General features: G+C 63.7%; 52 protein-coding genes and 1 pseudogene. 35 read left to right on the top strand and 18 right to left on the bottom strand.

The genetic code is table 11. The features are described from left to right. Window positions 1-197: 197 nt before the first annotated feature. Window positions 198-641 carry an AraC family ligand binding domain-containing protein gene (locus tag AB4Z16_RS27050; RefSeq protein ID WP_441514418.1) on the bottom strand — a complete coding sequence of 148 codons (444 nt, stop codon included), beginning with the start codon at window positions 639-641 and terminating at the stop codon, window positions 198-200. Window positions 642-1064: 423 nt separating this feature from the next. Here AB4Z16_RS27050 and AB4Z16_RS27045 point away from each other — a divergent pair, with 423 nt between their 5' ends. After that, the gene (locus tag AB4Z16_RS27045; RefSeq protein ID WP_441514417.1) at window positions 1065-1337 is read left to right on the top strand and encodes a hypothetical protein; all 273 of its coding nucleotides are present in this window, start codon (window positions 1065-1067) and stop codon (window positions 1335-1337) included. On the opposite strand, the gene AB4Z16_RS27040 is transcribed toward AB4Z16_RS27045, so the two are convergent. Next, entirely contained in the window at window positions 1334-2239 is a 906-nt protein-coding gene (locus AB4Z16_RS27040) for a LysR family transcriptional regulator (RefSeq protein WP_441514416.1), read from the bottom strand. The two genes, AB4Z16_RS27045 and AB4Z16_RS27040, sit on opposite strands and share 4 nt — an antisense overlap. Window positions 2240-2372: 133 nt before the next feature. On the opposite strand from AB4Z16_RS27040, the gene AB4Z16_RS27035 reads away from it, so the two are divergent. The 4 genes from AB4Z16_RS27035 (at window position 2373) to AB4Z16_RS27020 (ending at window position 6185) form a co-directional block, all read left to right on the top strand. After that, on the top strand, window positions 2373-3560 hold the full coding sequence (locus AB4Z16_RS27035) for an MFS transporter (protein ID WP_441514415.1): 1188 nt from the start codon (window positions 2373-2375) through the stop codon (window positions 3558-3560). 22 nt (window positions 3561-3582) lie between these two features. Next, window positions 3583-4671 carry an alpha/beta hydrolase gene (locus AB4Z16_RS27030; RefSeq protein WP_441514414.1) on the top strand — a complete coding sequence of 363 codons (1089 nt, stop codon included), beginning with the start codon at window positions 3583-3585 and terminating at the stop codon, window positions 4669-4671. Window positions 4672-4749: 78 nt separating this feature from the next. Next, window positions 4750-5148: a cyclophilin-like fold protein gene (locus AB4Z16_RS27025; protein WP_441514419.1), complete on the top strand. Its 399-nt coding sequence runs from the start codon at window positions 4750-4752 to the stop codon at window positions 5146-5148. 20 nt (window positions 5149-5168) lie between these two features. Continuing rightward, window positions 5169-6185, top strand: coding sequence for a zinc-dependent alcohol dehydrogenase family protein (locus AB4Z16_RS27020; RefSeq protein WP_441514413.1), 1017 nt, complete (start codon window positions 5169-5171; stop codon window positions 6183-6185). A 52-nt stretch (window positions 6186-6237) separates the two neighbouring features. Here AB4Z16_RS27020 and AB4Z16_RS27015 read toward each other — a convergent pair whose 3' ends face one another. Beyond that, window positions 6238-7131, bottom strand: coding sequence for a LysR family transcriptional regulator (locus tag AB4Z16_RS27015; RefSeq protein ID WP_441514412.1), 894 nt, complete (start codon window positions 7129-7131; stop codon window positions 6238-6240). A 124-nt stretch (window positions 7132-7255) separates the two neighbouring features. Between AB4Z16_RS27015 and AB4Z16_RS27010 the strand changes: the two genes are divergently transcribed. The 13 genes and pseudogenes from AB4Z16_RS27010 (at window position 7256) to AB4Z16_RS26950 (ending at window position 17235) form a co-directional block, all read left to right on the top strand. Next, entirely contained in the window at window positions 7256-7714 is a 459-nt protein-coding gene (locus AB4Z16_RS27010; RefSeq protein ID WP_441514411.1) for a (R)-mandelonitrile lyase, read from the top strand. A 13-nt stretch (window positions 7715-7727) separates the two neighbouring features. Continuing rightward, entirely contained in the window at window positions 7728-8504 is a 777-nt protein-coding gene (locus AB4Z16_RS27005) for a carboxymuconolactone decarboxylase family protein (RefSeq protein ID WP_441514410.1), read from the top strand. 47 nt (window positions 8505-8551) lie between these two features. Further along, window positions 8552-9289, top strand: a complete 738-nt coding sequence (locus AB4Z16_RS27000) for an SDR family oxidoreductase (protein ID WP_441514409.1) — start codon at window positions 8552-8554, stop codon at window positions 9287-9289. Between the two features lie 10 nt (window positions 9290-9299). Continuing rightward, on the top strand, window positions 9300-9770 hold the full coding sequence (locus tag AB4Z16_RS26995) for a cytochrome P460 family protein (RefSeq protein ID WP_441514408.1): 471 nt from the start codon (window positions 9300-9302) through the stop codon (window positions 9768-9770). Between the two features lies 1 nt (window position 9771). Continuing rightward, window positions 9772-10980 (top strand): arabinose transporter, encoded by a 1209-nt coding sequence (locus tag AB4Z16_RS26990; protein WP_441514407.1) that lies wholly within the window; start codon window positions 9772-9774, stop codon window positions 10978-10980. 98 nt (window positions 10981-11078) lie between these two features. Next, window positions 11079-12080, top strand: coding sequence for a L,D-transpeptidase (locus AB4Z16_RS26985; protein ID WP_441514406.1), 1002 nt, complete (start codon window positions 11079-11081; stop codon window positions 12078-12080). A gap of 74 nt (window positions 12081-12154) precedes the next feature. Continuing rightward, on the top strand, window positions 12155-13063 hold the full coding sequence (locus AB4Z16_RS26980; protein ID WP_441514405.1) for a hypothetical protein: 909 nt from the start codon (window positions 12155-12157) through the stop codon (window positions 13061-13063). A 93-nt stretch (window positions 13064-13156) separates the two neighbouring features. Beyond that, a complete protein-coding gene (locus AB4Z16_RS26975) occupies window positions 13157-13390 on the top strand; it encodes a hypothetical protein (RefSeq protein WP_441514404.1) in 234 nt (77 codons plus the stop codon). A gap of 380 nt (window positions 13391-13770) precedes the next feature. Then, on the top strand, window positions 13771-15843 hold the full coding sequence (locus tag AB4Z16_RS26970; RefSeq protein WP_441514403.1) for an ATP-dependent helicase: 2073 nt from the start codon (window positions 13771-13773) through the stop codon (window positions 15841-15843). A 300-nt stretch (window positions 15844-16143) separates the two neighbouring features. Beyond that, complete coding sequence (locus tag AB4Z16_RS26965; protein WP_441514402.1) at window positions 16144-16389, top strand: hypothetical protein; 246 nt, start codon at window positions 16144-16146, stop codon at window positions 16387-16389. After that, window positions 16362-16610: a hypothetical protein gene (locus tag AB4Z16_RS26960; protein WP_441514401.1), complete on the top strand. Its 249-nt coding sequence runs from the start codon at window positions 16362-16364 to the stop codon at window positions 16608-16610. The genes AB4Z16_RS26965 and AB4Z16_RS26960 overlap by 28 nt, the downstream gene beginning before the upstream one ends. 11 nt (window positions 16611-16621) lie before the next feature. Then, window positions 16622-16900, top strand: a pseudogene (locus tag AB4Z16_RS26955) (SOS response-associated peptidase family protein); the annotation flags it as partial. A gap of 35 nt (window positions 16901-16935) precedes the next feature. Continuing rightward, complete coding sequence (locus AB4Z16_RS26950; RefSeq protein ID WP_441514400.1) at window positions 16936-17235, top strand: SOS response-associated peptidase family protein; 300 nt, start codon at window positions 16936-16938, stop codon at window positions 17233-17235. Between the two features lie 297 nt (window positions 17236-17532). Here AB4Z16_RS26950 and AB4Z16_RS26945 read toward each other — a convergent pair whose 3' ends face one another. The 7 genes from AB4Z16_RS26945 to AB4Z16_RS26915 form a co-directional block, all read right to left on the bottom strand. Continuing rightward, a complete protein-coding gene (locus tag AB4Z16_RS26945) occupies window positions 17533-19098 on the bottom strand; it encodes a mechanosensitive ion channel family protein (RefSeq protein ID WP_441514399.1) in 1566 nt (521 codons plus the stop codon). Window positions 19099-19362: 264 nt separating this feature from the next. Then, a complete protein-coding gene (locus AB4Z16_RS26940; RefSeq protein ID WP_441514398.1) occupies window positions 19363-20718 on the bottom strand; it encodes an MltF family protein in 1356 nt (451 codons plus the stop codon). Between the two features lie 197 nt (window positions 20719-20915). Next, window positions 20916-21065 carry a hypothetical protein gene (locus AB4Z16_RS26935; protein WP_441514397.1) on the bottom strand — a complete coding sequence of 50 codons (150 nt, stop codon included), beginning with the start codon at window positions 21063-21065 and terminating at the stop codon, window positions 20916-20918. 487 nt (window positions 21066-21552) lie between these two features. After that, on the bottom strand, window positions 21553-21876 hold the full coding sequence (locus AB4Z16_RS26930; protein WP_441514396.1) for an HdeA/HdeB family chaperone: 324 nt from the start codon (window positions 21874-21876) through the stop codon (window positions 21553-21555). Window positions 21877-21890: 14 nt separating this feature from the next. After that, window positions 21891-22121 (bottom strand): hypothetical protein, encoded by a 231-nt coding sequence (locus AB4Z16_RS26925; protein ID WP_441514395.1) that lies wholly within the window; start codon window positions 22119-22121, stop codon window positions 21891-21893. Between the two features lie 100 nt (window positions 22122-22221). Further along, window positions 22222-23967, bottom strand: coding sequence for an alkyl/aryl-sulfatase (locus tag AB4Z16_RS26920; protein ID WP_441514394.1), 1746 nt, complete (start codon window positions 23965-23967; stop codon window positions 22222-22224). A 20-nt stretch (window positions 23968-23987) separates the two neighbouring features. Further along, window positions 23988-24209, bottom strand: coding sequence for a hypothetical protein (locus AB4Z16_RS26915; RefSeq protein WP_441514393.1), 222 nt, complete (start codon window positions 24207-24209; stop codon window positions 23988-23990). A 192-nt stretch (window positions 24210-24401) separates the two neighbouring features. Between AB4Z16_RS26915 and AB4Z16_RS26910 the strand changes: the two genes are divergently transcribed. After that, window positions 24402-25088: a Crp/Fnr family transcriptional regulator gene (locus tag AB4Z16_RS26910; protein ID WP_441514392.1), complete on the top strand. Its 687-nt coding sequence runs from the start codon at window positions 24402-24404 to the stop codon at window positions 25086-25088. Between the two features lie 262 nt (window positions 25089-25350). Here AB4Z16_RS26910 and otnC read toward each other — a convergent pair whose 3' ends face one another. The 4 genes from otnC to AB4Z16_RS26890 are packed head-to-tail and all read right to left on the bottom strand — an operon-like array spanning window position 25351 to window position 29038. Continuing rightward, a complete protein-coding gene (gene otnC / locus AB4Z16_RS26905; protein WP_441514391.1) occupies window positions 25351-25863 on the bottom strand; it encodes a 3-oxo-tetronate 4-phosphate decarboxylase in 513 nt (170 codons plus the stop codon). Then, window positions 25860-27140, bottom strand: a complete 1281-nt coding sequence (gene otnK / locus AB4Z16_RS26900; RefSeq protein WP_441514390.1) for a 3-oxo-tetronate kinase — start codon at window positions 27138-27140, stop codon at window positions 25860-25862. The genes otnC and otnK overlap by 4 nt, the downstream gene beginning before the upstream one ends. 37 nt (window positions 27141-27177) lie before the next feature. Next, window positions 27178-27960, bottom strand: coding sequence for a transporter substrate-binding domain-containing protein (locus AB4Z16_RS26895; RefSeq protein WP_441514389.1), 783 nt, complete (start codon window positions 27958-27960; stop codon window positions 27178-27180). Between the two features lies 1 nt (window position 27961). Continuing rightward, window positions 27962-29038: an isocitrate/isopropylmalate dehydrogenase family protein gene (locus AB4Z16_RS26890; protein ID WP_441514388.1), complete on the bottom strand. Its 1077-nt coding sequence runs from the start codon at window positions 29036-29038 to the stop codon at window positions 27962-27964. 138 nt (window positions 29039-29176) lie between these two features. On the opposite strand from AB4Z16_RS26890, the gene AB4Z16_RS26885 reads away from it, so the two are divergent. The 9 genes from AB4Z16_RS26885 to AB4Z16_RS26845 all read left to right on the top strand — a co-directional run bounded on the left by AB4Z16_RS26885 (window position 29177) and on the right by AB4Z16_RS26845 (window position 40099). Then, window positions 29177-30076, top strand: a complete 900-nt coding sequence (locus AB4Z16_RS26885; protein ID WP_441514387.1) for a GntR family transcriptional regulator — start codon at window positions 29177-29179, stop codon at window positions 30074-30076. 148 nt (window positions 30077-30224) lie between these two features. Next, window positions 30225-31328: an ABC transporter substrate-binding protein gene (locus AB4Z16_RS26880; protein WP_441514386.1), complete on the top strand. Its 1104-nt coding sequence runs from the start codon at window positions 30225-30227 to the stop codon at window positions 31326-31328. 26 nt (window positions 31329-31354) lie between these two features. After that, window positions 31355-33040 carry an ABC transporter permease gene (locus AB4Z16_RS26875; RefSeq protein WP_441514385.1) on the top strand — a complete coding sequence of 562 codons (1686 nt, stop codon included), beginning with the start codon at window positions 31355-31357 and terminating at the stop codon, window positions 33038-33040. After that, window positions 33033-34100 carry an ABC transporter ATP-binding protein gene (locus tag AB4Z16_RS26870; RefSeq protein WP_441514384.1) on the top strand — a complete coding sequence of 356 codons (1068 nt, stop codon included), beginning with the start codon at window positions 33033-33035 and terminating at the stop codon, window positions 34098-34100. The genes AB4Z16_RS26875 and AB4Z16_RS26870 overlap by 8 nt, the downstream gene beginning before the upstream one ends. Before the next feature lie 10 nt (window positions 34101-34110). After that, a complete protein-coding gene (locus AB4Z16_RS26865; protein WP_441514383.1) occupies window positions 34111-34773 on the top strand; it encodes an aspartate/glutamate racemase family protein in 663 nt (220 codons plus the stop codon). 145 nt (window positions 34774-34918) lie between these two features. After that, window positions 34919-35806, top strand: a complete 888-nt coding sequence (locus tag AB4Z16_RS26860; protein WP_441514382.1) for a tripartite tricarboxylate transporter substrate-binding protein — start codon at window positions 34919-34921, stop codon at window positions 35804-35806. 5 nt (window positions 35807-35811) lie between these two features. After that, window positions 35812-38442, top strand: a complete 2631-nt coding sequence (gene acnA, locus AB4Z16_RS26855; RefSeq protein WP_441514381.1) for an aconitate hydratase AcnA — start codon at window positions 35812-35814, stop codon at window positions 38440-38442. Between the two features lie 2 nt (window positions 38443-38444). Then, entirely contained in the window at window positions 38445-39311 is an 867-nt protein-coding gene (locus AB4Z16_RS26850) for an amidohydrolase family protein (RefSeq protein ID WP_441514380.1), read from the top strand. Next, on the top strand, window positions 39308-40099 hold the full coding sequence (locus AB4Z16_RS26845; RefSeq protein WP_441514379.1) for an MBL fold metallo-hydrolase: 792 nt from the start codon (window positions 39308-39310) through the stop codon (window positions 40097-40099). Before AB4Z16_RS26850 ends, AB4Z16_RS26845 begins: the two co-directional genes overlap by 4 nt. A gap of 418 nt (window positions 40100-40517) precedes the next feature. On the opposite strand, the gene AB4Z16_RS26840 is transcribed toward AB4Z16_RS26845, so the two are convergent. Beyond that, a complete protein-coding gene (locus tag AB4Z16_RS26840) occupies window positions 40518-42977 on the bottom strand; it encodes an arylsulfatase (RefSeq protein ID WP_441514378.1) in 2460 nt (819 codons plus the stop codon). 635 nt (window positions 42978-43612) lie between these two features. Here AB4Z16_RS26840 and AB4Z16_RS26835 point away from each other — a divergent pair. The 6 genes from AB4Z16_RS26835 (at window position 43613) to AB4Z16_RS26810 (ending at window position 50237) form a co-directional block, all read left to right on the top strand. Beyond that, window positions 43613-44584 carry a LysR family transcriptional regulator gene (locus AB4Z16_RS26835; RefSeq protein WP_441514377.1) on the top strand — a complete coding sequence of 324 codons (972 nt, stop codon included), beginning with the start codon at window positions 43613-43615 and terminating at the stop codon, window positions 44582-44584. 110 nt (window positions 44585-44694) lie between these two features. After that, a complete protein-coding gene (locus AB4Z16_RS26830; RefSeq protein WP_441514376.1) occupies window positions 44695-45738 on the top strand; it encodes an ABC transporter substrate-binding protein in 1044 nt (347 codons plus the stop codon). Between the two features lie 3 nt (window positions 45739-45741). Then, a complete protein-coding gene (locus AB4Z16_RS26825) occupies window positions 45742-47436 on the top strand; it encodes an ABC transporter permease (protein WP_441514375.1) in 1695 nt (564 codons plus the stop codon). Continuing rightward, window positions 47433-48506 (top strand): ABC transporter ATP-binding protein, encoded by a 1074-nt coding sequence (locus tag AB4Z16_RS26820; protein ID WP_441514374.1) that lies wholly within the window; start codon window positions 47433-47435, stop codon window positions 48504-48506. Before AB4Z16_RS26825 ends, AB4Z16_RS26820 begins: the two co-directional genes overlap by 4 nt. Window positions 48507-48514: 8 nt before the next feature. Next, window positions 48515-49897 carry an acyclic terpene utilization AtuA family protein gene (locus AB4Z16_RS26815; protein ID WP_441514373.1) on the top strand — a complete coding sequence of 461 codons (1383 nt, stop codon included), beginning with the start codon at window positions 48515-48517 and terminating at the stop codon, window positions 49895-49897. A 1-nt stretch (window position 49898) separates the two neighbouring features. Then, window positions 49899-50237, top strand: coding sequence for a DUF4387 domain-containing protein (locus tag AB4Z16_RS26810; RefSeq protein WP_441514372.1), 339 nt, complete (start codon window positions 49899-49901; stop codon window positions 50235-50237). Here the strand turns inward: AB4Z16_RS26810 and AB4Z16_RS26805 are convergent. From AB4Z16_RS26805 to AB4Z16_RS26795, 3 genes are all read right to left on the bottom strand, one after another. Further along, window positions 50234-50608, bottom strand: a complete 375-nt coding sequence (locus tag AB4Z16_RS26805; protein WP_441514371.1) for a hypothetical protein — start codon at window positions 50606-50608, stop codon at window positions 50234-50236. The genes AB4Z16_RS26810 and AB4Z16_RS26805 overlap by 4 nt on opposite strands. A gap of 63 nt (window positions 50609-50671) precedes the next feature. Then, the gene (locus AB4Z16_RS26800) at window positions 50672-51001 is read right to left on the bottom strand and encodes a c-type cytochrome (protein WP_441514370.1); all 330 of its coding nucleotides are present in this window, start codon (window positions 50999-51001) and stop codon (window positions 50672-50674) included. Between the two features lie 182 nt (window positions 51002-51183). Further along, window positions 51184-51573, bottom strand: a complete 390-nt coding sequence (locus AB4Z16_RS26795) for a c-type cytochrome (RefSeq protein WP_441514369.1) — start codon at window positions 51571-51573, stop codon at window positions 51184-51186. Between the two features lie 473 nt (window positions 51574-52046). On the opposite strand from AB4Z16_RS26795, the gene AB4Z16_RS26790 reads away from it, so the two are divergent. Continuing rightward, window positions 52047-52577, top strand: a complete 531-nt coding sequence (locus AB4Z16_RS26790) for an Hsp20/alpha crystallin family protein (RefSeq protein ID WP_441514368.1) — start codon at window positions 52047-52049, stop codon at window positions 52575-52577. Window positions 52578-52842: the final 265 nt, after the last annotated feature.

Genomic DNA, 52842 nt, shown 5'->3' with positions numbered 1-52842 from the left:
GCAACGGATTGCCCTTGCGAGACCAGCACATCGACCTGACGCAGCTTTGCGACGATCTCTTCGGGCTTGTGGCGCTTCTTCGGCATATCGGTCCTCCTGTCTGCCAAAAGACATACTTCAGGGTGGACCAATTCAACGGGGGTGGATCAATCGTACATAGCAGCGTGCCAAACACGCGATAGAATGAGTTCGTCATGTTAGGAAGTGTTATCGGGCTGCTTCGCTTGCCCGGTCATATCACAGTTGGCGACATGATTTTGGTTCGTCGCATCAAGCTGCGCAAGCGCGGCATCCGTGACGCGAGGCGTGTGAAAGGTGGGCATCCCGCCGTCGCCGAAGATGTCTGTCACGATGGGCCTGACGAACTCGACCGACGGATAGAGCATCCGATAGCGCCAGCCGTCCTCCGCGCCCGACCACCCGGTGTGAACAACTCCAGGGGCGATCAATGCGATTGTACCGGCCGTAAAGTCGAGGCGGCGACCGCTATCGTAAGCGAATGCCTGGCAACCGCTCTCGATGACGCCGATGGCGAACTCCTCGTGGAAGTGCCGATCAAAGCGCTGACGGCGAAAGTTAGCAGCGAGGAACAAGGTGTTCCCCAACGCTCCGGCGCGCCAGATTTTTGCCCGATCCTCCAAGATTACGCTTCCAACCATTCGCCTGATTATGTCGCCTACCCTGAACCGAATTCGAGATCAAAGTATGTCGGCTATCGGAGCATATGTGGACGTCGGCTTCTGGGGGCCCATTGCTGACCTCTGGAACGTCCGCTTTCCGGCATTCTGGCTGGCAGCGCGACGCGACGGTAGCATTTGGACAATGAGCACGGCGGCAGCGTGCGCTTCCTGCGTCAGCGCCCTCTCCGGCTCGGGCCGGAATTCCTTGGTATGACCTTAAGCATCGCGGGCGTGATGCATCCGAGCTTTGGCTCCAGGCGCTCCTTGAGATGCGCCACAGCACAAACTGTACCCAGTTGTTGATATTGGGTGCAGTTTGGGACGGATCTACCAATCGCATCCAAGGCCAATTGGGGATCCTCCCGCAGCGATCAGACCATCGACATGACCACCGTTCCGGCTCTGCCTGATGGCATCTACTTCTTCAGGGACGAGACCTATCCGCTGCGGGAGCTCGCGATGTCGGAGGCACCCGCCGAGCTTGCCAACTTCCTCATCGCACACGCCCGGGCTAACGACATCGAGCTGATCAGGGACGAGATCGTTGAGCTGGTCTGCAAGGGTAATGGCATCTTGGGTCAGCGGTTTACGATCTACTGGCCATCGGCAGGCCTCCATGTCCTCGTGCCGAAGAAATTCGTCGTCGGCCGAGCTTAACCCGCGGCTCCGCTCCGATGCCTAAGCGCGTCCACGACGACCTTGAACGCGGGGAGGTTCTGACGGCGGCTCGGATAATAGAGGAAGTAGCCGTCGAAAAAGGGCGACCAGTCATCGAGGACCTGGACCAATTCGCCCGAAGCGATCTGCCGCTCGACGATGTCGTCGGGGACGTAGGCGATGCCGTAGCCGCCCACCGCTGCGTCGATCATGGCGTAGGAGTTGTTGAAGGCTAGTTGCCCGCTCACCCGGACGCGCAGCTCCTGCCCGCCCTTCTCGAATTCCCAGGCATAGAGCCCTCCGGCGGTCTCGTGGCGCATATTGATACAGACGTGGCGGACCAGATCCTGCGGATGCTCCGGCGCGCCATGGTCGGCGAGATAGCTTGGCGAGGCGACTGCGACCAGCCGCCAGTCCGGCCCGATCCGCACGGCGATCATGTCCTTCTCGACGCTCTCGCCCAACCGGACACCGGCATCGAAGCCCTCCTCGACGATATTGCGGAAGGTGCTGTCGAGGATCAGTTCGACATGGATGTCGGGATAGTCGCGGAGAATTGGCTTCAGCTTCGGCCAGACGACGCTTTCGAGGGCATGATCGGATAGCGTCAGCCGGATCGAGCCCGACGGCTTGTCGCGCAACGCGGTCAGCGCCGCGATCTCGTCCTCGATTTCTGCGAGCCGCGGCGTGATGGTCTGGAGTAGCCGCTCCCCCGCTGCCGTAGTCGCGACGTTGCGCGTCGTCCGTGTCAGGAGCCGGATGCCCATCTGCGCCTCAAGCTGCTTGATCGTGTAGCTGAGGGTCGATTGCGAGATGCCGATCTTCGCCGCGGCCCGGGTGAAACTGTGTTCCTCGGCGACGATCTGGAACCACCTGAGCTGGTTGAGATCGGTTTTGTCCATGAGGGTTCCCCGGTTCCGGCATGGGCGAGACTAATCGATGCACTCGATTAGTTCATGCCAATTCTGGCGGGTAATCGTTCGATCGCTGACTCGCTAGTTTGCGCTGCAACAACGCATGCAGGAGCAAACGAACATGGCGGTTGCCGCCTTATCGAATGAAGAAACCAAACCGATCGCGGCTTGGGGCGCCGTCCTCTCGATGGCGCTTTGCGTGGCGGTGCTGATCGCGTCGGAGTTCATGCCGGTCAGCCTGCTGACGCCGATGGCCGAAGGACTGCGCGCGACCGAGGGCCAGACCGGACAGGCGATCTCAATCAGCGGCCTCTTCGCCGTGGCGGCGAGCATGGTCATCACCACTGCCGCCGGGACGCTGAACCGCAAATGGGTCCTGATCGCGCTGACGGGCTTCATGCTGGTCTCGCTGGTGATGGTCGCGGCCGCGCTGGACTTCACCGTGCTGATGCTCGGCCGCGCCCTACTAGGCATCTGCATCGGCGGCTTCTGGGCTCTGGCCGCCGCCGTCATTATGCGGCTGGTTCCCGAAAGCGATGTGCCCCGCGCCCTGGCCCTAATGTATGGCGGCCAGGCCATCGCAGCGGCTTTCGCCGCGCCCATCGGCAGCTATCTCGGCGGCATCTTCGGCTGGCGCGCCGTGTTCTGGGCGCTGACGCCCATCGTGGCCGTCAACCTCGTCTGGCATGTGATCGCACTGCCGTCGCTGCCGGCGCGCCAGAGGCAGGGCTTCCGGACCATGTTCGGCCTGCTGAGGCGTCCGTATTTCCTGCGTGGCCTGATCGCCTCGATGCTCTCCTGGGGATCGGCGTTCACGATGTTCACCTATCTGCGCCCATTCCTGGAGCAGGTGACGGGTGCGGATGTGACGACGCTCTCGATCCTGCTGCTCGTGCTCGGCTGCGCCGGGTTCGTCGGAACCTGGGCTTCCGGCCGTTACGTGAGCGGCAGCGTCGCACCTCTCTTGAAAGTCCCCACGCTGCTGATGGGCGGCTGCACGCTCGGCCTCCTGCTGTTCGGCGGCTCGGTCGTCGCGGCAGGGCTCTTCCTGGCTGTCTGGGGCGCGATGAACACCACCATGTCGGTGATCTGGATGACCTGGATGTCGCAGAACGTCGACGATGCGCCGGAGGCAGCCGGGAGCCTGATGGTCGCGGCGATCCAGGCCTCGATCCTGCTCGGCGCCGTGGTCGGTGGGCTGTTGCTCGATGGCCTGTCGATCTCCGCGACCTTCGCCGGAAGCGTGGTCGTGGCCGTCATCGGCATCGCGCTGATCGGCAATGGTCAACGCCTGCTCAAGCCCGAATGACTACAGAGAACGGGAGACATCGATGGATACCAACATAGCCACCGCGTCGACCACACGCATGGATCGCCGCGAACTCATGAAGCTGACCGGCGCCGGCATGACGACCTTGGCCGCCGCGTCGCTCTTCGAAATCTCCAATGCAAGGGCTCAGAACATGGCAGCGGACTGGGACAAGACCTTCCCGAAGAGCGAGAAGGTCGATCACCTGAAGGTCACCTTCAGGAACCGGTACGGCATCACCCTGGCGGGCGATCTGTATCTGCCCAAGAGCCGGGGCGATCGGCGGCTGGCGGCCTTGGCCATCGGAGGTCCGTTCGGCGCGGTGAAGGAGCAATCTTCGGGTCTCTACGCGCAGACGATGGCGGAGCGCGGCTTCATCACGCTGGCCTTCGATGCGTCCTTCACCGGCGAAAGCGGTGGCGAGCCCCGTAACGTCGCTTCGCCCGATATCAATACCGAGGATTTCAGCGCGGCCGTCGACCATCTCGGCCTGCACCCCTCCGTCGATCGCGAGCGGATCGGCGTCATCGGCATCTGCGGCTGGGGCGGCATGGCCTTGAATGCAGTCGCCGTGGACAAGCGGGTCAAGGCCGTCGTCGCCAGCACCATGTACGACATGACCCGGGTCATGTCGAAGGGCTACAATGACAGCGTGACGCTCGAACAGCGCACGCAGGCGCTGGAGCAGATGAGCCGGCAGCGCTGGGAAGACGCCGCCAACGGAACCCCGGCGTACCAGCCGCCCTACAACGACTTGAAGGGCGGCGAGGCGCAGTTCCTGGTCGACTATCACGACTATTACCGGACGAGGCGCGGCTACCATCCGCGCGCAGTCAACTCCGGCAACGCCTGGAGCCGGACCACGCCGCTCTCCTTCATGAACCTGCCGCTCCTGACCTACATCAAGGAGATCTCGCCGCGGCCGGTGCTGCTGATCCATGGCGAGAAGGCTCACTCACGGTATTTCAGCGAAAGCGCCTATGCGGCAGCGGCGGAGCCCAAGGAACTGATGATCATCCCGGGAGCCAGCCATGTCGATCTCTACGACAAGGTGGACGTGATCCCGTTCGACAAGCTGGCCAGCTTCTTCAACCGGCATCTGGCCGCGTGACGAATGACATTCAGGGACACGGTGCAGTCTCGTCGCGCTTTCCTGGCGGGAGGCGCGACCGCCCTCGCCTCTCACTCCATGGCTCGGGCGCAGACCGATCCGTCATCGGATCGGAAAGGAGCCGCCATGCGCCTTCGATTTGCGTTCGCGGGCCAGGAATTCACGGCGACGCTGGAGGACAATCCCTCCGCACGCGACCTGTTCTCCATGCTGCCGCTCGACCTGAAGATCAGTGACTACGCGACCAATGAGAAGATCGCCTACCTTCCGCGCAAGTTGACCGAGGACGGCAGCAGCCGCTTCGACAGCGAGGCTGTCGGCGACCTTTGCTACTATGCCCCCTGGGGCAACCTCGCGATGTTCCATGGCCCCTATCGCTGGTCGCGCGGCCTGATCCGGCTCGGCCGCCTCGACCAAGGAGCCAAGCCGTTGCTGGTGCGCGGTGAGTATCCGCTGCGCGTCGAAAACGCCACCTGAACCCCATCGGAGCTCACATCATGCTCGCAACCGTTCTGCACGGCCCCGGCCATATCCGCTGCGAAGAGGTAGCCGATCCGCAAATTCTCAAACCCACCGACGCGATCATCAAACTCTCGGCCAGTTGCATCTGCGGATCCGATCTCTGGCCCTTCCGTGGCCTCCAGCCGGTCGATGGCCCGATGCATATGGGCCACGAGTACTGCGGCGTGGTGGTCGAGGTCGGTAGCGCGGTGAAGACCGTGAAGCCGGGCCAATTCGTCATCGGCTCCTTCGTTCTGTCGGACAACACCTGCCCACACTGCCGCTTCGGGTTCCAGTCTTCCTGCGAGCAGCGCGAGTTCATGTCGGGCGCGCAGGCGCCCTATGCCCGCGTGCCGTTGGCCGACGGCACTTTGGTCGCCACCGCATCCATGCCCGACGACGATCTGATCCCCAGCCTGTTGGCAGTCTCGGACGTGCTCGGCACCGGCTGGTACGCCGCCGACGCAGCCCGGGTGCAACCCGGCTCGACGGTCGCGGTGGTGGGCGACGGCGCGGTCGGCCTGATGGGCGTGCTCGCAGCCAGGCAGATGGGCGCGGAGCGCATCATCGCGATGAGCCGCCACAAGACCAGGCAGGACCTTGCCCTGGAATACGGAGCGACCGACATCGTGTCCGAACGGGGAGAAGTCGGCGTCGCCCGGATCAAGGAATTGACCAAGGGGGTCGGCGCGGACTCGGTGCTCGAATGCGTCGGAACTAACGAGTCCATGCATCAGGCGATCAATTGCTCCAGGCCCGGTGGCTCCATCGGCTTCGTCGGCGTGCCTCATGGCGTCGAGCTGAACGGCGAGTTCCTGTTCTTCGCCCAAAAGAACCTGCTCGGCGGCCCGGCACCTGTGCGCCGGTTTCTGCCGGACCTCATCGACCTCGTGCTGGAGCGCAAGATCAATCCAGGAAAAGTCTTTGACCTGACGCTGCCTCTTGAAGATGTTGCGGAAGGCTACCGCGCCATGGATGAGCGCCGGGCGATCAAGACACTGCTTCGCGTTTAGACCCGTCGAACGCCGCAACATGGAGTGCGCCGAAATCCAGCGGCGCTTCCGGTCAACGCCGATACCGGAGCGCCTCGACCAGCAAGGCGAAGGCTGGTGTCGGCTGGCGCCGGCTCGGGTAGTAGAGATGGTAGCCGGAGAACGGCTCGCACCAATCGGCCAGAACGCGTACGAGCCGCCCATCGGCCAGATAGGGCGCGACCTGGCCTTCGGTCAGATAGACCAGCCCATGCCCCTTCAGCGCGGCCTTCAGCATTAGGCTCGCCGTGTTGAATGTCAGTTGGCCATCGACCCGGACGTTGAGCTCCCTGCCCTTCTTCTCGAATTCCCAGGCATAGAGACCCCCATGGATCGGCAGACGCAGATTGATGCAGTTGTGATCCGTCAGGTCCTGTGGCGCTTTCGGCGGCGGACGCTTCGCGAAATAGGCAGGTGAACCGGTGACGGCCATCCGCAGCTCCGGGCCGATCGGAACCGCGATCATGTCCTTGGCGACCGTCTCGCCCGGCCGGACGCCCGCGTCGAAACGCTCGCCGACGATATCGGTCAGGCCGTAATCGATCACGATCTCGACCTTGATGTCGGGATAGTCATTCACGAGCCTGGCGACCGCGGGCCAGAGAATCGACTCGGCAGCATGCTCCGAGGCCGTCAGGCGGATCGTTCCGGACGGTTTTTCCCGAAGCTCGCTCAAGCCGTCCAGTTCCCGCTGGATCTCCGCGATCCGCGGGCCAACGGAGTTGATCAGCCGCTCACCGGCTTCGGTCGGAGCGACGCGGCGCGTCGTGCGGGTCAGCAGTCGCAGGCCCAGCCGCGCCTCGAGAACGCGAATGGTCTGGCTCAAGGCCGACTGCGACACCCCGAGGCGCTTCGCCGCCCGGGTGAAGTTTCGTTCCTCCGCAACGGCGAGGAAGGCGGAGAGATCGTTCAGGCTATCGCCCGCCATTCAGTAGTTTTCCTTATTGGTACATGCCGAACTTAGCATCTAATCGCGCATTCGGCAGGGCCCTATGTTCGTCAGGACAGCAGCACCTGCATCGGCAGGTGCCGAAAATCCAAGGGAGTCCCGGATGAACAAGATCCTGGCAGCCGCCGCCGTCAGCGCGGTCGGCATCGTTCCGGCGCAAGCGGAAAGCATCGAGATCAAGGCCAACGGCAGCGCGGCCTCGGTGATCGGCGTCGCCGGCAATTTCTCAGGGCACGCCGTCATCAGCCCGCTGTTCCCGCCAACCGACATTACCCGGGCAAGCACCGGACTGGTGAACTTTGCCCCGGGCGCGCGCACGGTCTGGCATACTCACCCGGCCGGGCAGATGCTCATTGTCACCTCGGGCCAGGGCTGGGTTCAGGAAGAAGGCAAGGATCGGCGCGTCATCAACCCCGGCGATGTCGTCTGGGTCGCCGCTGGCGTGAAGCACTGGCATGGCGCGACCGCGACGAGCCCGATGGCGCACATCGCCCTCAGCTACATGCAGGACAGCAAGAACGTCGACTGGCTCGAGCCGGTGCCCGACGAACAGTACCGCTGATCGGGAGGAAGCCATGAAACCCTCGACCCTTCTGGCGCTCGCGCTCTCCATGGGCTCGGCCGACGCCATTGCGCAGACCGGTTCGCAGACCGGAAGCCTGTCCCGAACCGATGTGCAGAGCGTCTCTCCCGCGTTGGACCGCTACGCCGCGGAGAAGCTCGCTGATGGCCTCTGGAAGCGTCCCGGCCTGTCGGCGCGTGATCGCAGCATCGTCACCGTCGCGGCGGTGATCACCCGCAACCAGGGCATCCTGCTCCCTGAGCAGGTGAGCCTCGCCCTCGACAATGGCGTGAAGCCCGCCGAGCTCTCCGAGGTCATCACTCATCTGGCCTTCTATGCCGGATGGGGCAACGCGATGGCGGCGACCGCAATCACCAAGCAGGTCTTCGGGGAGCGCGGGATCGGCGCCGATCAGCTTCCCAAGGCGGTCGTCGAGTTCCTGCCGCTCGATCAGAAGGCCGAGGCCGATCGTGCCGCCCGCGTCGAGCAGGGTACCGGACCGGCCTCGCCCGGCCTGGTCCGCGATACGACGGAGGTCCTGTTCCGGGATCTGTGGCTGCGGCCCGATCTCGCACCGCGCGACCGCAGCCTCGTCACGGTCAGCGCCCTGATCTCGGCCGGACAGGTCGAGCAGATTCCCTATCACCTCAATCGGGCGATGGATAACGGCTTGACCCGGGCCGAGGCCTCCGAGGTGATCAGCCACCTCGCCTACTACGCCGGTTGGCCGAACGCCTTTTCCGCCGCTCCCGTAGCGCGTTCCGTCTTCGAGAAACGCGCCGCCAACTGAACGCTTCCCTCTGCCTCCCGGGGGAGCCGAAACAAGGAATGACAACCATGGCACAGGGTATCGACAACAAGGTCGTCGTCATCACCGGGGCCAGCAGCGGCCTCGGCGAAGCCACCGCGCGTCGTCTGGCAGCCGATGGCGCCACCCTGATCCTCGGCGCGCGTCGCGTCGAACGCCTCCAGGCCTTGGCGAAGGAACTCTCGCTCAATGATGACGCGGTCCTTAGGACGGATGTCACCGATCGCGAGCAGGTCGAGCGCCTGGTCGGACGAGCCATCGAGAAGCACGGCCGCGTCGACGTGATCCTGAACAATGCCGGTCTGATGCCCAGTTCGCGCCTTGAGCTACTGAAGGTCGCGGACTGGGACGCGATGATCGACGTCAACATCAAGGGCGTCCTCTACGGTGTCGCGGCCGCCCTGCCCCATATGCAGAAGCAAGGTAGCGGCCACATCATCAACGTGGCTTCGGTCGCCGGGCACAAGGTCGGGCCGGGCGGCGTGGTCTACGCCGCAACGAAGCATGCCGTCCGCGTCATCACCGAAGGGCTGCGCCAGGAGGTGAAGCCGCACAATATCCGCACGACGATCATTTCACCCGGGGCTGTCGCAACGGAACTGACGAACACCATCACCGACCCGCTGGTCGCCGAGGGCATGCGCAAGACCTACGAGCAGGCAGTACCTGCCAGCTCTTTCGCCAGCATGGTCGCCTTCGCCATGAGCCAGCCGAAGGACGTCGACATCAACGAGATCCTCTTCCGGCCGACCAGCCAGGCCTATTAAGGAGCCCTCGATGTCACCGATCAAGCTCGCCGCCCTTCCGGCGGCATTGGTCCTCTTCGCCGGTATCGTCTCCTTCCGGCAGGCCCATGCCGATAGCGAGATGGTCCGGTTCCCGAGCGATTACGCGAAGGGGATCCACTACGCCACGGTCAATCGCGGGAACATCCGCGAGGAGCTGTTCGTCAGCCCGGAGGCCGTCGAAGCCGTGAAGGCTGGCCGCCCGATGCCGAGCGGCACGGTGATCACCATGGAAGATCACCGGGACGGCGAACTCTACCGCTACGTCGTCATGGAGAAGCGGACCGGGTGGGGCTCGCGACATGCGCCGGAGATCAGGACAAGTGACTGGGAATTCCAGTGGTTCAATCCCGACCGGAGTCAGAAGGCTGGAGAGAATCTCGATCGCTGCCGGTCCTGCCATGTCGGGCAAGCCGCGAACGACTTCGTCTTCACGGCCGACCGGATTAAGGCGGCGAAGTAAGATGGTGTCCTCCTCCGTCTCATCCGGGCTAGCACGTTCGGTCGCCGTCTCGCTGCTGCCGATCATGGCGGCCGTCCTCACAGGGTTCTTGGTGATTGGTATCGCCCTGCCGGTTCTGCCGCTCCATGTGAACCGCGACCTCGGCTTCGGCACCGTCGTGGTGGGCCTTGTGGCCGGCGCCCAGTTCGTCGCCGCCGTGGTGACGCGCATCTGGTCGGGATCTTATGCCGATATGCGTGGCGGCAAGCGTGCGGTGATGCTGGGCCTTATCACCGCCGCGGCGTCCGGCTTGCTCTACCTGATGGCCTGGGCTGCCGAAGGATCGCCAACGTTCTCGGTCGCCATCCTCCTGGCCGGACGTGCGCTGCTCGGCGGCGCCGAGAGCTTCATCATCACCGGCGGCGAGAGCTGGGGGCTGACAACGGTCGACGCCCGCCATGCCGGAAAGGTTATCGCCTGGGTCGGCACGGCCATGTTCGCCGCCCTTGCCCTGGGCGGGCCGATCGGGACGACGTTGTTCGCCTCGCACGGCTTCGCGGCCATCGGGCTCGCCACGACACTGCTCCCTCTCATCGTATTCCTCGGCCTGCTGCGGGTACCCGCTCCCCATGTGTTGTCTCGGCAAGCCAGGAGTTCCCTGCGACGTGTCCTGAACGCAGTCTGGCTTCCCGGGATCGGAGCGGCACTCAGCAGTGTCGGCTACGGAGCCATTCTGGCCTTCAGCTCGCTCCTTTACAGCGATCACGGCTGGCAGCCCGTCTGGCTTGCCTTCACGGCCTTCGGTGTCGCCCTGATCGCCGCCCGCCTGGTTTGCGGACACCTGCCAGACAAGCTCGGAGGCGCGAGGGTCGCGCTGCTCTTCGTCGGGGTGCAGACGGCCGGATTGCTTCTTATGGGCTTGGCGAGCAACGGGTTCGTCGCCTCCGCGGGCGCTGCCTTGGCCGGGTTCGGATACTCGCTGGTCTATCCCGGATTCGGCGTCGAGGCCGTGCGGAATAGCTCTCCGGAAACCCGGGGACTGGTCATTGGGATTTATACCGTCTTCCTCGATATCGCGATGGCGGTGGGAAGCCCGGCATTGGGCTGGGTCGCTGAGATCAAGGGGTTGAACGCGGTCTTCATCGCGGGCGCGGGCGTCACGCTGTGCGCCGCGGCGGTAGGTCTGCCATTGCTGAGATCGAGAAGGCATATCTCCCAGGTAGAACGCTAACTCCGGGCAGAATCTTCGCTGTCCCCGCGATGTCGCCAGCGGAACTCCGAGATGAAAGATCGCGTTGGCTGAACGTTGAGCCAACGACGGTGATCTCAGTGTCACGATCTGTTTTCGAACTGCTGAAGAGGTTCCAGGCAGCCTTGGTGTGCGGGTGCGTCTTGCTGGCTCCGGCGGCCGCCGGAGCGCTCACCCGCGATGAGGTGAATCGAGCAGGCCGTCCCGCTATCACGAAGACCAAGGTGACGCGGTCCAGCGCGTCGATCATCAAGGCTCAGGTGTTGCTGGCGCGTCAGGGGGTGTCTCCCGGGGAGATCGACGGGCTGGACGGCGATAACTATCGCAAGGCCATCGACCAGTTCCGCCGCCGCGAAAACCTCGGCAACGGCGAGATCATCGACGCCGCGACTTGGCAGGCGCTCAAAGGGGACGTCAGCGCGGACATCGTCGCGGATTACGTCGTGACGAAGGAGGACGTCAAAACCCGGTTCGTCAGGCGCATTCCTCACGATTACGCTCGTCAGGCCAGGATGAAGCGGCTCGGCTACAGGAACGCACAGGAGATGTTCGCCGAGCGCTTTCATATGAGCGAGGGCCTTCTCAGGGTGCTCAACCCGCGAACGCACTATCGGAAGCGCGAGGAAACCCTGCACGTTGTCTCGGTTGGACGAACGCTTCCGTCTGATGAAGCTCGAACGGTGGAGGCCGACAAGACCAACAGCATCGTTCGCGCGCTGGATGCGGCAGGAAGGGTGATCGCAATTTATCCGGCCACCATCGGCAGCAAGGACACTCCCTCGCCTGAGGGCCAATACCAAGTGGTGCGGGTCGTGAAGAACCCGACCTATCACTACGACCCGGTCAAGAATTTCCAGCAGGGCAAGAACAAGCGCCGCCTTGTACTTCCCAGAGGCCCCAACAACCCTGTCGGCACGGTCTGGATCGAGCTGTCGAAGCCGACATTCGGCATTCATGGTACGCCTGAGCCTTCGAAGATCAGCAAGGCGTCGTCGCATGGCTGTGTCCGGCTCACGAATTGGGACGCTGAGGAATTGGCCCAGCTCGTCAGGCCCGGCACGACCGTGCGCTTCATCGACTAGCCGATGTCACCCAGACTGCTGGGCTGAAGCACTTCCCGAGCCGGGGTCATCGCTTTGGACCGCAGGATCGTAGGATGATGGCCGGGCGCAAACGCAACGACGTCGAAATCCGCGACGACGAAGACGGCCCGGGCGCGATCGTCTCCTTCCCGTTCGACGCAGCACTCGCGGTGCGCTTTCGGGAAGCTTTTCCGAGAGCCCGCTGGAACGACGAGCTAGCTGCTTGGCGAATACCGGGCACGACGGCACTCCTTCGCGCGACACGGTGGCTCGATCGCAAGCTCCCGGGAGCATTCGGCCTCGCCGATGAGCGCGGTCGCGATTCCTTCTCGTTCGATCCGGTCGTCAGCCCTTATCTGGAGGTCGCCGATGAGATCGTCGTGCGCACCCCATATTCGCGAACCGTCGTCGAGGAATTGCGCGCGGTGCCCTGGGCCTGGTGGAACGGCCAAGAAAAGGCCTGGCACGTTCCGTTCCGATCGATCGATGAACTTCGGAGGAGATGGCCAGCGATCGAGGCCGCCGCGGAACGCAGTGAGCCGGAAGCTCGAAAGCAACGGCGCCAAGCGGCGAAATCCGCTCCGGAATACGAGGACGCGAAAGCAGCAGAGGCCGAGCGCCGCCGCCGGCGCTATCCTGTCCCGGCGAACCAGTTGCCGCCTCTCGACAGTGTGCTGTTGTCCCATGAAGGGCCGGTCGTCGTCATCGAGGTGACGGGTGAGGTCGTGCCCGCGGAGACTGCTGCCCGGCATTACCCTTGGAGCTTCGGACTGTCCGACGATCTGGTCTGGGCTTCGTGGCGCCGCCCAACCCATCAAGAGTTGGTTAAGACCTGGCCTGCGCGAAGCCCGACCACGCCGGACGCCTTCCTTCGCGGATGGTGGCAGCCCACGCTCGAGGAACTGCGTGTCGCCCGGCGAGCCTCGAGGTCCTTGGATCGTGCGCAGGAAACGCGCCGAACGAGCCGCTCTGCCCAGGAATGATTTCGCACAACAAAGGAGGCGTTGTCGGCGAGGCGTGCTTGACTCGCCACTCCGTCCGTTCTCTTTACGTTCCTTCAATCGAGGACATGACCGATGGCAGCAGTCGAGGCTTCCCGCCCGCCTGAACCAGACCCGTTTGCCGTCTCCGATGAGGAGGTCGATGCGGTACTGGAGGAAGCCAGCGGAGATTCCCGGGAGGCGATCCGGATGGTCCTGCGGGACCTTGCTGTCATGGCGGCCGACGCCGATGCAGCTTCGTCGCGCGGGTTCTTGCGCGGTCGCTTTTCGGAGGGGCGGCGCCGTCCTCGCGTCGTCGACGAAACATGAGACGCAAGGGTGAGCTGTCGCCTGCTGAAGTCGACCGTCGCTGGCCTCATCAGGTTGCCGTTGAGATCTCGCCGGGACATGGGCTCGGCATCGTACCGGCAACCGGACCGCTCTCGTCGCTTGCTCCTCGTGGCCATGAGGTTGCCTATGACGGCAAACGATATCGCGTGTTCTGCTTCTCCGATCCGGACCAAGCCGCGCGCTTCAAGGACATCATGGGCGGGTTCGAATTCGATCCTCGAGATCGCGGCCGCGGAGCCTATTGGGGAACATGGTACCGAGGTCGTGGAGCCGCGCGCGATGCCAAGCGTCGGCAATCCTGACGCACCCCTATCATCCGACATGGTAGGGTCGAGCGAATCACTTTTCAGCAGACTCCTATGAACGCCGTTGCCCCGATCAACTATCTCGACGCGCTCAACCCGGCCCAGCGGCGAGCCGTCGTCCACGGCGTCGGCTCGGAGGCCGCGTCTCCCCTGCTCGTGATCGCGGGCGCCGGATCGGGCAAGACCAACACGCTGGCCCATCGCGTCGCGCACCTATTGGTCAGCGGCGCCGATCCCCGCCGGATCCTCCTGATGACATTCTCCCGCCGCGCGGCCTCGGAGATGGCGAAGCGTGTCGAGCGGATCGCACGGAAGGTGCTGGGCGATGGCGCCGGGGTCCTGAGCGATGCCCTGACCTGGGCGGGGACTTTCCACGGCATCGGCGCCCGGCTACTGCGCGATTGCGCCGACCAACTCGGCCTCGACCCGGCCTTCACGATCCATGATCGGGAGGATTCCGCCGATCAGATGAACCTCGTCCGGCATGAGCTCGGCTTCTCGAAGACGGAAGCGCGCTTCCCGACGAAGGGCACTTGCCTGGCGATCTATTCGCGCTGTGTGAACGCGGAAGCGCCGATCGAGGAAGTCCTCGGCCGGTCTTATCCCTGGTGCGTCGCCTGGGCGGCGGAGCTCAAGGACCTCTTCGCCGCCTATGTAGAGGCCAAGCAGCAGCAAAATGTCCTCGATTACGACGACCTGCTGCTCTACTGGGCGCAGGCGATGACCGACCCGGCCATCGCTGCGGATGTGGGCTCGCGCTTCGACCATGTGATGGTCGACGAGTACCAGGATACTAACCGCCTCCAGTCCTCGATTCTCCTCGCCCTCAAGCCCGACGGCCGGGGACTGACGGTCGTTGGCGACGACGCGCAGTCGATCTATTCGTTCCGCGCCGCGACGGTGCGCAACATCCTCGACTTCCCCGCAGCGTTCTCGCCTCCCGCCGAGGTCGTCACCCTCGACCAAAACTACCGCTCGACCGAAGCCATCCTGTCGGCCGCCAATGCGGTGATCGATCTGGCCACGGAACGTTTCACCAAGAACCTCTGGACGGACCGTTCCAACGGCTCCCCTCCCCAGCTCGTGCATGTTCGTGACGAGGCTGATCAGGCGCGCTTCATCGCCGACAAGGTCCTCGAGAACCGCGAGGGCGGTTCGACGCTGAAGCAGCAGGCGGTCTTGTTTCGCGCGTCGCACCATAGCGGCCCGCTCGAAATCGAGCTGACCCGTCGCAACATCCCGTTCGTGAAGTTCGGCGGGCTCAAGTTCTTGGACAGCGCCCACATCAAGGACCTCTTGGCGATGCTCCGGTTCGTGGAGAATCCGCGGGACAAGGTCGCCGGATTCCGCGTGCTGCAACTTCTCCCGGGAGTGGGGCCGACGTCAGCGCAGCGCGTTCTCGACCACATTGGGCAGGCTACCGCTCCCATCGAGGCGCTGGAGAACGCCCCTGCCCCACAGCGCGCCGGCGACGATTGGCCCGGGTTCCTCGCCGCGGTCGCCGAAATCCGCTCGGGCCGCGCTGGCTGGCCCGGAGAGATCGAGCGCGCCCGGCGCTGGTATGAGCCGCATCTCGAACGGATCCACGAGGATGCTTCAACCCGGCAGGCCGACCTCGTCCAATTGGAGCAGATCGCCAGCGGCTATCCGTCCCGGGAGCGCTTCCTGACCGAGCTGACGCTCGATCCTCCCGATGCGACCAGCGATCAGGCCGGAGTACCGCATCTCGACGAAGACTACCTGATCCTGTCGACGATCCATTCGGCCAAGGGCCAGGAATGGAAATCAGTTTTTGTCCTGAACACCGTCGATGGCTGCCTTCCTATCGATCTGGGAACGGGCACGAGGGACGAGATCGAAGAGGAACGCCGTCTGCTCTATGTCGCGATGACGCGGGCGAAGGACGACCTTCACCTGATCGTGCCGCAGCGCTTTTTCACATCCGGCCAATCCGGAACCGGTGACCGCCACGTCTACGCCAACCGCACGAGGTTCATCCCGAATGGCTTGCTCGGTCATTTCGAGCGGGTCGCTTGGCCGCACGCTCCCGCGACGGAACCCGGTCGCACGCCGAGCGGTGCCCCGAAGGTCGACGTTCGAGCCAAGATGCGCGGCATGTGGAGATAATCGGCGTGGCCGAAAATTGGCCTCACCGAGTCGAAATCCAAGTTCCTCGCGCCGGGTTCGATATGAAACTCCGGTCGATCGAGGTGTGGTTGCAGGAATGGGAAATCCCTTATCGTATCGGGTCCTCGCCCGGCCCGATCGGAAGGATGCGAGTGTGCTTCGCTAAAGAGAAGTTCGCCAGGGCACTCCGTCACTATCACGGCGGCCGGATCGTCCCCGCGGATGAAATTGCAGCGGCTCTTGATGATGCTTTCTATAGCCGTTTGGCTGGAGAGTACCCAGGCTGACGATGGAGGGGCAATGACGGATGTCGTTCGGCTCAGCTCTGGCGTACCGCGCGTTCCCCTTCGTCGTGTCGATGATCTGCTCGAACGCATCATCGCCCTGAAGATCGATGCCGACGCGCGCGCGTTCGGAACGCTCGCATATTTCCTCGAGATCGCACAATCCGAAGCTGAGCTTCAGGTCGGCCGCATAGCCGAGGAACAAGTGATCGGCGAGTGCGTACCGGATGAGTCATGGCGACCGACTACGGACCGGGATTGATGGCGAAGAAGCCTGCCGAACTGCCTGAAATCGATCTCGACGTCGTCGACGTGAGGCAGGTGGCGATAACGACCGATCCTCTGGGAGAAACGATGATCAGCCTGGAGATGGCCGGCGGCCAGGTCATGAACTTGGTCTTCAGTCCCGGGTTGCTGGCCAAGCTCGAAGCCTTCCTCGCCAAGGCCAACGAGGAACAAGCCAAGCTTTCCCCAATCCAATAGGGCATCAGCGGATGTGCGGACGATTCAGCCAAGCCTACACCTGGGACGAGATCGTCGCCTTCAGCCAACCTCTGACCGTGCGCTCGGATCGGCCGAACATTCAGGCCCGGTGCAACGTCGCCGACCACCGAATCGACATCATCGTGAAGACCGAGGCCGGTCGGGAGTTTCGGAAAGCCCGCCTGGTTCCGGCGTGGTGGAAGAAAACCGTTTCGGAGGTCGGGTCGACCCATAACGCGCGTTCCGATCGAATGAGCGACAGCGCGATGTTTCGCTCGGCCTTCGTCAAGCGGCGCTGCATCGTGCCCGCGAGCGCGTTCTACGAGTGGACGGGTGCAAAGGGGGAGAAGAGAAGATCCCGCATCGGATCAGTGCTGCCGACGGCGGATTGCTGGCGTTCGCTGGCCTGTGGGATCGATGGACCGATCCGGAAACGGGTGTCGAGATCGTTTCCTGCACCGTCATCACGCGGGATGCCGACAAATGGATGTCAGCCATCCACCACAGGATGCCCGCGATGCTGCATCCCAAGGACTTCGATGCCTGGCTCGACGGCACTGGTGGAAAGGATCTCTTGGACCCCCCCCGCCCGAACTGCGGGAATGGATCGTCAACAGCCGGATGAACAACGCAAAGGTCGGCGACGACGATCCCGCTACAGCGGAGCCGGTCGAACCAGAGTCGGACTCACCCCCTTCCCTTACGGAATCACCGCCCCAAGGCAGCTTGTTTTGATCACTCCAGGCGGCCCGCGTTTCACTTGAGTTGGAAGTGGGCGTTGCTCCGATCGTTGACGAATAGCTGAATTGCGCCAAGAGCGGACATTTGACACCCTCCGGAAAGCGAACGCTTGACGGCATTCGCTATGGGCGTCGGTCCGATGCTAGAGGAGTGCGGGACGATTGGCCACCGCAGCGGGGCGTCATGCGTTCATCTGCGGCACCTGTAGCGGCTTCGGTACCAGCTTGATGCCATTCTCCTGGAAGATGCCCCGAACTTTGGAGAGGACGGCCTTCCGGATCTGGAATTGATAGCCAGCCCTGGCCTTAAACTTGCCCCGGATCACCAGCGTCCCTTCCTCCAGGGCCGCGATGCCTTGGCACTTGAAGGGCTCCATGAGGTCGGCATTCAACTCGGGATCGGCCGCGATCTCTTGCCCGACCTTTTTGAACAGCTTGCGAACGAGTTCGACGTCGGTGTCGAGCGGAACTCGAAACAGGAGTTTCTCGATCACCCAGTCCCGACTGAAGTTCTGGATCTTGCCGATTTGACCGTACGGGATCGTCGCCACGGCGCCCCGTGGGTGGCGCAGCGAGACCGAGCGCAGCGATATCTTCTCGACCGTGCCCTTGGCCCCCGAGCTTTCGATGTACTCGCCCTGACGGAAGGCGTCGTCGACGAGGAAGAAGAGGCCTGCGACGACGTCCTTCACCAGGGTCTGCGAGCCGAGCCCGATCGCCAGCCCGAAGATGGAGAGGCCGGTGATCAGCGGCCAGACGTTGACACCGAGCATGACCAGCACGGTGAGCCCGCCGAGAGTCAGCAGCGCAGCCTTGGCCGCGCCGACGAGCAGCGGTCCCACCGTGGTGAGCCGCGTCCCGACGATCGCTCCGCCGCCTTCCGGATCGTCGACCGGCGCTGGTCTAATACGCGTCGCCAGGATCGCCACCCAGCTCCAGCAAAAAGCGATGATGGCGACCAACAGCAAGATCTCGGCAGCCTTGATCAGAATCACTCCGCGCGGGATGCCGATGAGCCCGACGACCGGTGCGAGCCAAAGGCCCGCGAGCGTCGCCACGATAGCGGCCGCCGCCACGACCCGCAGGGTGCGCCACAATGCTCCGGCGATCTCGCTTCCGGGGACGCGAGCCGCAGATCGGCCTCGACGCTCGATCACCACATCGATATGCGGCGCGGCGAGAACGAGAAGCAGGGAGAGCAGAAGTGGCCCGCCCCGGGTCGGTCGCCCCAGCATCAACGCCATCTGCATATAGGCGAAAGCGAGGATCACCAGCGCCACCACGAGCCACGGCCAGGTCGCTGCCATCCTCCGGCGCATCGACGTCGCCGGGCTTCCGAAGGACAAGGCCGTCGTGATGAGCGAGCGATGCCGAATGTACGCGACCGCCACCAGTACCGTGAACGGCAAGCTGACAGCGAAGGTGGCGATTACGTCCCGGAGCGGATACGGCGCTTGCCAAGCACGCAGGCACGCCAGCAAGGCGAGCCCGATCGAGGCCACACCGACAGCTACAGCCAGATCTCGACGCCACGGCCGAAATACGGAATAGCGACTGGCCGCCAGCGGGATGCAGATCGCGGCCGCAATCGTCGCGACCACGGCGACGTTCAGGTTGGCACTGCGGGACACAGCGCTGGAAGCGAGTGAAGCCGACAACGCCCAGACCGCCACCAGAACGATGCTGGCACTGGCAATCCATGCCGCGAAGCTGATGAACGAACTTGCGTGGGTCCGGCCCGCGATCAATCTCGCGATGACCCCCGTGGCCAGGAATGTCGCGACATAGGTCGCCGCGACAAGGAACATCAAGGTGGCCGGGTTATAGCCTGCCGCCTCGACGGCAGCGGCAAAGGCGCGAAGGTCGTCGCGGATATCGAGCCAGCCCGCATACCGTTGCGCAGCCCCTGCTTCGAACTGTGTCAGGAAGCGATCGATGATGGCCGGCCCGGCTTCGAGATCGGCAGTCAAAGCCTCGGCAGCCATCGGCGGTATCTCGCATCGAGAGGAAGGTCATCGCGAAGCAGCGGCTTGTTCCTGCTGCTGGAGGATGAGCGAATAGGCGACGAAATATTTGTAGATGTTGCTGACGTACTGGACCGTCTCGCGCCCCACGACCTGCGCGGCCGCATGCTCGACGTTCCCGAACCAGACGTTGGGGTCGAGGCCTTTCTCGCGGGCGATGCGTCGAAATTTTCGGAGATTACCGGGCCCGGCATTGTAGGCAGCAAAGGCGAAGAGCACCTGGTTTCGCGCGTCGACCGCTGGATCTTTCGCGATATAGGTCTCGGTGATATGCCGCATGTAGGCGGCACCGGCCTGGATGTTCCGGTCGGCATCCTTGTCGACCCCGGTGATCTCGATCGGCTTCGCCGCGGCCGTCTTCGGCAGCAACTGCATCACGCCGACCGCCCCGCGATGGCTGCGCCTGCTCTGGTCGAGCTGCGATTCCTGATAGCCCTGCGCCATCAGCATCAGCCAGTCGAAACGATACGCCTCGCCATGGGAGCGGAAGAGCGTCACGAGCTCCTTGAAGCGCTTCGCGTCTTCCGGGGAATAAGCGTTCTTCACGACCCTGTCGCTGGCGAAGTAGCGCCGCTTCACATCGTTCCCGAAGGCGGTCCCGAGCTCGTGTTCCTTCACGAAGGCGGCGAGTTCCGCTTGGAGTTGGGGAGAGCCCTTCCGGAATGCCCATGCGACTGAGCCGCCGCTGCTGATCGCCAGGTCTGACCTGACCTTCAGCGTCGGGAAGACGAGCGACCATAGCGCCGCCTTGTGATCGTCGACGACGGCGAACGGGAGCAGCCCGGCACCGACCATCTCGAGGATGTCCTCGTCCTCCAGGTTCTCGTCGGCCGCCTTGATCCGAATTGGCTTCAGCCCCTTCGCTTCGAAGCCCTTGCTGAGCTCGCGGAGGTGGGTGGCATAGCTGCTGCTCTCCCTGACATAGATCTCGCGCCCTGCGAGCGCCGCGAGGTCGGACATCTCGGGCGCCGACGGACCAATGACAATGACCTCCTTGACCTGTGTCATCCAAGGTTCGGCGAAATCCGCCAGCGCCTGCCGCTCCGGCGTGATGGTCAAGTTCCCGGCGACGATGTCCCCGCGTCCCTCGTTCAGCGATCGCTCGAAATCGCCCCGCGGGACAGGCACGAAGGCCACCGTGATGGCGAGGGCCTTGGTCTTGTGACGGTGGTTTATCCAGGTCTGGAAGCGCTGCCCGAGTACGGCGACGACGCCGAACTGGCGCCCTCGATCAATGAAGAAGAGCGTCTTGCTGTACGGAACGAGTATTCTGATGACCCGACGCTCGAGCATGCCGTCCAGATCACCCTGCCAGGGCTTGAGTTGAGGCAGGCTCGCGGTCACGGGTGCCTTTGGCACGGTCTGAGCCGCGGCGGTAGCCGAGAGGCAAGTAAGTATCAGGCCTAGGGAAGCCAGCCGCCGCATCGAACCGATCACCCCTAGTCCTTTCGTCGTCAGAAGCGGTATGAAACGCTGAAGATTGGACCGCTAAGGCTCGGCCGTAGATGAAGCCGCCTTGTCCATCGAAGCATCGCTCGTCTTCAATTCGGGCATACGTCCCAGAAGCCCTGCGTGCGCTCCGGGTTCGTATAGAACCAGCAATAGCCGGGGGCCGGCGGCTGCGAGTTGATATAGGCGGAGGCGGCCGCTGCCGTCGCAAACCCGATCGCAGCGCCCGATGCGACGGCCATGCCGGGATGCCACCAATACGAGGCAGGACGCACCCAGCCGGCGCGATAGCCCGGCCGGATCGGAACGGGTCGATAGCCCGGTCTCACCGCCACGCGACCGCGGCCGGCTACGACGTTCCCACGTGGTCCACGCGCGACGTATCCTCTGCCAGCAACCGCGCCGCGGGGCCCCCGCGCAACGTAGCCGCGGCGAGCGATGGCTCCACCTCTGGGCCCCACCATCCCGCCCCGCCTGACCGCCCGGCCGCGATACTGGACGTATTCCGCAGATTGCAGCGATGAGTCCTCCATCGGCGGGCCTGCGGAGATTGCGGACGCTTCGATCGGCGCGAGGATGCCGATCAACAGAGCGGACGCCAGGAACGAGACGCGAAGCATGGGCTCTCCTTCTCTCTTGGTTGAAGGAGGTGGGCGAACGGCATCGCCCACCGTCGAGGTCCAGGATGTCATTGGTCGACCGGTTCGGCCGACTCGCAGGCAGCGAATGTCACTTCTTCTTTTTGAAGAGAGTGTCGATCGCCTTGATGACCGTGATGTTCTGGTTCGCCTTGCAGTAGACGATCACCTCATGGAGGTCGTCCTTCACGCGGGTAATCTTGGCCCGGTGGGCTTTCGCCAAGCCGTTATACCAGCCGCTGTACCAGGCGGCCAACAAGTCGGCATCCTCCTGGAAGGTACCGGCCAGTTGGCCACAGGTCAGCTTCTGGACATCCACGTAGCCGTCCTTGTCAGCATAGTTGGACAGCGGAACTTGAGCCGACGCGGCACCGCAGATCAGCACAAGGACGGTCGATAGCACGAACTTCTTCATCACAGCCTCCTTCTTCACACGATGTAGTTCAGCCAACTCTTCATCCGCAGCAGGACGCGGCGGACGACAGCGATCGGTACGAGATAAACCGCTACCTGAGCCGTCGCGCCCGCAGGGAGCCCCAACCCGTTCAAGTCGGCGTCGATAACCGCCAGCGCCAAGCCGGGTGTCTTGCCTCTGTCTTCAGGATTGAGCAGCGACGGGCTCGCCTGAAGCAGTCCTTGCGAGACCGCTTCGACGAGCACCCGGATCTTCCTGGGAACACCCCGCCAGGCCGCAGGCTTTGACGCCGGATAGCAAGATGAGCCAAGCCTGCCATTAAAGCAGGCTTGGCTCTGTCGTGTCTCACGGCGTAACGATGTTGAACCAGAACGGGAATTTGTCGAGATAAGAGACGAGTTCGGTGAGCTTGGCCTTGTCGCCCGTGAGCTTCACGCTGCCCGCCTTCAGGGCATCATCCAGCGAAGTCTGCTGGAGAATGATGTCGTTGAGCGTGGAACGGGTCAATGTCATTGAAACGTCGGCACCATTGACGCTCTTACCAGCGGTATTGTTGAGCACCCCGTTCTCAAGCTGAACGAAATACTTTTCGTTCGTATCGGAAAAGTCGAAGTTGAAGCTCGCCTTCGCCGCCGCCGCCTTCTCAGCATTCAGGCGCACGCCGAGATAGTCGAAGAACAGCCCGAGATTCATCGCCTTGATGGTGTCGGGGCTGGCTGTGTTGGGCGTCGGCAGCTCCGCAACGCCCTTCCGGAGTTCCTGTGCACCGGTCAGATAGAAGTTCCGCCAAGGCCCCGACTCCGCTTGATAGCCGAGTTGCTCCAACGCGTCGGCCTGAAGATCCTTCGCTGCCTGGTTCTTCGGGTCCGCGAACACAGCGTGATTGACCACCTGCGCAACCCAACGGAACTCGCCCGCGGCGAACGACTTCCTCGCCTTCTCGAGCAGCGCGTCCGCGCCACCTGCGAGCTCGACGTACTTCTTGCTCGCCTCGACCGGCGGCAACTCCTGAAGGGTCGCGGGATTGCCGTCGAACCAGCCGAGATATAGCACATAGGTCGCCGCCACGTCGTGGTAGATCGAGCCATAGTAGCCACGGTTGGCCCAGAAATGGCCCAAACTGTCAGGCAGCGTGAATGTCTCTGCGATCTCTCGCATGGTCATTCCGTGGTTAACCTTGCGAAGTGTCTCATCATTGATGTAGCGATACAGATCGCGCTGCTTCTCAAGGAGCTCCTTGACGTTGCCATTGCCCCAGGTCGGCCAGTGGTGCTGGGCGAAGAGCACTTCGACCTTGTCGCCCCACATTTCGAGAGCCTGATTGAGGTACTTCGACCACGGCAGGGGTTCGCGGATCTTCGCGCCGCGCAGCGAATAGGTGTTGTGAAGGGTATGGGTTGCGTCCTCGGCCGCCTCCATCGCCTTCTTTTCCTCGATGAACCAAAGCATCTCCGATGGCGCTTCTGAGCCGGGAGCCATCAGGAACTCATAGGTCAGCCCGTCGATGACTTCCTTCTGACCGGTCTTGGTGATGGTGTTCGTAGGCGCAATGAGGGTCACCGTTCCCGCCGATGTGGTCGTCCCAAGCCCAGCGCCGATCTGCCCTTTCGGATCCGGAGGCAGAAGATTGCCGTACATGTAGCTGGCGCGGCGGCTCATGGCGTTGCCGGCCATCACGTTCTCGGCCACGGCAGCCTCGAGGAAGCCATCCGGCGCATAGACCTTCGTCTTCCCGGATTTCACATCCTCGTCGGAGATCACCCCCCTGACGCCGCCGTAATGGTCGACATGGCTGTGCGTATAGATGACGGCCTTGACCGGCTTCTGGCCACGGTTCTTGAAATAGAGGTCCATGCCGGCCTTCGCCGTCTCCGCGGAGACGAGCGGATCGATGACCGTGACGCCTTCGGTGCCCTCGACAATGGTCATGTTAGACAGGTCGAGATTGCGGATCTGATAGAGGCCGCTCGTGACTTCGAAGAGGCCCGAAATGTTGATGAGCTGGGCGTTGCGCCACAGGCTCGGATTCACGGTGTCAGGTGCGGCCACTCCTTCCTTGATGAAGGCGTACTGGCCGGGATTCCAGATCACATTGCCTGCCTGCCCCTTGATCACTTCGCTGGGAGAGCGGCGATGAAACCCTTCTTCGCGTTCTGGAAGTCAGTGGTATCCTGGAAAGGCAACTGACGCAGGAGCGCAGCGTTGGCTTGCTTGGTGGCTTCCGCAGCGTCCTTTCTGGCGTCCTGCCCCTGGGCCAATGCGGGCAACGCAGCGCCCGCGGCAAAAAGAGCAAAAACAGAAAGGCCCGTGATTAGATTAAATCTAGACGTCATATTCCCTCCGAACACCCGCGCCTTGCCGCTAACGGATCTTTCTTGCCGGAAATTAGTCTAATTAATACAGAGTTTTGATTTGTATCCGGTTCACGAAATTCCGAAAAACGACGACGTCGCGATCTTGTTCTGATTGCGAGAGCAAGGCAACCCCTTAACTTGCATTGCAGTGCAACAAGGCAATTGGATCAAATGAACCAATTCAACAAAGAAGATCAACCGATAAAACTTGACCCACTTGACCGTGTTGGTTGGCTCGCCGACCAGCCCGAACACTTTAGGAGCTGGGTGGCAAATAACGCGCGCTGGCGGCATTTTGCTGCCGGAGAAGCCATCTACAATGCCGGTGACGAGCCGAACGGGATGTATGGACTTGCGAGCGGCGCGCTCGAAGTTACCTTCCCGCTCATCAGCGATGAACCGGTGACCATTTATCGGGCGGAGCCGGGCTTCTGGATCGGCGAGGCCGCCCTGATGGCGGGTGCAACGCGCCTTGTGGGCCTTTCCTCCGCTCTGGACAGCCGCGTACTCCATATTCCGATCGGCCCCCTCAGGGAATTGCTAGAGCACGATCCCGGATATTGGCGGATCCTCTACGAGCAGAGCTTTGCCAACCTGGGAGTGGCCCTGACATTGCTGGCGGAGGCGCTCGCCCTGACTCCGCGCGCCAGGATAGCAAAACTTCTCCTTCGCCTGGCGGACGGCGAGGGTCGTGTTCAAGGCAACCAGGACGACTTTGGCCGACTGATCGGGATGACTCGATCGAGCGTTCGTCGGGCCCTCTTGAATATCGCGGAAGCGGGATTCGTCAGAACCGGGTACCGCTCGCTCGAGATCGTCGACGCCGAGGCGCTCAAGAAGATCAGCCGTGAAGGTTGAGGAGTAGCGCTGCCGGATCGCTCCTTGGCGGGCCGTCACGTGAACAGCCACAGCACCGGACATCCGAAGTCCTTTCGTGAACCGAAGCAAATGAACCAATTTCCTTCGCGCGAGCAGTGGAATTATAAAATTATTCCAATAGTTCTCTACCGCCAAACAGTTCGACAAATCACGCGAACCATGCTCACATGCCGGAACAGACGATGCTACTGCTTTTCTGATTCACCTGCCTGTGCGGAGGTAGTGAATGTCGCGGCGATGCCTATCGAAGGCTGTTCAGACAGCGCCAGACCGGACCGTGGTTGGCGAGTAGAACGGCTGCCTTGCGCCCATGGAGGTCCCGGATCATCTCGCCCATCCTCGGATCGCCGGGCCGCACATAAGGCAGTCGCCGGACTGCTCCAACGCGCATAACGACGTAGGGCGTCAAAGAGGGAACAGCGTCTTCCTCGTCGATACCATTCAGGCAGGAAAGGGCAGTAGCATAGGTCGAGTGCAGATGAACCACGGCTCCGGTGCCCGGGCGCGTCTCGTAGAAGGCCTTGTGAAGGAAAATCTCCTTCGATGGCTTGTCGCCCGAGACATGTCTCCCGTGACGGTCGATCTTGGCGAGGCGTTCCGCCTCAAGGAAGCCAAGGCAGGAATTCGTCGGGGTGATCAGGATGCCATCGTCGACCGCGGCGCTGATGTTGCCAGAGGACCCAACTGAGTAGCCGCGCTCGAACAGCGAGCGGCCGAGCCTCACGAGTTCGGCACGCGTAGCGGCTTCGCTCATCCCGCGGTTCCTTCAAGCGCCGCCAGTGCCCGCGCGAAGAAATCAACCTGCCCGAAGTTCCCGGATTTGATGGCGAGCGCAAGGCGACCATTCTGCGTCGACACGGCGGGCACTCCGGGAGCGATCTCCGGCCCGATGTCCAAGGATTCGACACCCAGCGCCGAAGCGACCGCGCCAGAGGTCTCGCCGCCGGCAACGACCAGACGCCGGAGCCCTCTCGAAACCAGGGCCGTGGCTGCTTCCGCGAACAGGCTGTCTATCGCGTGCGCGACAACTTCGGTTCCGAAGCGAGCCTGCAAGGCGCGAACGACTCCGGGAGGCTGCGATGTGCTGACCAGAGGCGCCCTGCCCTCGTTGCGCTCGACGAAGTCGATCACATCCGCCGCGGTGACGCCCCCCTCGACGATTTCGACCACGGGCAATCGGAGCACCGGATGCGCCCTCTCGTGCTCGGCGATCTGCGCGAGCGTCGCCTGCGAACAACTTCCGGCGAGTATTGCTCCGCGCCCCTGTACGGGACGGAATGTCCTCTGCGCCGTCTCGACCAAACCGGCGCGAAGGAAATTCCGCGGCAGGCCGATCGCGATTCCCGATCCTCCGGTGATGAAGGGTGCTTCAACGCATGCCTCTCCGATCGCGAGCAGGTCCTCATCGGTGAGAGCATCGACAATAACCAGCGTCTCGCAATAGGCGGCGCATTTGGCCAACGCGGCGCGCAACTCGTCAGCACCTTTCGACACCGTGGTCCAGGGTATGAAGCCCACCGGCTGGCTCGACTGGGCGCGCAGCCAGCGACGGATGTCGCTGTCCGTCATTGGCGTGAGCGGATGATGCCGGAGGCTCGACTCGTTGAGCGGCACGTCGCCGACGAAGAGATTACCCATGTAGACGCTACGACCGGCGCCCGGGAAGGCCGGGCACGCAACCACGCCACGACCCCCGAGCTCCGCGGCAATCGCCTCACCGACGGGACCGATATTGCCTTCGGCCGTCGCGTCGAAGGTCGAACAGTATTTGAAGACGATCTGAAGACAGCCCTGCTGCCGGAGCCAGGCAAGAGCCGCGAGGGATTGCTCCACTGCCTCTCCGGCAGGGATCGACCTGCTCTTCAGTGCAACTAAACCCGCCTGGCATTCAGGATCGGCGGGCCGCGACGGTACGCCGAGAAATTGCGTTGTTGCGAGGCCTGGGGCCCCCCCGCCACCCTTGGCGAGGGTGTTCGCGATGTCACTCGCGCCGGTGAGTCGTCCGCGATGACGCCGATAAGCATGTCGCACTCATCCCTACGTTGCTGAAGGGGATTGGCCGAGGGGCTCAGGCCGCTCGACCCGCTTCCCGGGTAGCGACCGTCAAACCGATCACGCCATGCTTCGCGATCAACTCAGCAACGAGACCGATGTCGACTGCTGCCTCCACGAATGCGCGGATATAGTCGATAGCGATACCGGATACCCTGGGCGTTCCGATCGCCTGCTGCACGGACATGAAGCGGCCCGTCAGCAGTTTTGATCCAGGCAGCCGGGCCTGCTCCTCGATCAGCTTTTGGCGAAGACAGGCCAGAGCATCGAGTTTGCCGTCGATGAACAACCTGTAGGTCTCCTCGAAGCCATTGCCCCAGACCATCTCGGCCTCGTGGACGTTGCGCTCGAGCCAAAGGCCGTAGGCGGTACGCGCCGCGGCCGCGATCCGGTGGCCCTTCCGATCGACTTCCGAGATCTCCCGGAGGGTGGATCCCGGCGGTAGCAGATAGGTCGCCTCAATCTCGGCATAAGCCGAGGTGAAGTCGATCACGGCAGCACGTTGCGGCTCGGCCGCGACCAGCCCGACATCCCACTCGTCGCGCTCGGCCGCATCGGCGAGCTTGCCCGGGTTCTCGTACGAGACGTATTCCAGCGGCAGGTCGAGACAGGCGGCCATGGCCGCCGCCATGTCCGGGGACACCCCGGCCGGACCGCCGTCGGGCGTCCGGCTGGAAACGAGCAGGAAGTTCGAGAGGTTGATCCCAGCCCGGAGCTTGCCGTGCCGCGAGAGAGCCGCGCGGACCTCCATCGGAGCAGGCCCGAGCTTGGCCTTCAGCCTCTCCACTGTCACGGACATCTCAGGCGGCCTTCAGCGTCTCGGCGACGAGCTGGCCGAAGCGCTTCGTGCCGGTCTTGCCGCCGAGGTCCGGGGTGCGCGATACCGGATCGGTTAAGACCTCGTCGATCGCCTTGTCGATGGCGTGGAAAGCCTGTTCGAACACGGGCAGACCACGCTTCTCGCCCAGCCACTGCAAGAGCATGCCGCAGGACAGGATCATCGAGACCGGATTCGCCTTGTCCTGGTTCTGGATGTCCGGTGCCGACCCGTGCTGGGCCTGAGCGCAGCAATGGGTGTCGCTCGCCATCATCGAACCCGCCAGGCCGAGGCTCCCAGAGAGCTCGCTTGCCAGATCGGAGATGATGTCGCCGTAGAAGTTGGTCGCGCAGATGACGTCGAACCGCTCGGGATTGCGCACCAGATGCGCGGTCGAGGCGTCGATTAGCAAGTCGTCGAGCTGCACCTGGGGGAATTCCAGCGCCACCTTGCGCACTTCACGCAGGAACAGGCCGTCGGTCTGATGGAAGCTGTTGACCTTGTGGACGGCAGTGACCTTGTTGCGGCGCTTGGCAGCGAGCTCGAAGGCGCGCCGGGCGATGCGGTTCGAGCAGTGGGCGGTTATCTTGCGGAGCGAGATCGCCATGTCCGGCGACGGCATCAGCTCGGCCCAGCCCAGATGCATGTTGCGGTCGGGATAGAAGCCTTCCGTTGCCTCGCGCATGATAACGAGGTCCATCGTCTTGCCGGGCTTCATGTTGGATTCGATGAAGGGGCGTGTGCGCGCAGGGCGGACGTTGGCGTAAAGGTCGAGTCCGATCCGGAAGCCCGCCGAGACGTTGCGGCCACCCTTCTCCGGCGCCGGATAATCAGCATGGGACTGGGTGCCCAGGATTACCCCGTCGTAATCGGCGCGGGCCTTGTCCAGCACGCTTTCGCGCAGCGTGGTACCGTGCTTCTCGAGGCTCTTGAACCCGACATCATCGTGGTCGAAGGCGAGGTCGAGGCCGAACTTGTCGCTGGCGACCTCCAGAACTCCGATCGACGCGGCCACGATTTCCGGCCCGATGCCGTCACATGGCAAGACAAGAATCTTCATGGTATTTCCTCAGTTTCGGGCCCAGGCCTTGGAATTGGCTATTGCATCATCTAAAACCAATCATCGGTCAAGATGGCTTTAGCCAATTTGGATCGCTATAGACGTACAAGCCCAACACCACGGTCACACGCCCCGCGCATGGCAAGCAGCCCCCTCGCCCTTCGTATCGCCAACGACATCGTCGCCCAGATCGGCATGGGCGAACTCGAACCCGGCTCACATCTGGCGACGGAGGCGCTGGCAGCACGCTTCGAAGTCTCGCGCTCGCCTGTTCGGGAAGCGCTATCGCTTCTGTCCAGTAAAGGATTGATCGAAAGCCGCCGGAATCGTGGCTTCTTCGTTCTCCCGACACCCTCCGGAAACCGCGCGAGCGAGATCGAGCCACTGGTTCCGGCCGTCGATGAGCCCTATTACCTTTTCGCAGAGGATTGGCTGCACGACAGGATCAGCGCAGACCAGACAGAGCAGGCAATCCGGGATCGGTACGGCCTTTCGCGCGCCCAGGCCCAGGAACTTCTGCTGAGAGCCGCGAGAGAAGGATGGGCCGAGCCCAAGCCGGGCTACGGCTGGAAGCTGCGTCAGGTCGCCAAGACAGCCGAAGCCTTTGAAGCGATCTACCGGTTTCGTGCCGTCATCGAACCGGCAGCCCTATTGGAACCGACCTTCTGCTTCGATAAGCGCTCTGCCGCGGCTCTCCGGAAGACCCAGGAGCGACTTGCGTCCGGTAAGCTCGAAGGAATGGCCCCGGCAGCGATGACCGCCGCAGGGGCCGAGTTTCACGAGGCGATCATCCGGATGTCGAACAATCCGATGTTCTTCCAGGCCCTGGAACGGGCAAACCAGTTGCGCCGCCTGGCGGAGTATCGCCTGAAAGTCGATCCTAAGCGCATTTCGCTGCAAAGCCTCGAGCACCTTCAGATCCTCGACCTCCTTGCCCGCGGCGACAATCTTGAAGCCGCGCATCTGATGCGGCGACACCTGAGCGGCGCCCTGGCATCCAAGTCGCCGGTCATTCACCCGCGGCACGAGCCGAGTTAGAGCCTACCCCGCCTCCCTCCCGCCCCAATACACCCCGGTTTCCAGGGCCGGACGAACTATGCACAAAGTCAGTTGGTTTTAGATATTGCTAAAACCAATCCTGCTGCTAAGTTGCCCCGATAACAACAACCATGCGGGAGGCTTCAGCATGATCAATCGTCGCCAATTCGTTCTCGGCTCCGCGGCTGGTGTGAGCGCACTGAGCTTCGGGTACTCCGCCGGGGCTCAAACGATCCCCACCGGCTATCCGGCCGATTACAAGAACGTCGTCGAGAAGGCGAAAGCCGAGGGCGCGGTGTCGATCTACACATCGACCGACGATGTGCAGGGGCGCCCGCTGGTCGAGGCCTTCAAGGCCGCCTTCCCCGGCATCCGCGTCGACTACAACGACATCGGCACCAACGGCGCCTACAACCGCGTGATCTCCGAAGCCGCCGCCAAGCAGGTCGGCTCCGACGTCGTCTGGACGTCCGCGATGGATCTCCAAATGGTGCTCGTGCAGCGTGGTTTGGCTGAAGCCTACAAGTCTCCGGAGACCGGGAAGCTGCCGGACTGGGCGAATTTCAACGACACGCTCTACGGCACGACGGCCGAGCCGGTCGGGATCCTCTACAACAAGGCGCAGACGGCATCGCTGAAGCTGCCGCAGACGCGCGTCGAGTTGCTCGCCTTCATGAAGGACAACAAGGACGCGCTGAAGGGCAAGCTCGCGACCTTCGATCCCGAGAAGAGCGGGACCGGGTTCCTGTTCTTCAACAACGACGCGAAGACGCGGTCCGACACGTTCGATCTCGTCCGGGCCTTCGGCGCCGCCGACGGCAAGATCTACGGCAGCTCGGGTGCGATGCGGGAGAAGATCGTCTCCGGAGAGCACGTCTTCGCCTTCAACATCATCGCCTCCTACGCCATCGAATGGGCGGCAAAGAACCCGGCACTCGGCTACATCCTGACCTCGGACTACACGGCGGCCTTCTCGCGCGTGGCGAATATCTCGAAGGGCGCTCCCCATCCCAACGCGGCCCGCGTCTTCCTTGACTTCCTTCTCTCGCCCGCCGGGCAGTCCGCGCTGGCGGCCAACGGGGCTCCATCGATCCGCACCGACGTCACCAGCGGCCTCAACCTCGCCAAGCTCAACGAGATGGCGAACGGCAATCTGAAGCCGATCCCGATCACGACCGCCTTGCTGGAAGCCACGGAGCCGAAGAACCGCGCTGAGTTCTTCCGCCGCTGGAAGGAGGCGCTGCGCGGCTGAGCCGCGCAGTTCCCGGAGCCGTCATCATGTCACTCGCTGCACAAGCGCCGCGCTATAGGGCCACCGTCATCCTGGCCCTGTTCGCGATGGTCGCGGCTCCGGCCGTCCTGATCATCTACCAGAGCTTCCTGAATGCGCCGTTCTTCGACGAATCCGCCCGGCCAAGTCTCGAAGCCTACGAGTTCATCCTCACCGATCCCGAGTTCTACCGGGCGCTCTGGACGACCACGCTCTACGCCTTCGGCATGGTGCTCGTCGCCGTGCCGCTGGGCGGAATCCTGGCCTTCCTGATCACGCGGACGGATCTGAAGGGGCGCGGCTGGCTCGAGCCTCTCGTGCTCGTGCCGATGTTCCTGTCCTCGATCGTGCTCGCCTTCGGCTACACGGTCGCGATCGGACCGTCCGGCTTCGTCACGATCGCGTTCAAGAGCATCTTCGGATCGGCGCCGTGGAGCATCTACACCCTACCGGGCATCATCCTGATCGGTGGCCTCAGCCACGTCCCGACCGTCTATCTCTATGTCGCCTCGGCGATGCGGCGGCTCCCCAGCGATCTCGAGGAAGCCGCACGCACGGCAGGTGCCAGCGTCTGGCGCGTCTCGCTCGATGTCACCCTGCCGATGGTTCTGCCGGCGCTAGTCTTCAGCGCGGCGCTGAACCTGCTGCTGGGCTTCGAGACCTTCGGTATCCCGCTCGTCCTCGGCGATCCCAACGGCATCCTCGTGCTCACGACCTATATCTACAAGGTCAACACGATCTTCGGTGCGCCGACCTACCAGGTGATGGCAGCGGTCACCGTCTTCCTGATCCTGATCACGCTGCCCCTCGTCTTCATCCAGCGCCGGCTGCTGCGCCATGCCCGTCGCTTTGCGGCCGTCGGTGGCAAGGGTGCGCGCACCAACCTGCTGAAACTCGGTCGGGCCGGACAGATCATCGCGCTCTCGATCATCGGCATCTGGCTGATCGTCTCGGTCTTCCTCCCCGTCGGCGGCGTGATCCTGCGTGCATTCGTCGAGAATTGGGGTGAAGGCATCCGCATCACCGAGCAACTGACGCTCGACAACTTCAGGCGCATCTTCGAGCTGCCCAGCCTCTCCCGCGGCATCATCAACACGATCCTGCTCGCTGCGGTCGGCGGAGCCGTTGCCGTCGGCTTCTATCTGATGGTCGGCCTTGCCGGTCACCGCAACCACGGCAAGACCGGCACGCTGCTGGATTATTCCGTCCTGATCCCGCGCGCCTTGCCGGGGCTGATCGTCGGCCTCGCCTTCTTCTGGCTGTTCCTATTCGTGCCGTTCCTCGTGCCGCTGCGCACGACGCTGTTCAGCCTGCTGATCGCCTACATCATCGTCGGCTTGTCCTACGGGCTGCGCATCATCCAGGCGACACTCTTGCAGGTCGCTCCCGAACTCGAGGAGTCGGCGCGTACCGCCGGCGCCACCACCTTCAGGACCTGGCGCGACGTCGTGATCCCGCTGGTCAGGCCCGGTCTCGCCGGGGCCTGGGCGATGATCATGATCGTCTTCCTCCGGGAGTACGCCACCGGCGTCTACCTGATGAGCTCCGGGACCGAGGTCATCGGCTCTCTGATGGTCTCCCTTCTGACCTCCGGCGCGATGGACCAGATCGCCGCGCTCTCCTTCATCTCGATCCTGCTGACCGCGGTCGGGCTCACGCTCGCCCTGCGCCTCGGAGCCAAGATCCATGACTGATCTCGTTGTCGACAACGTCCAAAAATGGCTGGGCGGCCTTCAAATCCTCTCCGGCGCCAGCTTCACCGCACAGAAGGGCCGCATCGTCGCGCTGCTCGGTGCCTCCGGTAGCGGCAAGACCACACTGCTGCGTTGCATCGCCGGCCTTGAACAGCCGGAAATCGGGCGGATCGCGATCGGCGGCACACCCGTTCTGGACGACAAGGCGGGCGTCGCCCTGCCCCCGGAACAACGGAAGATCGGGCTGGTGTTCCAATCCTATGCCCTATGGCCGCACCGATCCGTATTCGACAACGTCGCCTATGGACTGAAGCTCCGGAATCTGCCCCAGAGCGAGATCAAGACGAAGGTTGAGGCCATCCTCGACAAACTCGGGCTTGCCCATCTTGCCGCGCGCTATCCAGACCAGCTCTCCGGCGGACAGCAGCAGCGTGTCGCGATCTGCCGGGCTCTCGTCTACGAACCCAAGGTCCTGCTGCTCGACGAGCCGCTCTCCAATCTCGATGCCAAACTGCGCGAGGAAGCGCGGTTCTGGATCCGCAAGCTGATCCTAGAGCTGGAAATCTGCGCGATTATGGTGACGCATGATCAGGCCGAGGCTCTTGCCATTGCCGACCAGGTGCTGCTCCTGAAGGGTGGGAGCATCGTGCAGTCCGGCAGCCCGCGCGAAATCTATGGCAAGCCGGAGACGTTCTACGCCGCCGATTTCATGGGTGCGAATAACGTCCTCGCAGGCAAGCTCGTCCGTGACGCCGATAAGCCTGACGCGATCGACTGTGCCGGGCTGTCCCTTGCAGGCATCTGGAAAGACAGAGACCCCCCGGCCGATCCTGCCTCGGTCAAAGCCGTCATCAGGATGGAGGCGATCTCGGTCACGGCGGATGCCGTTCCGGACAGTGCTCCGTTCGATGTCGAGGGCTGCATCTATCTCGGCGAGAAATGGGAGTACCGCCTGAAGCGCGGGGACCTGCGCCTGCGCGCCCAGGGCCATGACGAACTCCCCGGCCCAGTCGCCCACTGCCGGATCCCGGCCTCGGCAACCTGGCTGTTCAACCCGTGAAGTTCGCTCGATGATCAAGCGCACCCGTATCGCCCTGATCCATGCCACCATGGTGGCCGTCGATCCGATCGCGCTGTCGTTCCGAGACCTCTGGCCGGAAGCGGAGCCGCTCGGCGTCCTCGACGACGGGCTGGCCATCGATCGCGCCGCAGCGGGGGCACTGACGGAGGAACTCTCCAACCGCATCGGAGCGCTCGCCGCCTACGGCGCCTCGACTGGAGCAAAGGCGATCCTCTTCACGTGCTCGGCCTTCGGCACGGCGATCGAGGCAGCGGCCCGGGCCCTGCCGATCCCGGTGCTCAAGCCGAACGAGGCGATGTTCGAGGAAGCACTCGGCGTCGGTGACGACATCGGCATGGTCGCGACCTTCGGACCCGCGGTCGCCGGGATGGAGGAGGAATTCTTCGAGGAGGCGAAGCGGATCAGACCGACCGCCCGGATCAGGACGCACCTTGCCGCCGGGGCGATCGAGGCCCTGCGCGGCGGTGACGCGGAAACGCACAACCGCCGTGTCGCGGAGGGTGCGACCGAAATCGGGCAATGCGACGCCCTTCTGCTCGCGCACTTTTCGACGTCGAGGGCACTCGCGGCGTGCAAGGCCGCGACCTCCCGTCTCGTCCTGTCATCGCCCGATGCCGCTGTCCGGAAACTCCGGCGCCTGCTGGAGAACTGAAGAACGAAGCTCGCGAAGCCGAGCCGTAACCAGGGAGGCCTAAATGACAATGACGGCGGCCGGAGCCAGAGCAATCCTTGCGGGTGTCCTCTTATGCGCAGGATTCGCGTCTACCGGTGCACAGGCGTTCCCGGAGCGGCCGATCATGATGATCGTCCCGTTCGCGGCCGGCGGCGCCGCCGATGCAACTGGTCGGATCCTCGCCGAGGGCATGGGCAAGGCGCTCGGCAAGGCCGTCATCATTGAGAATGTGGGCGGCGCGGGCGGAGCAACGGGCACGGCTCGCGTCAAGAATGCCCAGCCTGACGGATATACCATTGGGTTGGGGCACACGGGCACACTCGCCGCGGCGGTAACCGTGATGCCAAGATTGCCACATAACCCGCGGTCGGATTTCGCGTACCTCGGCATCGTTGCGGCGACCCCGAACATCATCTTCGTTCGCAAAGACTTCCCTGCGAACGATCTGAAAGAATTCATCGCTCTCGCCAAGCAAAAGAAAGCTCAGTTGACCTTTGGCCACTCCGGAAATGGAGCGGCCTCTCACATGACGTGCCTTCAATTCTTTGGCTTGATCCAGGCACCTCCGACCTATGTGCCCTATCGTGGTTTCGGCCAGACGATCAACGACGTCATTGCAGGCAAAATCGACGGGTCTTGCGATCTGGTCGCTTCGGTTGCCGGGCAGGTACAGTCGGGTCTGGTGAAAGCCTTCGTGGTGGCCGCGAAGGATCGCTCACAGACACTGCCTGAGGTTCCGACGGCTGCGGAAGCGGGCCTCCCCGAATTCGTGTCGGAGACTTGGACCGGGCTCTTCGCACCGAAGAATACGCCCAAGCCGGTCCTGGATATCCTGGAGACGTCCATAGCAACCGCGCTCAACGACCCTGAGGTGGCGAAGCGGCTTTCCACCATTGGCGCGCGCGTGCCGAATGCGGACGAACGCGGCGGGTCAACGATGCAGAAACTCGTAAACTCGGAAATCGACCGCTGGGCCGAGATCCTCAACAAGGCGGGCTTCAAGCCCGATTAGGCAACGTGGACGACGCAGTCGGAACTCTACATTGGACGCCTTTCGAGGTCGGAGGGGAGACGATCCTCCGCCTCGATTGCGCATCGTTACTCGGGCCGGACTACCGCAGGCTGCCGCATGTACTGCGCATCCTGTTCGAGAACGCCATGCGGACGACTCCGACGGCGGAAACGCGCCATCTGCCGCAAGTATTCCGGGAGTGGTTGGCCGACGGCACAAGCCTCGCGGAGATTCCGTTTCTGCCGAATCGCATCATGATGCATGACACGACCTGTGGCCCCGCCCTGGTCGACGTTGCCGCGATGCGCGACGTGCTGAGCGAACACGGCCGTGACCCCGACCTTCTGATGCCCCGGATTCCAGTCGACGTATCGACCGATCACTCCTCGGGCGTCGACTTCTTCGGCCGCGCCGACGCCTTCCAGCGCAACCTCGAGAAAGAGTTCGGGCGAAACGCCGAACGCTATCGGCTGATGAAATGGGCGTCCGCAGCAATGCCCGGGATTCGCGTCCATCCGCCGGGTTCCGGCATCATGCACACGATCAACCTGGAGCGCCTGTCACGCGTGGTCGTCCGGGAGACGCGTGGCGGCCGGCACTACGCCTATCCCGACGCGTTGATCGGAACCGACAGCCATACCCCAACCGTCAACGGCCTCGGGGTACTCGGTTGGGGCGTCGGTGGCCTCGAGGCCGAGGGCTCGCTGTTCGGCGTGCCCGTGGTGCTACGTATCCCGAACGTGATCGGGGTGCGCCTGATCGGACGGCTGCGCAGCGGCGCGATGGCCACCGACCTGGCGCTCGAGGTCACCCGTGCCCTCCGCGAGATCGGCGTCACCGGGGACTTCGTTGAGTTCCACGGTCCCGGCGTCGCGACATTATCGGTCGGCGAACGCGCTGCCATCGCCAACATGGCGCCGGAGTACGGTGCCTCGACAGGATACTTCCCGATCGACGCAGCCTCTCTGGCCTATCTCGCCAAGATCGGCCGCTCGGCCACCGACCACCGGCTGGTCGAAACCTATGCGAAGGCAGCCGGGCTCTGGTTTGATCCAGGCGCCAAGTTGCGCTTTACCCGCGATCTCGAAATTGATCTCGACGCCATCGAGGCGAGCGTAGCTGGGCCGCGACGCCCCCAGGACCGACATACCGCGGGCGATACCAGGGCCTGCTTCACCCCGCCCTTGGCCGCCGGCGACGATCCGGTCCCAGACGGCGCGGTCGTGATCGCCGCTATCACGAGCTGCACCAACACCTCGGACGCCAGCATGCTGGCTGCGGCAGGCGTTCTCGCTGGCAAGGCCCGGGCTCTGGGGCTTCGCCCCAAAGCCTACGTGAAGACCTCGCTCGCACCGGGATCGCCGACGGCCGAGCGTTTCCTGCGCCGTGCAGGGCTGATGCCGCATCTCGAGGAACTCGGCTTCGGCATCGTCGGCTATGGCTGTACCACCTGTATCGGGAATTCCGGTGCGCTGCCGGATGTGGTGCGGGCCGAACTCGGGCGCCCCGGCTTCCGCCCGGTCGCCGTTCTGTCTGGCAACCGCAACTTCCCGGGCCGTGTCCACCCAGACCTCGAATACGGCTTCCTTGCCTCGCCCCCGCTCGTGATCGCCTTCGCGCTGGCCGGGTCGGTGGATATCGACATTGCCCGCGAGCCGATCGGCCACGCGTCTGATGGCCAGCCAGTGATGCTGCACGACATCTGGCCGACAGGCGCAGAGATCGACGCTGCCGTCGCAAGCGGCTGGGACGTCGGAGATTTCGACGCCGCCTACCGCGAGGCCGCGAAACGTCCGCTCTGGGTCGAACTCGACGCGCCCACGGGGCCACGCTTCCCTTGGGATCAGTCCTCCACCTATCTGCGTAGGCCGCCCTTCGTGCGACCGACCGGATTGCCAGCGCCCCAAGGACCTGCCCGCGCCCTGCTCGTGCTGGGCGACGACGTCACGACCGACCACATCTCGCCCGCCAACCAGATCCGACCGGACAGCGCTGCCGGGCGCCACATCGTCGAGCGCGGTGGCGATCCCGCCGATCTCAACGTCTACGCGTCGCGGCGCGGCAACTTCGAGGTGATGGTGCGCGGCGCCTTCACGAACCGTCTGGCGATCAACCGGCTCGTCCCGGAAGCGCCCGCCGGGATGACGCGACACGAACCCTCGGGCGAAGTGGTGACGCTGACCGAGGCCGCCGAGCGTTATCATCGCGAGGGCACGCCGCTGTTGCTGTTCGCCGGGGAGCGCTACGGCATGGGTTCGTCACGCGACTGGGCCGCCAAGACCGTCGCCCTGCTCGGCGTGCGCGCAGTAATCGCGTCGAGCATCGAGCGCATCCACCGCACGAACCTGATCGGCATGGGCGTGCTGCCACTCCTGCTGCCGGAGGGTGTCTCTCCGAGCTCGCTCGAAATTGCGTCGACGGACGTTTTCGAGATTGACCTGTCCCCGCACGGATTGACCCCACGCTGCGACGTCGCATTCGTCATCGTGAGGGCAAACAGCCGCAGGGAGCGCTTCGTATTGCGAGCCGGGATCGAGACCTCCCTCGAGGTCACTCTCCTCAAGTCCGGCGGGTTGATCCCGCACGTTCTGTCGGGACTGCTGGACGAGCCCGAGCTGGCGAAGGGAGCGGTTTGAACATGGCGATGGCACTGCCTGAGGGGGCCTGTGACTGCCACGTCCACATCTTCGGTCCGCCTGAGCGCTATCCCTTCGCTCCGGATCGGGTTTACACCCCCGGTACGGCGGACGAGGAGATGCTGCTGGCTCTGCATCGCCGCCTCGGCATCGATCGGGTGGTGCTGGTTCAGCCCAGCCCCTACGGCTTCGAAAACGCCCGGATGCTGGCCGCCCTCAACCGCCTGGGCGAGCGTGCCCGCGCCGTGGCAGTCTTGTCCCCCGACGTCCCGGAACGGGATCTGGCCGCGATGAAGGCGAAGGGCGTCTCCGGCCTGCGGCTCAATGTCGACACCGGGGGTGTCGTCGATCCGGACGCAATCTGGGCAGCGCTCGCCACAGAATCCGAACGCTGCGCGCGCTTGGGCTGGCACACACAGATCCTGACCCGCCTTTCGGTGATCGACGCGCTCGAGTCCCGCATGGGGACCCTGCCCGCGCCCCTCGTCGTCGATCATTTCGGACGCCCGGATATCGACGGCCCCATTGATCAACCCGGCTTCCCGGCCCTGCTGCGTCTGCTCGGCACCGGCAAGGTCTGGGTCAAGCTATCCTCGATCGGACGCCTGTGTGGGCCGCGACCGCAGGATCAAATTGCCCCCTTTATCCGCGCGCTGGTCAATATCCGACCCGACCGACTGGTCTGGGGCTCGGACTGGCCGCATACCGGCGGCGGCCGCGGCAACCGGTCGGTCGGTAAAGTCGAGCCGTTCTCCGAGGTCGATGACGAGGCCTCGCTGGCGGCCCTGTCGCACGCAATCGGCGATCGCGCTACGATCCACCGCATCCTCGTCGACAATTCCGCGCGACTTTATGGATTCCAGCAATGACCAAGCCATTCGACACGCCGCCGGAACTCGCCAGCGCCGATCTCGACCTCGTCATCTGCGGCTTCCCCGGCAAGTCCGCCTGCCATGGCGGCCTCGGCTGGAGCACCGTGGCTATGCTCAGGCATGGCGACCGGATCGCGCTGGTCGACGCCGGCAATTTCGGGATGCGCAAGCTGATCCTCGAACAGCTCGGCCAGCGTGGGCTGAAACCCGTCCAAGTCACCGACCTGCTGCTGACGCACTCGCACTACGACCACTCGGTGAACTGGACGCTGTTCCGGGATGCACGGATCGTGGTCGGCGCCGTCGAGTTGGACTGGGCGCTCCACGAACCCTGGGGCGAGACCCCGGTTCCCGAGCTCTACGTGCGCGCCCTGTCCGACTGGCCGACCTGCGAGAAGGTCGCCGATGGGGCCGAAGTGTTCCCGGGAATGACCGCGCATCTTGCGCCGGGGCATACGCCCGGCTGCCTGGTCTTCCACTGGCGGACGCCGACACGGGACATCATCTTCACCGGCGATGCTGCGAAGAACCGCGCGGAGTTGGTCTCACGGGACACCGATATGACCTACAACGCCGCAATCAGCCGCGCCTCGATCGATATGATCTGGGAACGCTGGCGGGCCCGTCCCGGCACGGTTGTCGTCCCCGGCCATGACCTGCCGATGGTCCTCGTCGACGGCAAGCCACAATACCTCGGCAAGCGCAAAGCATCGATCCGGGCCTGGTTTGGCGACGATATGACGACGCTGACCGAGTTGGATCTGGCGGCCACCGGAACTGGCTGAACCTACAACCAAACACCTGCCACAGAACGACGGACCGACACGATGACCGCGCGCGCAGACTGGAATGCCGACCTCTATCTCCGGTTCGAGGACGAGCGCACGAGGCCTTCCGCTCCTCCCAGCCCATGGGAAACGACGCGGAAACTCTACCTCAAAGCGATCCAGTTTTAAGGGCTCAGATCAGTTGGCAGGACGAGACCGGGCGGATCAAACCCGGCTAGAGCCCGGAGATTCCGCAGCTGGCCCTTAGCCGATTCTGGAAACGTCCTCTTTCCGGCAATCTAGGTCGTGCCCCCATAAACCGAAAGCGTCCGAGATGGGCGGATAGTCGAACTCCCCTATCAGCCTATGGGCATGTGTTTCGCAGCGGCGAGCATCCCTCGACGAGGAGCCCGCCGCTTCGAGATCGGCTGCTGGTCTAGTCCTTGGCTTTGGTCAGCGCGTGCTGAATGACCTGATTGTCCGCGCTCGTCAGTTGCTCCAGTCCGAGCTGGAAGGTGAGTTTGTCGAGCTTCCCGGAGAAGCGGAACGGCACCTGGTAGTCTTTGTCCTCAACGGGTGTACGGGTGTCGACGCCCACGTCGAAGGTTTCATCGATCGTCATGAGGAATGGGATGGTGTGCGCGATCTTTTGGTTGGCGACCTCCGTGTCGTCGACCTTGAGCACGCCGGTGCCCCCCTTACCGAAGCCGGGTCCATCGTATTTGAAATCGAACACGATGGTATGCTTGCCCGGCGCGAGCGCCTGCTGGCCTTCCCAGCGGAACCGCTCCAGATCCAGCATATTGTAGAGGAACACCGGCTTGCCCTTGAGCACGTAAAGGCCATAGCCGCCGAAGCGCCCGCCCAAGGTAACGAGCATGCCTTCGGCGCCGCCCTGCGGAATTTCCACCGCGGCTGTTATGCTGTAGGACTTGTTCAGGATGCTCGGCGCGTCGCTCTCGGGAATGCCCGGCAGTACACCAGAATAGGTGAAGGTGGTCTTGCCGGCGGTGGCGCTCGGTCGCGCAGCGATGATGCGTGACAAGACGGAGTTGTCGAGAGGGAAGACATTGTACTTCGTCGCTTCGACAAGGAAGACATCCTTCATCTCGCGCAGCTTGTCAGGCATCCTGCTGGCGAGGTCGTTGCTTTCCGAATAGTCGTCGACAATGTTGTAAAGCTCCCAGCTATAGCCGTTGACGACGTCTTCGGGCAGCTTGGCGGTGCCCAGGAGCCAGGGGGCCGCCGGCGGCGTTGTGGCCGCGATCCAGCCGTCGTGATAGATCGCGCGGTTGGCGAACATCTCGAAATACTGCGTCGTTCGCGCGGACGGCACGTTGGCGCTCGATTTGTCGAAGGTGTAGCTCATGCTGACGCCTTCAATCGGCTTTTGCGCGATGCCGTTGACCATCACTGGCGCGGGGATGCCGGTTGCCTCAAGGATGGTCGGCACGATGTCGATCATATGGTGGAACTGACTGCGGATGCCGCCTGCATCCTTGATACGGTTCGGCCAGCAGATCGCGATGCCCTGGCGGGTGCCGCCGAAATGCGACGCGACCTCTTTCGTCCACTTGAATGGCGTGTCGAAGGCCCATGCCCAAGCCACCGCCATGTGAGGATAGGTCGCTGCCGAGCCCCAGGCGTCATACGCCTTCAACTGATCGGCGATCGGAAGATCCAATATGCCGTTGTAAGCGGTATATTGGTTCGGAGTGCCGCGTGTGGTGCCTTCCGGACTCGTTCCGTTGTCACCGCTGATATAGATGATGAGGGTGTTGTCGAGCTTGCCTTCGTCCTGGACTTCCTGGATGACGCGCCCGATTTCGTGGTCAGTATAGGCGACATAGCCGGCGAACACTTCAGCCTGCCTTGCAAACAGCTTCTTCTCGTCGGCCGTCAACATCTCCCATTTCTGCAACTCGTCCGGCCAGGCCGTGAGCTGCGTGTTGGCGGGGATGACGCCAAGCCGCTTCTGGTTGGCGAAAATCTGGTCGCGCAGCGCGTTCCAGCCCATGTCGAATTTGCCCTTGAACTTGTCGATCCATTCCTTCGTCGGCTGGTGAGGCGAATGGGTGCCGCCGGGCACGTAGTAGAGGAAGAACGGCTTGTCGGGTGCGGCGGCATTGAGGCGCCGCATATGGTCGATGGCCTCATCCGCCAGATCGGTCGTCAGATTGTACCCTGGCTTGCCGACCCACGGGAAAATCGGGGTCATGTTCTGATACAGATTCGGGGTCCATTGGTCGGTCTCGCCGCCCATGAAGCCGTAGAAATAGTCGAAGCCCATGCCGATCGGCCACTGATCGAACGGCCCGGCCGCGCTGTATTGATAGCTGGGCGTGTTGTGGTTCTTGCCGAACCACGATGTCGCGTAGCCGTTCTGCTTGAGGATGGTGCCGATGGTGGCGTTTTCCACGCCGATCACGGAATCATATCCGGGATAGCCGGTCGATTGCTCCGAGATGATGCCGAAGCCCACCGAGTGGTGGTTGCGTCCGGTGATCAGAGCCGCCCGCGTCGGCGAGCACAGCGCAGTCGAGTGGAACTGGGTATATCGCAGCCCCATCTGCGCGATGCGGTCCATCGCCGGCGTTGGGATGACGCCGCCGAATGTGCCGGAGACACCGTAGCCCTGATCGTCGGTCATGATCAGGAGGACGTTGGGGGCGCCTTTGGGCGGCACCACCTGCGCCGGCCAATAAGGCTTGGACTTCGACGCCTCAAGGTTGATGGTGCCCCCAAAGGCAGGCGGCGGCGGTGGAAGATATTTTCCATCGATCGTCGTGGTGGCGCCAGGCGAGCCCAGCGTACCGGTGATCTGCTGGGCGCCCGCCGGGGCGCAGGCCATGACAAGAAAGGTCGTTGCGTAGAGTGCCAGCGCTTTGGTCTTCATCACGGTCTCTCCCCACCTCACGCAATTTGCGTGCAGTCGCGACCGCCACCCCAGCACTTTTACTTTTGGTCATCTTTATGTCGCGAGTAAGTCGACCCGCGTGCCTGCCGGAAGCGGACGTCGCCAGGTCGACGAAGCGGTCGATCGCGCGCAACAGGTGCTTAGAACAGGGCCTCCTGTGCCACCGGCCGCCCATCAATCAACCTGCCCTCCAACCCAAGGAGGAGTGAATCAGGACTTCAACCCCGCAGCAACGCCGACTTCTTCAACACAATCGGTCGAGAGCGTTGATCAGGCGTTCGCTCGGAACCTGACGCTGCCGAGCTTGCAGCAAAGCGGACCTAGCCATGGCCTGAGAGGGGCCACTCGTCCGACCTTTGGACGGTACGCCGCGAATGTCGCACCGGGGCCGGGAACGGAAGTCAGGCGAACCCATTGGAAATGTCTGCTTTCGTGCAAGGCGCCAATGTCTGCAACTGGCGCTTCAATGCCGGAGGTCGGCTCCAATCCGGAGCAGCTGCGCTCACGAGAAGGCAACCGTGCGCCGAGGATCAGCGCGAGATTGCCTCGGGCCCCATCCTCTTGCACTGGATATGCGGGTATCCGCTCTGGCAGTGTCGATCGGCGAGCCTGTGATGAATCTGAAGCATTATGAAGCGTTCTACTGGATCGGCCGCCTGGGCAGCTTCCACGCTGCGGCGCGCCAACTCGGCGTGTCTCAGGCTGCGATCTCGGCGCGCGTCAGGGAGGCGGAAGAAGGGCTCGGGCTGCCCCTGTTCGAGCGGGTCGGGCGCGGCGTCGTCCTGACCCCGAAGGGGCAGGAGCTTCTGCCCTATGCGGCCCAGTTCGTCGCGCTCGCCTCCGAGGTCCAGCAGCGCATCGGCACGCGCGACGCGATTTCGGGCCGCGTCCGCTTCGGGGCGACCAGCATCCATGCGATGACTTGGCTTCCGAGCCTGGTCGATCGCATCGCACGCTCCCATCCCGGCCTCGTGCTGGAGGTCGCGGTCGATTCGAGTGAGACCCTGCGCGCCGGGCTGGAGCGCGGCCAACTCGATGTCGCCGTCGTCGCCGGCCCGCTCGATGGCAGCCGGCTGTTCAGCGTCTCGGTCGGAGCGGTCTCCAATATCTGGGTCGCCCATCCGCGCCTCAACCTGCCGATGCGTCCCCTCACCGCGCGCGAGCTGGCGGCATGGCCGATCATCTCCGACCGGCCGGGGACGCTGTTGCACACCCTGATGCTGGACTGGTTCCGGCAGGACGGCGCCGAGCCGCACCGCAATCACAGCGCTTCCCATCTGCCGGTACGCCTGCATCTCGCCAAGGCCGGAATCGGCGTCGCGCTGGTCTCACAATCGGCCGCCGAGCAAGATCTCGCGGCCGGCCATCTCGTGCGGATCGAAACCGCGCAGCCGGCTCCGAACCTGTCCTATTCGCTCGCCTGCGCCATCGCACCCCCGTCCCTGCCGATGCGCGTCGTCATCGACGCGGCCGCCAGCTTCATCGCCCAGAAGGGCGATCTCAACATGTATTACGCTGCGGCAGGACAGGCCGAGACGGAGACAGTGGAACCATCGATCGCGCCAGAAAAGGTGATCGATGTTTGAAAAGCAGAATCTATCAATCAATGCATTTTTTATAATTTCCGAAAAGTATTATTGACTAGTTCTCGAACTGTGACAGACTGCCATCGTTCGCTGATCGACGAGGTACTGCCGTGGCTCGACTGAACCGACGTCAAATCCTGACAATGCTTTCGCTTGCGGCTTCCGGCCTGCCGGCGCGCCTGTCCGCCCAGGAGCGGAATGCCGTCATCGAAGGCGCGAAGCGGGAGGGCCGGGTCAATTTCGCGAATTCGGCCTCCGCGCCCAACTTTCCGCAATTCATCCAGGCCTTCACGGCCCGCTATCCTTTCATCGATGCGACCACCGGGCTCTATTCGGCGCCGGCCGGGCGCGTGCTGGCGCGGGTCGATGCCGAGCTGAAGGCACGCGCGCTCACCTTCGACGTGCTGCATGTCGCCAATCTCGCGCCCTATCTCGCGATGTCGCAGCGCGGACAATTGCTGGGTTATCGCTCGCCGGAGCTCGATGCCTATCCGCCGGAAGCCTCCGACCGCGACCAATGGGCGATCGCGCGGATCGTCGGCGTCATCATGGCCTATAACCGAAATATCCTGCCGGCGGAGAAGGCGCCCAAGGCCTGGGCCGACCTGCTGAACCCGGAATTCAAGGGCCGCAAGCTCGTCATCCAGGATTCCGCGGCTGGCACGAGCTTCAACCAGATGTATCTGCTGGAGAAGCGTCTCGGCGCCGATTTCATGCGACGCTGGGGTCAGCAGGAGCCCGTCATCGTTTCCACCGCGGCCCAGCTCATCGACATGCTGGTGCGAGGCGAGGCGCTGGTCGGCGCCACGGTCGATCATTTCCGCGCCTTCGAGCCCGATGCGGTCAAGGCGGGCATCGTCGGGGTCTATCCCAGCGAGGGCATGCCGCTCGCCACCGCCCCGGTCGCGATCTTCAAGGACGCGCCGAACCCGAACGCGGCGCGCCTGCTGGTCGACTTCACCCTCTCCGCCGAGGGGCAGACCTTGCTCAATACCGAGATCTTCAAGGTCTATTCGATGCGGCGCGGCGTTGCCGCGCCCGCCGGGCAGATGCCGCTCGACCAGACGAAGCCGATGCTGCCACAGGACCTGCAGGACTACGAGCGCGCTTCGCGCCGCTTCCCGGAAACCTTCGATCGCAATTTCAAGGCCTGAACCTTGCCCGCCCCTCCGTCACAGAAGGCCGGCCGTGTCCGACGCGGCGCCGGGCAAGAGCGGCTGCTTGCCGTCGCTCTCTCGGCGATCGTCGCCGTCATGGTGCTGGTGCCGCTCGTTGCGGTCGTCGTCGGTGCCTTCGGCGACGAGGACGGCTTCACCGTCACCGCGCTTGCCGATGTCCTTGCCTCGAGCCGCGTGCTCGGCAACACGTTGATGGTCGGCCTCGGCACGACGATCCTGGCCACGGGGCTGGGCGGGATCCTCGCGGTCATCCTGGTACGGACCGACACGCCCTGGCGCGGCGGGCTGGAGCAGCTCGTGCTGCTGCCGCTCTACATCACGCCGCTGCTGACCGCCGTGGCATGGTCCTGGCTCGGTTCGCCGCGCGGCGGGCTCATCAACCTGCTGGCGCAGAGTGGGCTCGGCCTGTCCGGATCACTCGTCAATCTGCATTCGGCCGGAGGCATCGTCACCGTCGCGGCGCTGGCCTATGCCCCGCTGCCGTTCCTGCTGATCTCGGGCGCGCTGCGCGGCATGGACCCCGCGTTGGAGGAAAGCGCCCGCGTCCATGGCGCCTCGATCGCCGCCGCCTTCCGGCGCGTGACGGTGCCGCTGGCCTTGCCGGCATTGCTCGGCAGTGCGCTTCTCGTTTTCGTCCAGTCTCTCGGCCTGTTCAGCGTTCCCGCCGTGCTGGGGATGCCGGCAGGCTTCTATGTCGCGGGGACCGAGATCTACCGGCTGCTCAACAGCTATCCGCCGCGCGTCTCGCAGGCGGCCGGCTGGGGCCTGCTCCTGCTCATCGTCACGGCGGCGCTCGTCGCCCTGCAGGCGGCGATCCTGAAGCGCCGCTCCTATGTCACCATCACCGGCAAGGCCTTCCGCCCGCGCATCGTGCAGGTCGGCCGCTGGCGGCCTGTGCTGCTCGGGGTCGTGCTGCTCTATGTGCTGGCGGCCGTCGTCCTGCCCGTCGCGACCCTGTGCTGGGCTGCGCTGGTCAATTTCATCACGGTCGATCCGAAGCTGATGAGCTTCGACCTGCGCCACTTCGCCTACGTACTGTTCACCTATCCGAAGACGCTCCTGGCGGCGCGCAACAGCCTCGTCCTCGGCCTGCTCACCGCGACAATCATCTGCGCGCTCGGCCTCGCCATGGCATGGGTGATCGTGCGTTCGCGCGGCACGGCGGCGCGCTTTCTCGATCAGGTCGGCATGATGCCGCTGGCGATCCCGCCGATCGTTCTCGCTCTCGGCCTGCTCTGGAGCTATGTCGGCCTGAGCTGGCTGCCGATCTACGGCACGATCGGCATCCTGCTGCTGGCTTACGTGACGCATTACCTGCCCTTCGGCCTGCGTGCACTGTCGAGCGCGGTCCGTCAGCTCCATCCCGAGCTCGAGGATGCGGCGCGCGTCTCGGGTGCCAGCCTGCTCGGCACCCTCAGGCGCATCGTCCTGCCGCTGACCCGGCCGACGCTGGTCGCGACCTGGACATTGCTCTTCATCCTGTCGCTGCAGGAGATCTCCTCCTCGATCCTGCTCTACACGGCCCCGAGCACCGTGCTTTCCGTCGCTGTCTTCGACCTCTGGGAGGCGGGCAACGTCAACGCGCTCGCCGCCCTCAGCGTCATGCAGCTCCTCGTCACCTTCGCCGCCCTCGCCGTCGTGGCGCGGCTTCGTCAGAAGGCGGTCGCCGCGTGAGCCCTGCATTCGTCAGCGTCGAGGATCTCGTCATCGCCTATGGCGACGTGCGCGCGGTCGACAAGGTGAGCTTCGGCATCGCCGCCGGCGAGCAGGTGACGCTACTCGGCCCCTCCGGCTGCGGCAAGACCACGACGCTACGCGCCGTCGCCGGGCTGGAGCGGCCACGAGACGGGCGCATCCTCATAGACGGCAAGCCGGCCTTCGACGGCGGCGCCGGCATCGATGCGCCGCCCGAGAAGCGCAACCTGTCGATGGTGTTCCAATCCTACGCCATCTGGCCGCATATGACGGTCTTCGAGAACGTCGCCTTCCCCTTCCGCGTCCGCGGACGCCCCACTGCCGAGGTGAAGCCCGCCGTCAACAAGGCACTGGAGCTGGTCGATCTCGCCCGCTTCGCCGATCGCCCCGCGACCATGTTGTCCGGCGGTCAGCAGCAGCGCGTGGCGCTGGCGCGAGCCGTCGCCTTCGGCACCAAGCTCGTGCTCTTGGACGAACCTCTGTCGAATCTCGATGCGCAGCTCCGTCTTCAAATGCGCGACGAGCTCGCCGATCTGCGCAAGCGGCTCGGCTTCACCGCGCTCTACGTCACCCATGACCAGGAGGAGGCCTTCTCGCTCTCCGACTTCGTGGTGGTGATGCGCGGCGGGCGCATCGAGCAGGCCGGTCAGCCGCAGGAGATCTACCGCAACCCGCGGACCCGCTTCGTTGCCGAGTTCCTCGGCGTCCGCAATATCCTCCCCTGCGAGCTGACGAATGGCAGCGACGAAGTCCGCCTGCCCGACCAGACCGTGCTGCGGGGACGCGATGTCGAGCCCAAGGCCGCACCCGAGGCACCCGCCATCGCCTTCCGACCGGGCGATGTCCGCCTCGACGACCAGCCCGGCCCCGGACAAGGCGGCAGTGGCGTCGTCACGCGCTCGCTCTTCGTCGGCGACGTCCAGCACGTCTTCCTCAAATCCGGCCCGGTAGGGCTCTGCGCCCATGTCCGTCCCCGGCCTGGCCTCGAAGAGGGCAAAACCCTGTTCTGGCGCGTGGCGCCCGAAGATTGCCTGATCCTGCGCAAGTGAGACACGCCATGAAAACCGCAACCCTTCCCAACCGGGGCCTCAGGATTCTCTGCCCGAACGGCCATCTCGGCTTCGCGCCGAGCCGTCGCGGCTCCTTCGATCACGGCATCGAGGCCTCGCCCGACATCGTCGCCTGTGATTCCGGCTCTTGCGATATCGGCCCGGTCCCGCTCGGCATGGACGGGACGGCGAGCCCGCTCTCCTGGCAGCGCCACGATGTCGAGATGATGTTGCTCGGCGCCCGGCCGCGCGGCCTGCCGGTGATCATCGGCTCGGCTGGCGATACCGGCACCGACAGCCGCGTCGACCGCTTCGTCGATCTCGTCCAGGACATCGCCCGCGAGCACAAGCTGCCGCGCTTCAAGCTCGGTTATTTCTATTCGGAGGTCTCGAAGGAGACCGTGCGTGCCAAGATGGCCGCCGGCGGCACCATCGCGGGCCTGCCCGGCCGCGCCGACCTGACGCCGGCCGAGCTCGACGCGACCGACCGCATCGTCGCCGTCGCCGGCGTGCACCCCTATATCAAGCTGATGGACATGGGCGCCGACGTCATCATCGGCGGCCGCTCCAGTGACTGCGCGATCTTCGCCGCCCCGGCGATCCGCAAGGGCTATCCCGAGGCGCTGGCCTATTATTTCGGCAAGGTGATGGAATGCGCCTCCTTCTGCGCCGAGCCCTACGGCGGCAAGGAATCGATCCTCGGCGAGATCACCATGGACGATGTCCGCGTCACCGCGATGCTGCCGGAGCAGCGCTGCACCGTCGCCTCGGTCGCCGGCCACGCCATGTATGAGCGCGCCAACCCCTACTATGAGCATTTCGTTGGCGGTCATATCGACATGCGCGACTGCGTCTATGAGCAGCTCGACGAGCGCACAACGCGCGTGACCGGCCCGCGCTATGTCCCCGCCACCGATCTTCGGGTCAAGCTCGAAGGCTCCGGCAAGGTCGGCGAGCGCTATGTCGGGCTCGTCGGCATCCGCGACCCCTATACGGTCCAGCGCGTGGACGAAGTCATCGCCTGGGCGCGCCGGATGGTGCAGGAGCGGTTCGGCAGCGAGGGCTACCAGCTCTCCTACAATGTCTATGGGCGCGACGGCGTCATGGGCATGCTGGAGCCGCTGCGCGACAAGCCCGGCCACGAGCTCTGCGTCGTCGTCCAGGCCGTCGCCCCGACGCGCGAGCTGGCGGAGGAGATCTGCATCATGGGCACGCGCCAGATGTTCTATGCGCGGCTGCCCGACGTGAAGGGCACGGCCGGCGGCGTCGCCTTCCTGCTCGACGAGGTGATGCCGGCAAGCCCCGCCTATCGCTGGACGCTGAACCACACCATGCCGATCGACGACCCGATGGAGCCTTTCCGGGTCCACATGACCGAAGCCGGAGTCTGACATGAGCGCCGCGAGCCGTCCCCTCTCAGCGATCGCCAAGACGATCCGCAGCAAGAATGCGGGCGTCGATCACATCACCTTCGACGTGATCTTCCCGGACCGCGCGAGCTACGACCATGTCAGGGCGAGCGGCGCGCTCTCGCCCGCCGCGGTCTGCCGCGTCTTCGGCATCGACCGCGCGCGACTAACCGACCATGTCGAGTTCGACCCGGCCTTCGCCATCAAGTTCACCATCGCACGCGAGAGCGGCAGCGGCACGCTCGGTGACGGCGACTTGTTCGGCAGCCAGCATTACGCGCCGCTGATCGACGTTCCGATTCCCGAGCCTGCTGCAAGCTAGAACTTGGAGCCAGCGGCACCACGATGCCGCTGGCTCCTCGGCGAATGAGGCGCAACGCCCGCTTCCGGGCGAGGCGCCAATGTCCGGACTTGGCGCAGCCTAGACGCGACCCGTGAAAACAATGAGCTTGGCCCTAGGCTGGATGACTGAGCCTCAGAGCCCGAACAGCCTCTCGAAGAAGTTCTTCTGGCGCTCGGCGCGCTGCCGCGATTGGCCCCGGCCGCTTTCGCCTGCACCAAGCCGCGGCGCAGCGCGACAAGGATCGCGCAGCGACGATTCTGGGCCAGTCCGAAGTCGGGTCCCTCGATGGCCCTCCATTCCGCATCGTAACCTAGACGCTCCAGTTCGGCATATACGTGGTGTTGACGCACTCCGTGGGCCACCTGTCCACGAATCCTAGGCGCCGGTCGTAACAGGTGAATAGGCCCTAGCGGTTAGCGCGCCTGGCGCTCGATGTAAGCAACAAGATCAGCAATCTCGGAACGCGTGAGTGAGAGGTCCGGCATGCGCGAACGATGTGGGTCGCCAAGGAACGCTGCAAGCGTCGCTTCGTTGAAGCGCCCCGATCTACCAATCTGAGCGAAAGTCGGGACAGCGTCAGATGCTCGTCGTTGCCCCGGCGCAACAACGTGACATTCAGCGCACCAGCGCTCGGCAATCCGCTGTCCTTTGGCGCTATCCGCGGAGGCCGCCCCGCCGGCGGGTGCCAGGAGCGCAACTGCAACGACGCCCAAGTAAGCGCTACATCCACGTGTTGTTGCCATAATCGCACCCTCGCTCAAGTTCCGGTCACTGGCGCGTCGGCAAGCTTCACGCCGGCAATGACCTCACGGCAGCCAGGAACTCACCGAGGCAGCTAACCAGCGCCGGAAGGCCGCCCTGCCATCTAGTGGTCGGGCCCTCTTGCAAATTCGACACGCTCCCAACGCGTTTCTGCGATCGACAGTCACTGTTCGCTCTTCAAGCTGAGGATGTACGCGACGACATTTGCGATTTCGTCTGTCTCCAAGATCAGGTTCGGCATTGTAGGGTGTGACGTCTGGAGGAACGCATACAATGCCATCCCCGTCGTCGTGCGTGTGTTCGCGATCGCGGCGAAGGGCGGCGCCTTCGTATTGGGAGAAGATGGTTGCCCGCGCTCCACGGCATGACAAGCAGCGCAGGCCTCCCGCGCGAACGCCAATCCCTTCTGCGCGTCTCCCACCTGTTGTGCGCTCAAGCTTGCCGGCACAATCGAAAGGGCGGCACCAACCGCAAAGCTCCGAAGGCGTGCCATTATCAGCCCCTCCTTCACGCCAATTTTATTGGATAGAACGGCGGATGGCCAGATCGTCAACAGCGCGCTGATTTTCTGGCCGTCCTTAGATCCCATTGCTCTTTGAAACTGCCTCTGCAAGCCATCGGATCGCGACGCAGCATCCTGGAACGGTACCGATCCGGCTCACGCGAGCTGCAAACTATAAATCCCCCAACACAAGACGGTTATAGCATCCCAGCGGGCAGATTTTCCATACGAGCCCTGACGCAGCATCCTTCAGCTTCAGTTGGCCTACAATGCGCCAGGGTATGCTTATCGCGCTAGAACGGCAGGCCCTGCTGGCAACTTGGGCGCAGCACAATGCCCCGCGGAGCCCCCCGCCTCGGACCAAGCTCTGTCGGCCTGCAATTTTGATTTTTCTCAAGGTGGCAAACAACGGTGCGTGTACCGTTTGAGGATCAGCCTCGGCTCAATTCGCCGGGCTTCGATCGGGCGGCATGACCGCAAGGATGCTGAGTGACGCCGCCCGCCATGTCTCACAGGAGGCTATTATGGCAGATGCAGCAACCAAGCTCCCCGTTGCAGGCGGAACGCACGAGCCTATCTCCCGCCAATCCGAGATGACTGGATTCGATCGCTTGTGGAGCGAGATGGATCGACTATTCGACAATTTTGGCACCCGCTCTGGCAGGCCCTTTGCAGCTCCACTGTCCTTCGATCTGTCGCTACCCCGCTTCGAACGCTTGGGGAGCGTTCCTGCTGTCGACGTTTCCAAAACAGCCGAGTTCTACAATATCACTGCGGAGCTTCCGGGCATCGCTCCGGCTGATGTTCAGGTCAAGTTCGCGGACGGGCTCCTGACCATCAGCGGAGAGAAGAAGAGCGAGAAGGAGCGCAAGGATCAGGACGCTTATGTCTCCGAGCGTCGCTACGGCTCGTTTGTCCGATCATTCCGGCTGCCGGACGACATCGTCAGCGACAAGATTGATGCTCGGTTTGCCAACGGCGTCCTGAGCATCGCAATCCCGCGACAGGCGCAAGGGCAGCCGAAAGAACAGCTCATCCCCGTCAAGGCAGCCTGACTGCTCCGGACAGTGCGGGCCGGCGCGGCCTAGCCCGCGGATAGATCAGCTAGCGCTCGGCGCCGGCCCGAGATGCCGAAACGTTCGAAATTGACAGTATTCGATCGTGAGAAGCCCTGATCCACCCCCGTTGAATTGGTCCACCCTGAAGTATGTCTTTTGGCAGACAGGAGGACCGATATGCCGAAGAAGCGCCACAAGCCCGAAGAGATCGTCGCAAAGCTGCGTCAGGTCGATGTGCTGGTCTCGCAAGGGCAATCCGTTG

Source organism: Allobosea sp. TAF32 (assembly GCF_052113585.1).
Classification (GTDB): domain Bacteria; phylum Pseudomonadota; class Alphaproteobacteria; order Rhizobiales; family Beijerinckiaceae; genus Allobosea.
This window is presented reverse-complemented; position numbering and strand designations above follow the sequence as displayed.

Excerpts from the sequence above, each read along its gene's own strand:
- AB4Z16_RS27045 (WP_441514417.1), top strand. The coding sequence starts at position 1,065 with ATGACCACCGTTCCGGCTCTGCCTGATGGCATCTACTTCTTCAGGGAC.
- AB4Z16_RS27040 (WP_441514416.1), bottom strand. The coding sequence starts at position 2,239 with ATGGACAAAACCGATCTCAACCAGCTCAGGTGGTTCCAGATCGTCGCC.
- AB4Z16_RS27035 (WP_441514415.1), top strand. The coding sequence starts at position 2,373 with ATGGCGGTTGCCGCCTTATCGAATGAAGAAACCAAACCGATCGCGGCT.
- AB4Z16_RS27030 (WP_441514414.1), top strand. The coding sequence starts at position 3,583 with ATGGATACCAACATAGCCACCGCGTCGACCACACGCATGGATCGCCGC.
- AB4Z16_RS27025 (WP_441514419.1), top strand. The coding sequence starts at position 4,750 with ATGGCTCGGGCGCAGACCGATCCGTCATCGGATCGGAAAGGAGCCGCC.
- AB4Z16_RS27020 (WP_441514413.1), top strand. The coding sequence starts at position 5,169 with ATGCTCGCAACCGTTCTGCACGGCCCCGGCCATATCCGCTGCGAAGAG.
- AB4Z16_RS27015 (WP_441514412.1), bottom strand. The coding sequence starts at position 7,131 with ATGGCGGGCGATAGCCTGAACGATCTCTCCGCCTTCCTCGCCGTTGCG.
- AB4Z16_RS27010 (WP_441514411.1), top strand. The coding sequence starts at position 7,256 with ATGAACAAGATCCTGGCAGCCGCCGCCGTCAGCGCGGTCGGCATCGTT.
- AB4Z16_RS27005 (WP_441514410.1), top strand. The coding sequence starts at position 7,728 with ATGAAACCCTCGACCCTTCTGGCGCTCGCGCTCTCCATGGGCTCGGCC.
- AB4Z16_RS27000 (WP_441514409.1), top strand. The coding sequence starts at position 8,552 with ATGGCACAGGGTATCGACAACAAGGTCGTCGTCATCACCGGGGCCAGC.
- AB4Z16_RS26995 (WP_441514408.1), top strand. The coding sequence starts at position 9,300 with ATGTCACCGATCAAGCTCGCCGCCCTTCCGGCGGCATTGGTCCTCTTC.
- AB4Z16_RS26990 (WP_441514407.1), top strand. The coding sequence starts at position 9,772 with ATGGTGTCCTCCTCCGTCTCATCCGGGCTAGCACGTTCGGTCGCCGTC.
- AB4Z16_RS26980 (WP_441514405.1), top strand. The coding sequence starts at position 12,155 with ATGATGGCCGGGCGCAAACGCAACGACGTCGAAATCCGCGACGACGAA.
- AB4Z16_RS26975 (WP_441514404.1), top strand. The coding sequence starts at position 13,157 with ATGGCAGCAGTCGAGGCTTCCCGCCCGCCTGAACCAGACCCGTTTGCC.
- AB4Z16_RS26970 (WP_441514403.1), top strand. The coding sequence starts at position 13,771 with ATGAACGCCGTTGCCCCGATCAACTATCTCGACGCGCTCAACCCGGCC.
- AB4Z16_RS26965 (WP_441514402.1), top strand. The coding sequence starts at position 16,144 with ATGACGGATGTCGTTCGGCTCAGCTCTGGCGTACCGCGCGTTCCCCTT.
- AB4Z16_RS26960 (WP_441514401.1), top strand. The coding sequence starts at position 16,362 with ATGGCGACCGACTACGGACCGGGATTGATGGCGAAGAAGCCTGCCGAA.
- AB4Z16_RS26935 (WP_441514397.1), bottom strand. The coding sequence starts at position 21,065 with ATGGCCGTCGCATCGGGCGCTGCGATCGGGTTTGCGACGGCAGCGGCC.
- AB4Z16_RS26930 (WP_441514396.1), bottom strand. The coding sequence starts at position 21,876 with ATGAAGAAGTTCGTGCTATCGACCGTCCTTGTGCTGATCTGCGGTGCC.
- AB4Z16_RS26915 (WP_441514393.1), bottom strand. The coding sequence starts at position 24,209 with ATGACGTCTAGATTTAATCTAATCACGGGCCTTTCTGTTTTTGCTCTT.
- AB4Z16_RS26910 (WP_441514392.1), top strand. The coding sequence starts at position 24,402 with ATGAACCAATTCAACAAAGAAGATCAACCGATAAAACTTGACCCACTT.
- otnC (WP_441514391.1), bottom strand. The coding sequence starts at position 25,863 with ATGAGCGAAGCCGCTACGCGTGCCGAACTCGTGAGGCTCGGCCGCTCG.
- AB4Z16_RS26895 (WP_441514389.1), bottom strand. The coding sequence starts at position 27,960 with ATGTCCGTGACAGTGGAGAGGCTGAAGGCCAAGCTCGGGCCTGCTCCG.
- AB4Z16_RS26890 (WP_441514388.1), bottom strand. The coding sequence starts at position 29,038 with ATGAAGATTCTTGTCTTGCCATGTGACGGCATCGGGCCGGAAATCGTG.
- AB4Z16_RS26885 (WP_441514387.1), top strand. The coding sequence starts at position 29,177 with ATGGCAAGCAGCCCCCTCGCCCTTCGTATCGCCAACGACATCGTCGCC.
- AB4Z16_RS26880 (WP_441514386.1), top strand. The coding sequence starts at position 30,225 with ATGATCAATCGTCGCCAATTCGTTCTCGGCTCCGCGGCTGGTGTGAGC.
- AB4Z16_RS26875 (WP_441514385.1), top strand. The coding sequence starts at position 31,355 with ATGTCACTCGCTGCACAAGCGCCGCGCTATAGGGCCACCGTCATCCTG.
- AB4Z16_RS26870 (WP_441514384.1), top strand. The coding sequence starts at position 33,033 with ATGACTGATCTCGTTGTCGACAACGTCCAAAAATGGCTGGGCGGCCTT.
- AB4Z16_RS26865 (WP_441514383.1), top strand. The coding sequence starts at position 34,111 with ATGATCAAGCGCACCCGTATCGCCCTGATCCATGCCACCATGGTGGCC.
- AB4Z16_RS26860 (WP_441514382.1), top strand. The coding sequence starts at position 34,919 with ATGATGATCGTCCCGTTCGCGGCCGGCGGCGCCGCCGATGCAACTGGT.
- AB4Z16_RS26850 (WP_441514380.1), top strand. The coding sequence starts at position 38,445 with ATGGCGATGGCACTGCCTGAGGGGGCCTGTGACTGCCACGTCCACATC.
- AB4Z16_RS26845 (WP_441514379.1), top strand. The coding sequence starts at position 39,308 with ATGACCAAGCCATTCGACACGCCGCCGGAACTCGCCAGCGCCGATCTC.
- AB4Z16_RS26840 (WP_441514378.1), bottom strand. The coding sequence starts at position 42,977 with ATGAAGACCAAAGCGCTGGCACTCTACGCAACGACCTTTCTTGTCATG.
- AB4Z16_RS26835 (WP_441514377.1), top strand. The coding sequence starts at position 43,613 with ATGAATCTGAAGCATTATGAAGCGTTCTACTGGATCGGCCGCCTGGGC.
- AB4Z16_RS26815 (WP_441514373.1), top strand. The coding sequence starts at position 48,515 with ATGAAAACCGCAACCCTTCCCAACCGGGGCCTCAGGATTCTCTGCCCG.
- AB4Z16_RS26810 (WP_441514372.1), top strand. The coding sequence starts at position 49,899 with ATGAGCGCCGCGAGCCGTCCCCTCTCAGCGATCGCCAAGACGATCCGC.
- AB4Z16_RS26800 (WP_441514370.1), bottom strand. The coding sequence starts at position 51,001 with ATGGCAACAACACGTGGATGTAGCGCTTACTTGGGCGTCGTTGCAGTT.
- AB4Z16_RS26790 (WP_441514368.1), top strand. The coding sequence starts at position 52,047 with ATGGCAGATGCAGCAACCAAGCTCCCCGTTGCAGGCGGAACGCACGAG.